We start from the raw sequence: 55,309 nt of genomic DNA, 5'->3' as shown, positions 1-55,309 counted from the left end.
GTTCGTGGAGATCAGCCTGGCCTACAAGTCCGGCGACATCTTCGAAGAGTTCCGCCGCGCCGCGCTCAAGCTGCCCAACGTGCTGGAATGCCATCTGGTCTCGGGCGATTTCGATTACCTGCTCAAGGCGCGCATCAGCGAGATGGCGTCCTATCGCAAGCTGCTCGGCAGCACCTTGTTGACCTTGCCGCATGTACGCGAGTCCAAGAGCTACATCGTGATGGAAGAGGTCAAGGAGACCCTGGCGTTGCCGATTGCGGATTGAGGCGGGGATTGGGGATTGGGGATTCGTGGTCGGCGATGCAGCGAAGCTTGGGACGGCGCTTGGATGGAGACCGATCTGATTGCTGCGGATCAGACATCGACTGCTGCCGGATCTCAGCGCACCACGCGCATACCGTCGCCGGCCGGAACCGCGTCGTAATAGCGCCCGGTCTTGGTGTCCAGCACCCGGTTGGCGCCGGCCGGCTGCATGCCTTGCAGCAGGCGGCCATTGCGGTCGTAGACCATCGGCGCGCTGGCCGGCAGCACCTGGCTACCGGCCGGGGCCACCGGCGTCTGTGCCGGGCCACGGGTGGGGATGGTCGGCGCGGACGGGCGCTGACCGAGCTGCGACGGCACCGGACTGGTGCCTGGCGCTGGTTGCGCTGCGCGCGGCGTGGGCTGCGCGGGCGTCGGCGTGGTGATCGGCTGCAAGGTGTTGGATGAGCGCGTGGTAGTGGCCGATTGCGCTACCGCCGCGCCGGCAATCGCCAACAGACCGCACAGCAGCAGGCCGCGCGTTGATGAATGGATCGCCATGACGGGCACCTTGATTGGTTTGAGGGATACTGACTGGGTGGGGGCGCCGATGTGTCGCGGCAATGCATGGGATTGGCTAGGGGATGAACGCGTTCGCGAGGTGATTGCAGTGCGAAGAGTCCCTTCTCCCATCGGGAGAAGGTGGCGCGCAGCGCCGGATGAGGGTGCGAGCGAAGCCTCGCAGTACCCATCGTGCAGCGGCTTCGCCCAGTACCCTCACCCCACCCCCCGCTCCGCACCAGTGGCGCGCAAACAAGCCCTTCTCGCCCCGCGGGGAGAGAGGCTTAATCCCTTCTCCTGCGGGAGAAGGTGGCGCGAAGCGCCGGATGAGGGTGCGAGCGAAGCCTCGCAGTGCCCATCGCGCAGTGGCTTCGCCCCGTACCCTCACCCCAACCCCTCTCCCGCAGGGAGAGGGGCTTCGTCCCCGCAAGCTTGAACCACGCAGCCAACGCCCACATCACGGGTGCAGACGCGGCACACCGCCAGCGCGCGCATGCGAGAGCCCCCATGAGCCAGTTCGATCTGACACCGCCCTCCCCCACCCAGCGCGATGCCCTGATCGCCGGGCTCAGCGACGAGGAGCAGCGCGTGCTGCTGCAGCACGGCACCGAGGCGCCGTTCTGCGGGGTGTTCCTGGACAACAAGCTGGAGGGCGTCTACACCTGCCGCCTGTGCGGATTGCCGCTGTTTCGCTCCAGCGCAAAGTTCGAATCCGGCACCGGCTGGCCGAGCTTCTTTGCCCCGTACGCCGCCGCCCATGTGCGCGAGATCCGCGACATCAGCTACGGCATGATCCGCACCGAGATCGTCTGCGCGCGCTGCGACAGCCACCTCGGCCACGTGTTCCCCGACGGCCCGCCGCCGACCGGCGAACGGCATTGCCTCAACTCGGTCTCGCTGGGCTTCACCGAAGATGGCCAGGCACTGCCGAACCCGCTGCAACGCGACGGCGCCGAGGCGCAACCGGCCTGACCTGGCGAGGCCGCCCAGAAAGCAGTGGCGACCCACTCAGAGCGACTCACAGAACTACAGCGCAATCGTCAGGCGGGCGCGGCCGGCGCTCGGAATCGGCATGCACGGTTCATTTCGGTTCCTGTGCGCCGTCCGCACCCACCTGACGGCCGCTCGCTACGTTCTGTTATCCGCTCTTACTGCCCACACCATTGCTCGCTAGTAGTGCTAGAAACTGCCACGACAATGACGCTCGACGCTCGGCGGCGGGTCATCCGGGACGTGGTGCAGACGCTGAAGTTTGCTGCCGAGCGCAACCTGCGCATCAAGTCCGCCGATGCTGGTGCCACCGCCAATGCAGAGGCCGCTTGCTGCAATGCGCTGTCTCGACGCACCCAGCAGTCGATGCAAATCGCAAACTCAACCAGGCAGACCTTGTCATCACAAGCCCCACTGCGGTGACCGCCTTGCCGCAGTAAGCGCGATGCCGCTGATCGCCCTATGTCAAGCCGTCATCGCACCACCCGATCGTTCAGTTACAGCGCACACCTTCACGCCGTGCACTTCAAGAATCCGCCGCGCGCGCCGAAACAACAGCAACCCTGTTTGCTTTTGGCTGCGCCATGCTCATCATCATCGGCTTCATCGTCGTCATCGTCAGTGTCCTCGGCGGCTATGTGCTGTCGCACGGAAAGCTGGGCGCGTTGTGGCAGCCGTACGAGCTGTTGATCATCGGCGGCGCGGCGTTGGGCGCGTTTCTGGTGAGCACGCCGGGCAAGATCGTCAAGGAAACCTTCAGCAGCGTGCTGGGCGTGTTCAAGGGTCCGCAGTACAAGTCCGAGGACTACAAGGACACCTTGAGCCTGGTCTACGAACTGTTGAACAAGGCCCGCCGCGACGGCTTCATGGCCCTGGAAGATCATGTCGAAAAACCGCAGGACAGCACCATCTTCGGCAACTATCCCAAGGTGGTGGCCGACCATCACCTGCTGGACTTCATCACCGACTGCCTACGCCTGATGATCGGCAGCAATATCGAGCCGCACGAGCTGGAGCCGCTGCTCGAACTGGAACTGGAAAAGCACCACCACGAGGCAATGGCGCCCTCGCATGCCTTGAGCAAGGTCTCTGACGGCCTGCCCGGCTTTGGCATCGTGGCCGCCGTGCTCGGCATCGTGATCACCATGGGCTCGATCGGCGGCCCGATCGAGGAGATCGGTCACCACGTCGGTGCCGCCCTGGTCGGTACCTTCCTCGGCATCCTGCTGGCATACGGCTTCGTGGCGCCGTTGTCGGCGGCGATGGAAGCGCGTGCCGATCAGGACGGGCGCATCTATGAAGCGGTCAAGACCGCGCTGCTGGCCTGCCTGCGCGGCTACAACCCGAAGATTGCGCTGGAATTCGCGCGCAAGACGCTGCCCTCCAACGTGCGTCCGAGCTTTGCGGATTTCGAAACGCACCTGAAGACGATCAAGTAGGGCCGCAGTCATGGCCGAGGGCAAATCCACCGTCGTCATCCGACGGGTCAAGAAGGTGCAGGGCGGCGGCCATCATGGCGGCGCCTGGAAAGTGGCGTTTGCCGACTTCGTGACCGCGATGATGGCCTTCTTCCTGGTGCTGTGGCTGATGGCCGCCACCACCAAGGAGCAGCGCGCGGCGATCTCCGAATACTTCCGCAACCCCAGCCCGTTGTCGGGCAAGTCGCCGGCGCCTTCGCCCGGCATGAACGGCCCCGGTGGCGCCAGCACCTCGATGATCAAGCTCGGCGGCACCGCCGACATGGCCAAGGGGCAGAAGGACGAAATGGGCCGCAAGCGTGACAACGCTGCGGATACCACCGAAGACAGCCGCGCCAAGGACAAGAAGCGCCTGGAAGCGCTGATGCAGGACCTGAAGGAGGCCATCGACAAGAGCCAGGCGCTGGAGCCGTTCAAGGACCAGTTGCTGCTCGACCTCACGCCCGATGGCCTGCGCATCCAGATCGTGGACAAGCAGAACCGCCCGATGTTCGACATCGGCCGCGACCAGCTCAAGCCGTACACGGTGGACATCCTGCGCGAGCTGTCCAGCTTCATCAATCAGGTGCCCAACCACATCAGCATCACCGGCCACACCGACACCACCGCCTACAGCAGCGATGCCGGTTACACCAACTGGGAACTCAGTGCCGACCGCGCCAATGCCGCGCGCCGTGCGCTGGTGGGCGGCGGCATGGCCGATGCCAAGGTCACCCGTGTGGTGGGCTTGTCCTCGTCGGTGCTGTTTGACAAGACCAACCCGCAGAATCCGATTAACCGCCGCATCAGCATCGTGGTGATGACCCAGGACGCCGAGCAGACCGCCTTGGCCGGCGCCGGCCAGGGCGTGGCGCTGGGTAAATCGACCCACGATGCCGACACCCACGTGCCGGATCTGAGTGCGGCGGCGGCCACCGGGACTGCTTCGGTGGGCACGCCGGCTGCGGTGCCGGCTGCGGGTAAGGCGGCGAGTGTATCGGTGAGTCCGGGTGCGGCGGCAGCGGCGCCAACCGCAACCGGCACACCGGCTGCGGCAGCGACCACGGCCACTGCCGCAACGCCGGCTGCACCGCGCATCTCCACACGTACCCAGGTCGCCTCGGCTGCCGCGCTGGCCAAGGCTGCCGAGGCCGCTGTGGCTGGGGCGCCGCGCACTGCGGTCAGCACGGCGCCCGAGCAGCGCTGACCGCAGTGCGACACCTGGCAGCAGGTGTCAGGTGGCTGAGGACGGCACGCTGTCTTGCATGCAGCTGCTGACCAGGATCCGCGCCGCGCACCGCTGCAAGCAAGACGCCCCGGTGGTGCTGAGCGGCGCCCCCCCTACCCAGCAGTTGTCAGGTGACTGCGGGCGGCGCGTCGTCTTACATACCGAGCCTAACAGGCCTCCGCGCTGCCTGACGGTGAGCGCACCCGCTGTGTCAGCCACTTCAGGCTGTCCCAGACCCCGGCATTGGCTGACTTCATCACGCGACCGGATCGATCGATGCATCGGCCCGGAAGGCAGGCGTTGACGGGCCCGGCAGTGTCGAGCGAGCCGGGTCACGCACAAGCGCCTAGAATGGCCGGCCATTCCCAGCGTCGAGAACACCGTGTCCCGCAATTCAAAGGCCAAGCGCGACAAGCGCAAGAAGCAGCTCCCCAAGCGTCCGATCGTCCGTCTGGGCCAGGCGCCCCAGGTCACCAACCACGCCGTGCTGCAGGATGCCGATGGTCGCGTGGTCGCTGCGATCGGTCTGCAGGGTGGCAGCGAGTGGATGCTGTCGATCGGCGGCCAGACCATGGGCAGCGCCGACAACCCGGTCCCGATGCTGGCCATGCTCAAGCACCTGGCCAACCTGCAGGAAGCCGAAGGCAAGACCATCTCGCTGGAATATTCGACCCAGCTGCAGCAGATGATCGACGACCTGGCCGCCGAAGACGGCAAGACCGCCGAGGAATATCTGACCACGCTGGTGGCCGAATTCCAGAACGCCGATGCCGATGAAGACGGCGATGACGCTGCAGAAGACGCAGCCGCCGACGCCGGCACCGACGCTGTTGCGGAAGATGCGGCTGGCGACGACGCTGCCAGCGACGACGACAACGCGGCAGACGCAGACGCAGACGCCAGCGATGCCGCAACCGACGACGCCGACGGCGAGACGGCCGGCAAGAAGCCGAAGAAATCCAAGAAGGCCTGACCCGGCCGATGGCCGTCTACGTCGACGATGCGGTGCATCTGTGGCGCGAGCAGCGCTGGGCGCACCTGCTCGGCGATACGCTGGACGAGCTGCATGCCATGGCGGCGCGGCTGGGAATTCCCCGCCGCGCCTTCCAGAACAAACTCAGCGGCGCGCACTACGACGTGCCGGCACCGTTACGCATCGAGGCGATCGCGCTCGGTGCCATCGCCATCTCCCGTCACACCGATCGCGTACTGCTCAAGGCCTTGATCGCCAACGCGCGTGCGCAGGCGCGTGGCGAGGTGCCGTGAAGCGGGGATTGGGGAATCGGGAGTGGGGATTCGCAACGGCAGTGGCTGCGGCCTGATCGGCGGCGTGCTTGAGTAAGCCTGCCTGCAGGCGGTGACAAACCTATTCGAATGATGACTGTCGCGCGCAGGCACGCTCCTACGTGACAGATGTTCTGACCTGGAGGCCTTCTTCCATTTCCAAACGGCATGCCTCTGTAGGAGCGCGCTTGCGCGCAAGAGGCTGTCCCGTTAACGCCCCATCGCGCGCCAGCGCGCTCCTACGTGGCAGTCGGTGGGCGGTTGAATGCCTGCGCCAGACCACGCGCTTCGCGTCCTGCCGCGCCAGCGCGCACAACTCACGGCTCAACCCGACCCCGACACACCCCGGGACCGCTCTTGCGAATCCCCACTCCCGATTCCCCAATCCCCAATCCTCAGAACGCCTCATTCCCCAATCGCACTTCCACGTCCAGCAGCGAGGTCAGTGCCATCATCGCTTCATCGTCGCGGCTGAGGGCGATCCAGCCGGCGTAGGCGTCGCCGCCGGTGTTCCAGTTCCACAGCGAATAGCCGTGTTCGCGCAGGCGATCGAAGGCCACCGCCATCAGATCGGGCACGCTGAGGCCGTTGGCGAACTCTTCGTCGTCCAGGTCGCCGCCCCAGGCGATGCGCAGGTTCCAGCGCGCGCTGAGTTCGTCGATGGCGGCAATGAACGAGTCGGTGTCCTTCCAGTCGACGAAAAAGCCCGAGCGCCAGTCGATCGCGTCCTTCAACGCCCACAGCCAGGCATCGTCGCCTTCGTCTTCGTCCAGGTCGGCCTGTGCCTCGCGCCAGGCATCGAACTGGGCAAGCGCAGTTTCTTCGTCGCCAGGATTGATCAGCAGCAGCAGATTCCAGACCCGCCCCGGATGATCGTCGACATCGTCTTCGTCGCTTTCGGGCTGCAGGCCTTCGTCGTCTTCGTAATCGGCACTGTTGTCGGGCATGGCGGTCTCGTTCAAGGATTGCAGGCGTGAAGTGTGAGGCCTGGCGCCGCGCAAGCAAACCGACCGGCGCGTGCGGATTCATCGGAAGGGGCTGGTCTTCGCGGCGCAGGACCGTATCCTGTGCGGCCGAAGACGGCCATCCCGGCCGCCATGACGCCTTTCCCATGAGCGATACCCCTCCCGATCATCTGGCCATCGATGCGCGCAGCCCGTTCCACGATGCCGATGCACTCAACCGCGGCATCGGCGTGCGTTTCAACGGTGTCGAACGCGACAACGTGGAGGAGTATTCGGTCAGCGAAGGCTGGATCAAGGTGCAGGTTGGAAAAGCGCGCGACCGTCGCGGCAACCCGATGACGATGAAGATCAAGGGTGAGGTGGTGGCCTACTTCCTGGACACCAAGAGCGACGCCAAGCCTGCTGCCGAGTAAGAGCGGCTGACAAAACTACTTCAGGCCGACTGATCTGCGACTTGGCTGCAGGGCCCTTGCCCGCCCACCATCGCGGGACACGCCGCAAGTACGTCCGTGTAGGCTCTTACGCGGCATCCATGCCGCGTAAGGTCCCGCGACGGTGGGCGGGCAAGGACCAGTCGAGATGGTCGGTGTGCATGTTTTCAAGCAACCAGCAGACTTTCTGGTGCGGTGTCCTCACCGATTGCGGGACCGTGTGGCGGCATGGATGCCGCCACCGAGCCTACATAGACGTACTTGCGGCGTGTCCCGCGAGCGGTGAGGCCACCGCGCACTCGACCCACTCAGCGTTTGATCTGGACGTCCGACGCGTTTGACCTGAACTTCCGATGGCATCCACCAGGATGCGGCCGACAACACCACTGCACTCACCACTCACGCCTTGAGCCGATAACCGCTGCGGAAAATCGCCGCAACCACGCCCAGGCACACGACCAGGAACAGAAAGGTCATGCCAGTGCTCACCGCGATGTGCACGTCGGCCTTGCCGTAGAAACTCCAGCGGAAGCCGCTGATCAGATAGACCACCGGATTGAACAAGGTGACCTTCTGCCACAGCGGCGGCAGCATGTTGATCGAGTAGAAACTGCCCCCCAGGAAGGTCAGCGGCGTGACCACCATCAGCGGAATCACCTGCAGCTTCTCGAAGCCGTCGGCCCAGATGCCGATGATGAAACCGAACAGGCTGAAGGTCAGCGCGGTGAGCACCAGAAAGCCCAGCATCCACACTGGGTGGGCAATCTCATACGGCACGAACAGCCGCGCGGTGAGCAGGATCAGCAAGCCCAGCAGCACCGACTTGGTCGCCGCCGCGCCGACATAGCCGATCACAATCTCCCACCACGCCACCGGCGCCGACAACACCTCGTAGATGGTGCCGGCCCAGCGCGGCATGTAGATGCCGAACGAGGCGTTGGAAATGCTCTCGTTGAGCAAGGACAGCATCACCAGCCCGGGAATGATGAAGGCGCCGTAGCTGATGCCGTCGATATCGCCCATGCGCGAACCGATCGCCGCGCCGAACACCACGAAATACAGCGAGGTCGACAACACCGGCGAGGCGATCGACTGGGTGAGCGTGCGGAATGCGCGCGCCATTTCGAAGCGGTAGATCGCAGCGATTGCATACCGATTCATGCGCGTATCTCCTGCTGGCGTGCACCGTGCACCAGATTGACGAAGATCTCCTCCAGCGAACTCTCGCTGGAATGCAGATCCTTGAAATCGATGCCCTGCTCGTTGAGCCGGCGCAGCAGCCCGCCGATGCCGGTCTGCTCGGCCTGGGTGTCGAAGGTGTAGATCAGGCTGTTGCCGTCGGCCGACAGTTCCAATGGCAGATCGCTCAGCGCGACCGGGATGGCCTGCAGCGGCGCCTGCAGGCTGAGCGTGAGCTGCTTCTTGCCGAGCTTGCGCATCAGCGTGTGCTTGTCTTCCACCAGCACCAGCTCGCCGCGATTGATCACCCCGACCCGGTCGGCCATGTCTTCGGCTTCTTCGATGTAATGGGTGGTCAGGATCACCGTGGTGCCCTGCTCGCGCAGCCGCCGCACCATCTGCCACATGTCGTGGCGCAGCTCTACGTCCACACCGGCGGTAGGCTCGTCCAAAAAGAGAATGCGTGGCTCGTGCGCCAGCGCCTTGGCGATCAGCACGCGCCGCTTCATGCCGCCGGACAGCGTGGAAATCTTGTTGTTGCGCTTGTCCCACAGCGAGAGTTCGCGCAACACCGTTTCCAGATACTGCGGATTGGCCGGCTTGCCGAACAGCCCGCGGCTGAAACGCACGGTGGCCCACACGCTTTCGAACGCATCGGTGGCAAGTTCCTGCGGCACCAGGCCGATGCTGGCACGCGCGGCGCGGTAGTCGCGCACGATGTCGTGACCATCGGCCAGCACGGTGCCGGTGCTCGGATTGATCAACCCGCAGATGATGCTGATCAGCGTGGTCTTGCCGGCGCCGTTGGGACCGAGCAGCGCGAAGATTTCGCCGCGCTGGATTTCGAGGTCCACGTGCTTGAGCGCCTGAAAACCGCCAGCGTAGGTCTTGCTCAATCCCTGGATGGAAACGATTGGAGTCATGTGTTCTGCACTGGAACGATCAGCCGCACAGGGTAGGCCGTGCGCCATGAAGATGGGAGCAGTGTGGATGGGATGGTGTCTCCCGACGTGCAGCAAGGAGCCTCAGCGAACTGGACCGCGCACGCCTGCTGCGTCTGTTTACGCATTTCCATGTAGGAGCGCGCTTGCGCGCGATGAGGCTTTCCCGCCAACGCCCATCGCGCGCAAGCGCGCTCCTACACAACCCGGGCGGCACGACCGCTGCGGCTCCTGCGATTCCCCAATCCCGATTCCCGACTCCCGCGCGCATCAGCGCGCTCAAGCCCGCTTGCGCGACTCGATCAGATCCAGATTGCGCACCAGCCGGCGCGACAGGTCGTCGGAAATCTCGCGGCGGCGCGCGAGCTTGAACAACTCGTTGCGCTCGGCCACCAATGCGGCATGACGGAACTGGCGCAGCGCCTGTTCGTAGGCACCGGCCTCTTCCGGATCGGTCTCGGCCATGTCCACCGCGCCGAGCTTGCGTTGATAGCGCTGGCTGACCTGATTGGCCGCCGCGTTGTAGCGCTCGGCATGCTTGCTGCCATCCACCAGCCGCTGGCGCAGTTTTTCCACCGCTTCCAGCGCGGCCTGCGAGGCGGCCTTCACCGCCAGATCTTCCTTCAGCTGCTCGTCTTCTTCTTCGGGCAGCTCCAGTCCGCGCAGCAGCGGCGGCAACGCCACGCTGGCGACCAGCAACGAGACCAGGATCACCGAGGCGGCCAGGAAAATCGCCAACTGGCGGGCCGGGAACGGTGAGCCGTCTTCCAGCATCAACGGCAACGTGAGCACGCCGGCCAGGGTGATCGCACCACGCACGCCGGCCAGCGAGACCGCCACCACGATGCGCCACGGCGGGCTGACATGCTGCTCGCCGCGCCACTGCGCCTTGAAGATGTTCCAGCGCAGCGACAGGAACACCCATACGAAGCGCAACGCCATCAGGCTGGCGCTGATGGTGGCCACGTACACCGCCAGCCACCACGGATTGAGGTGGCCGGCTTCCTGCACGCTGCGCACCGCCCCGTCCAGGATGCCCGGCAACTGCTCGCCCAGCAGCACGAAGATGATGCCGTTGAAGGTGAACTGCACCGTGTCCCACACCGCCGAGCGCTGCAGCCGCATATTGCCCGGCGCGTTGCCGGCCATTTCCACGTAACTCATGGTGACGCCGGCGGCCACCGCGGCCAGGATGCCGGAGGCATGGAAGGCTTCGGCCAGCAGATAGGCCGCGAACGGGGTGAGCAGGTTGACCAGGATCGCCGAACCCGGCTCCTCGCCGAAGTGGCGCCAGATCCAGGCCTGGATGCGGCTCAGGCCGAAGGTGGTCGCCACGCCCAATGCCAGCCCGGCCAGCGCCACCCACAGGAAGGTCAGCGAAGCGGTGGCGATCGAGAAGCTGCCGGTCAGCACCGCCGCCACCGCAAACTGGAAGCACACCAGACCGGAGGCATCGTTGAGCAACGACTCGCCTTCCAGGATGTGCATCAGCCGCTTGGGAATCGGCACCTTGGAGGCGATCGAGGACACCGCCACCGGGTCGGTCGGCGAGATGATCGCCGCCAGCGCGAAGGCCACCGCCAGCGGCATCGCCGGGATCAACCAATGGATCAGCAGGCCCGCGCCGACCACTGTGAATACCACCAGGCCCAGCGCCAGTTCCAGGATGGCTGCCTTGTCGCGGAACAGGCCTTGTTTGGGAATGCGCCAGCCATCCAGGAACAACAGCGGCGGCAGGAACAACAGGAAGAACAACTCCGGTTCCAGCTCGTGCCCGGCATCGAACACACCGGAGACCACCGCGCCGAGCGCGATCTGGACCAACGGCAAGGGCAACGAGAACGGCAGGATGCGGATCAGATAACCGCTGGCCGCGACCGCCAGCAACATGGCGAGGACGACATCGATCGAATGCATGAAAAACCCGGAAGAAGAAACGGTGCGCGTACGGCATCGCATCGTGCAACGCACAACTAACGCGCCGAAGGGAACATACCGGTTTGCAGGCGGCGATGAAACCACCGCGCCGCCTGGGCCTGGGCGCGGCCCTCCACGGTGACCGCCACGAGGGTGTGCTGCTGCAGCTCTGTGCGGGTGTCTGTCGATCAGACACGGTGGATACGCTGCCGGATGGACAGGCCGAGACGAGGATGAAAGCAGCCGGCAACGTGATCGCTCGCCACGTCACGCATGCCGGCTGCTTGCCTATGCAGGTTGGCTGGACGGGATCAGCTGTGGTGAACGTGCTTGTTCGCGTGCGGCTTCGATGGCCCGGTGCCCTCGACCGGGACCAAGAAGGTCGCTTGATGCAGTTTCAGCTTGGAATCGTAGTGACTCACCGTCACCTTGACCGCCTTGACCTTCTTCTTGAAGGCGTATGGCCACTGCGCGCCGACCATCTGCTGCCCGGGCTTCTGACCGTCAGCGTCTCCGACGAGCTTGATGCGCACGGGGTAATTACCTGCGCCGCCGTTGTCCGCATCGTTGGCGTCGGACACGTCGATATGCGCTTTCGAAAACGCCAGCGTCGACGGGCCGACGTCCTTGACGTCCTTGTAGTTGGCGCTGTCGTCGAATCCGATATTTTTATAGCTATAGGTCAGCAGGATCACTTGCGTAGGAACCCAGGAGCCACCGCCGTAATTGGGAATTTTCACCTTGGCCACGCGTGCGGAATCCACCGTGAATTCCCACTCGCCCGGGACGATCCATTTTTGACCTGGCCGATAGATGTCACTCGCAGGGACAGCAGCGGTCGCTGACGGCGCATGCGTTGGCGTTGGCGTGACGGCTGCTGCCTGTGCAGTGCCGGATAACACCAGCGCGCCTGCCGCCAACCATGCCGGCAGTACCAATCGATTGAACTCACTCTTTTTGGATTTCATGTTCTACAGCCTCTGAGCACTGATCATCACGCAAGGGCATGAATGGTAATTGCACTGTCCGGCGCCGCTTCTGCCAATCGCGAACATTCGTGCAGCATTAGGGCGGTCGTGCGACGGCTACGACCCGATGGGCTTGATAACGACCTGATCGCGCGGTCCCTGCAGCGGAGGTTCGCCATAGAGTGTTTAAACCATCAGTCGGCATATGTGGCCAGCGCGCGTCGAACAGACTCAACCGCAGGCCATCGATCTGCAGTTCGCCAGGACGGATGTGCGATGGCGTTGCAGCACAGCATCTCCATGTAAAAAACGCGTGATGCATCCGCGCCGCAGCCGGCCGCGTATCCAGCTATACGATTGCCATCCAGGTGATCGCCTACCCAAAGGATCGATGCCTCATGAAGACCTCATTCCAGTCGCTTGCCATTGCCACCGCCATTGCCCTGACCAGCGCGATGGCTCCCGCCTACGCGGCGTCCAACCCGATGGTGGGCGGTGCGCCGATGCTGGTGACCAAGGACATCGTCGACAACGCGGTCAACTCCAAGGATCACACCACCCTGGTCGCCGCCGTCAAGGCCGCCGGCCTGGTCGAGACGTTGAAGGGCCCGGGCCCGTTCACCGTGTTTGCCCCGACCAACGCCGCATTTGCCGCATTGCCGGCCGGCACTGTCGACACCTTGTTGAAGCCTGAATCCAAGCCCACCTTGACCAAGGTGCTGACCTATCACGTGGTGCCGGGCAAGGTTGACGCCGCTTCGCTGATCGCCAAGATCAAGGCCGGCGGCGGCAGCGCGACGCTGACCACCGTGCAGGGCGAACCACTGACCGCAAAACTCAATGGCAAGAAGGTCACCATCACCGACGTCAAGGGCAACACCGCCAACGTCACCATCGCCGATGTGGTGCAGAGCAATGGCGTGATCCACGTGGTCGACAAGGTGTTGATGCCGTAACTGCATCTGGCTGCAAGGCACGTCGTTGTCATTGCATGCGCAGGTAGTCCATCGGCGGAATGCAGGGGGATTCCGCCGATGGGGCGCAACCGTCATGTGCGCTGGCGTTATCGAGACATTTTGAACGCGCGCGGCATCGATACATCTCGATGCATCCACTCGGTGCATCCACTCGGTGCATCCACGCGTAAGTCGACGTGGACAAACGCTTTTTGTAGGCCGATCCGCGTGTACCTGGAACCACGTTTCAGGTCTCGCCACCCAACCGCGAAGCGGCGGTGATGGAGTCACTGGTTGCTCAGTGGCTCCACTTGGTGTCTTGGTTCTCCGACACCGTACGCGTGCCATTGCACGCGTATTTTTTTATGGCGCGGCCGAGCTGCCCGCCGACATCGGTATGTCCAGCAGCTGGCGCAGATCTTCCACAAACCCGCGATAGCCTTCCTCGCGTGCGGCCGTCGTTGGCTGACGCAACACCCATGACGGATGCACGGTGGTCAGCACCGGCGTGCCATCGTCCAGGCGCTTCCATTGGCCACGTTCGCGCATCAAGCGAAAGCCGCTTCCCAACACCGCCTGTGCCGCAGTCGCGCCCAGGCACACGATCTGCGCCGGACGCAGTTGTGCGCGCTCTGCATGCAACCAGCCACTGCAGGCCTGCACATGCGCCCGTTCCGGGTTGCGATGCAGACGCCGTTTACCGCGTTGCTCGAAGCGGAAATGCTTGACCGCGTTGGTCACATAGACTGTGTCGCGATCGATGCCGATCTCGCCCAGCGCCATGTTGAACAGGCGCCCGGCCGGCCCGACGAATGGACGCCCGCTCAGATCCTCTTCGTCGCCCGGCTGCTCGCCGATCACCATCACCGATGCATCGTTCGGCCCTTCGCCAAACACCGTCTGCGTTGCCGGTTGCCACAACGCGCAACGCCGGCAATCGCGCGCGGCCACGCGCAACTGTGCCAGGCTTTGCGTAGCCACTTCCGGGATCGGCGCTGGCGCGACCGGCACTCGCCGCCGCACCGGCTCTGGCGCACGCTCGGCCATCTCGCGCACGCGCACACCCGCCTCGCGGATCAGCTCCGGCAACAAGCTCGCCTCGGGCAGATTCTTCCAGTATTTCTGTGGCATTTCCTGCCGCATCATGGTGGGATTGAGCCGCGCCGGATTGAAGATGTGCGCGTAATAGGTGCGCCACAGCGTCTCCTGCGCATCGTCGGCCGGCACTTGGGTGCGCACGGCGCCTTCGCCGAACGTCAACGCCTCGCCATCCCAGCGCACACTGCGATACGGAGTCAGAATCGCCCAGCGCATTCCGGCGAAACGGCGCGCGAAAAACGGCGCCACCCGATCCACGATCCAGTGTTCGGGCTCGAACCACGCCACAAAGTCTTCTTCTTCGCCGGGCAAGCGCCGGAAGCGCACGAATGCCTTCATCTTGTGCGTATCGCGTTGCACCGCCTTCTGCCACTGTGCCACACGGTGCACATCGACATCGGTCGCCCGCTCCAGCAACGCCCGCTCGCCGGACGCCAACCGCCACAACAACCGATACAACACCGCATAGCGCTGCGGGTCGCGATGACACAGCACCGCCCCCGCCATCTGCAAAAACTCTGCGGAGACTCGCGGCGCGGCAGCCACCGCCGGCAGGTCCAGCATCCCCTGCCCCATCAACAAGCCACCCTGCACGCCACCATTCCACGCAATGGAGTCAGGCTCCACCTGCGCACACCACCCCGCCCGCGCCAGCGCACGCCACGCATCAAGACTCCAACCTGGCTCAACTTCAGCGCTGAACATCGCTTACACCTGACCTCAAGATTTCCGATCTCGCCATCGCTCTACTGGCGGCACTATCGTTGCGTTGTTGCGATTTTTTCGCGGGCTTTTGCTGCTACTGATACTGCTGGTTGCTGGTTGCTGGTTGCTGTTGCTGGTCGCTTGTCGCTTGTCGCTTGTCGCTTGTCGCTTGTCGCTTGTCGCTTGTCGCCGTTGATTTTGCTGCACCAAGTCGCCTTAGAGCGAGCCGAGCACCGCAGCCATGCGTGGCCGAAGAGGCGCCCTGTCTGAGCGCAGCGAGTTTGGGCGCCGTGCCGCGCATGGCGAGGAGCACAGGGCACCGGTGCGGCTGTATCGCACCGGATCGCGTCAGGCGACAGCGGTTTTGGTTACTTTTGCCAAGACAAAAGTAACCCGCGCCGCAAGGCGTGGAAGCTCTTGGCGCAGGAATTCGGTGGTGGAAATTGGGGATTCGTAGAAGCAATCAAGAACTTCCAAGTCATGCGTGCGGCCGTACCCTCATCCGCCCTTCGGGCACCTTCTCCCGACGGGAGAAGGGACAGGCGTCAATCGAACAAACTTGCCTGTCGCGGTGCCGGCGCCAACTGCGCGCGTAACCGCACCGGATCGTCCAAGCGCTGGCGCGGATGATGATCCAGCACACTCACAAACGGCAGCAGCTTCTTCATCGGCACCCGCAACCGCGCCAGATCTCCCACCCGCAAGCGCGCATGCCTGCGCGACAACAGCAAGCGCTCCACATTGCGCGTGCCCAGGCCCGGTACCCGTAGCAGCATCTCGCGCGGCGCCGCGTTCAAATCCACCGGAAAGCGCTCCGGATTGCGCAACGCCCACGCCAGCTTCGGGTCCACATCCAGATCGAGCATGCCGCTGGATTGCGCCGGCGCAATCTCTTCCACGCTGAAGTCGTAGAAGCGCAGCAACCAGTCGGCCTGATACAGCCGATGCTCGCGCTGCAACGGCGGCGCCTGCAGCGGCAACTTGGAGGAGGCATCCGGGATCGGGCTGAACGCCGAGTAATACACCCGGCGCATCCGGTAATTGCCGTAGAGATTGTGGCTGGTGTCCAGAATGCTGCGGTCGTTGGCGTCGTCGGCACCGACGATCATCTGCGTGCTTTGCCCGGCCGGGGCGAAGCGCGGCGGCTTGGCGCGGCGCACTTTTTCGGCCTTGCGCTCGAGCTGATTCTCTTCGATGCGCCAACGCAGTTCACCCATCGCCGCGCGAATGCCGCCGACGCTTTTTTCCGGCGCCAGCAAGGTCAGGCCCTGCTCGGTCGGCAACTCCACGTTGATGCTCAGGCGGTCGGCGTAGCGACCGGCCGCGGCCAGCAATTCCGGCGTCGCATCGGGGATGGTCTTGAGATGGATGTAACCGGCGAAGTGATGCACCTCGCGCAGCTGCCGCGCCACTTCCACCAGCTGCTCCATGGTGTAGTCGGAGTTGCGGATGATGCCGCTGGACAGGAACAGGCCTTCGATGTAATTGCGCTTGTAGAAATCCAGCGTCAGCGTGACCACTTCTTCCGGCGTGAAGCGCGCGCGGCGCACGTTGCTGGACACCCGATTGACGCAGTACGCGCAATCGAAGATGCAGAAGTTGGTCAGCAAAATCTTCAGCAGCGAGACGCAGCGGCCATCGGGCGTGTATGAGTGGCAGATGCCCATGCCCTCGGTGCTGCCGATGCCGCCGGTGCCGAGCGAATTGCGCTTGTTGGCGCCACTGGAGGCGCAGGAGGCGTCGTATTTGGCGGCGTCGGCGAGGACGGCGAGCTTGTCGAGGATTTTCACCCAAGCAGCATGCAGCGATGGCGTCTCAGCCTGTGAGACTGCCCCGCACGCATCGTGAATGCTTCAGAGCGCTGTGGTGCGGGCGCCATGCCTTGGCGTTGTGCGGCTGGCTGGCTCCCATCGCCATACGTGATGGCGGTGGTGCCTAGTCCGCCGCCATACGTCATTGCTGCGGGGCGGCGCGCCGTCTGAGCCATGCGTGATGCCTATGGTGCCAGCGTGTCACCGGCAGATGCCTTATGGCAACGGTATCGGCATGCTGCCGGCACCTCACGTGTCGGCCACAATGCCTGCATGCTGCAAGCACGGTGGACTCATGCGGCAACCGGATCCGCAAGCGCGCGATCCCCATCGAACCGGTAGATATCCATGGCCAGAAGGCCGGCATCGATACCGGCATCGATACGCTGCGCGCCGAGCCGGTCGTCGCCGGCCGCGCCCATCGCCACATACAGCGGCAGCAGGTGCTCGTCGGTGGGATGCGCGCGTGCGGCCTGCGGTGCCTGGCGGCGATAGTCCAATAGCGCGGCGATGTCGTTTTCCAGCAACTTGCGTTCGGTCCATTCGATGAAGGGCCGCACGTACGGCGCCTCGCGCTCGGCGCTGTAGCCCTGGCGCGCGTCGTGCAGGTTGTGGGTGATGCTGCCCGAGCCGATCACCAGCACGCCCTCATCGCGCAACGGTGCCAGCGCGCGGCCCACAGCGAACTGGTGGGCCGGGCCGAGCTCTGGCTGGATCGATACCGACACCACCGGAATCTCGGCAGCCGGATACAGCAGGCGCAGCGGCACCCACACGCCATGATCGAAGCCGCGCTGCGGGTCCAGGTGCGGATGCAGGCCGGCTTGCTCCAGCCGACGCAGGATCTGCTGCGCCAACGCCGGCTCGCCTGGCGCGGGATACTCCAGTTCGTACAGCGGCGCAGGAAACCCGCCGAAGTCGTGGATGGTGGCCGGCCGCGCCGCGCCACTGATCAGCGGGCGGCGGCCCAGCCAATGCGCGGACGCAACCACAATCGCGCGTGGTCGCGGCAAAGTCTGCGCAAGCTCGGCCAGGCGCTCGCCGACCTGCCCCGGCTGCAGCGCAGTCATCGGCGATCCGTGCGAGATGTACAGGGAAGGCAAGCGGCTCATGGACAACTCCTCGTAAAGAAAAACAAACCGCCTCAGCGCGCCGGCTTCAACGCCAGGGCGCCATCGCCAAGCAGCGATTGCACGATCAGCAACACCGCCCAAAGCGCCGGGTATTCCCAGCCGCCGCCCGGATTGGAGAAGCCGAAGCCATTGGCGCCATGCACGCTGACGATGGTGCCCAGCAGCAGCGGCACGCCCAACAGCGCCACCCAGCGCGCGTAGATGCCCAACAGCAAGGACAGGCCCAGACCGAGTTCCAGCGCGATGGTGAGGTAGCCCAGCGCGCCGGGCAGGCCGAGCGACTGGAAATAGGCCGCCGTGCCGGCCGGGGTGAACACCAGCAGCTTGGTCAGGCCATGCACCAGGAACAGCGCGCCCAGACTGATGCGCAACAAGGCCGTGCCGTAATCGGCGGTACGCGGGGATGCAAGAGAAGTGGACATTCGACAGACTCCGGTGAGGACCTGCATAGCCTATTGCTTACAAATTTCTGATAAATAGTTTTGATTCGGATAATTTATTGCGATCAAAGCAATAATCGGATCCACCATGGATACCCTCGACGCAATGCGTGTGTTCACCGCAGTGGCCGAACGCAGCGGCTTCAGCGCTGCAGCCGATGCGCTGGACCGCTCCACCGCCAGCGTCACCCGCCAGGTCGCCGCGCTCGAGCAGCGGCTGGGCACTCGCCTGCTCAACCGCACCACCCGGCGGGTCAGCCTGACCAGCGCCGGCACCGCCTATTACCAGCGCTGCCTACAGCTGCTGGCCGATCTGGACGACCTGGAGGCCACCGTCGGCGCCCAGGCGCTGGAGCCGGCCGGGGTGCTGCGCGTCAATGCGCCGGTGAGCTACGGCATCGAGCGGCTGGCCGCCTTGCTGCCGGGCTTTCGCGCGCGCTACCCGCAAGTGGAGCTCGACCTGTCGCTGTCCGACCGCCTGGTCGACATGGTGGAAGAAGGCTTCGATGTGGCCATCCGCATCACCCGCCAGCCGGCGCCGACACTGATCGCCCGCCAGTTGGGCAAGGTGCGGCTGCTCACGTGTGCGGCGCCGGCCTATCTGGCACGCGCGGGCACGCCCAGGCATCCGTCCGACCTGGCCGGCCACGAATGCCTGCTCTATCACTACTCGCCCAATGGCGACGAGGTGCGCTTCCATGGGCCCGATGGCGATACCACTGTGCGCATCCACGGCGGGCTGCGTGCCAACAACGGGCATGTGTTGAGCGCGGCGGCGGTGGCCGGCCAGGGCATTGCGATGCAGCCGGATTTTCTGGCCGACGACCATCTCGCCGCCGGGCGCCTGGTACGCATTCTTCCCGAGTACGAGCTGGCCGATATCGGCATCTTCGCGGTCTATACCAGCCGCAGCCATCTGGCGCCGAAGGTGCGCAGCTTCATCGATTACCTGGTCGAGACGATGGGCGATTGCGCACCTGGTCTGGCGGCCTCGGCAACAGTTCGTCCCGGCGGTGGTCATTAACCTGTCGGCCCACGTGTGCGCACAATCCCGATCCCCTCGGTTCAAGGATTGCCCATGAGCAAGATCGCCATCGTGTATTTCAGCGGCTACGGCCACACCGTCAAACTGGCCGAAGCCGTGCAGGCCGGCGCCGCCAGCGTCGGCGAGGCCACGCTGTATCGCATCGACCAGGACGGCAACCTGCCCGACGATGCCTGGGAGGCGATCAGTGCGGCCGATGCCATCATCTACGGCAGCCCCACCTACATGGGCGGGCCGGCCTGGCAGTTCAAGAAGTTTGCCGACACCAGTTCCAAGCCATGGTTTGCGCAGGCGTGGAAGGACAAGATTGCGGCCGGCTTCACCAACTCGGCCTCGGTCAACGGCGACAAGTACGCCACCATCCAGTACTTCTGGACGTTGTCGCAGCAGCACGGCCAGGTCTGGATCGGCACCGGCTTGATGCCGGCCAACACCAAGGCACACGGCCCGCAGGACATCAACTGGACCGCCGGCTGGGCGGGCGCACTGGCGATCTCGCCGTCCGATGCCTCGCCGGAAGAAGCGCCGCGCAGCGGCGATCTGGAAACCGCCAAGCTGCTCGGCAAGCGCATTGCCGAATTCGCCGGCAAGCTCAAGGGCTGACGCGGCAGGTAGTTGCGTGCGCGTAAAAGGCCCGTGCATGGCGGCAGGCTTCGGTCTGCCGGGATGCGCGGGCTTTTGCGTCGTGGCGCAATCGGTGCGGTTGCCATGCCGCAGCGGCCTGCAACGGCCGCAACCGCGACGCCTCACCGGTCGAGCCACATCGCCCTAACGCCACCCGCGCCATGCTTGGCCCCGCCCTTTTGACCGCACGGAGTTCCCCCACCATGCAAACCCGCACGCTTGGCCGTTCCGGCCCCACCGTCTCTGCACTCGGCCTCGGCTGCATGGGCATGAGCGCGTTCTACGGCAATCGCAGCGACGAGGCCGGCTCGATCAAGGTGATCCATCGCGCGCTCGATCACGGCATCAGCCTGCTCGACACCGCCGACATGTACGGCCCGCACACCAACGAGATCCTGGTCGGCAAGGCGATCGCATCGCGTCGGCATGAAGTGTTCCTGGCCACCAAGTTCGGCATCAAGCTCGATGCCAACGACCCGTCGGTGCGCGGTATCGATGGCAGCCCGGCGTACGTGCAGTCGGCCTGCGAAGCCAGCCTGCGCCGCCTGGGGGTGGAGCATATCGACCTGTATTACCAGCACCGCGTGGATCCCAACGTGCCGATCGAAGACACCGTGGGTGCGATGGCGCGTCTGGTCGAACAGGGCAAGGTGCGTTTTCTTGGGCTCTCCGAAGCGGCCGCGGACACCATTGCGCGTGCGCATGCGGTGCATCCGATCACTGCCGTACAGACCGAATACTCGCTGTGGTCGCGCGAGCCGGAAGACAACGGCGTGTTCGCTGCGGTGCGTGAGCTCGGGATCGGCTTCGTGCCGTATTCGCCGCTGGGACGCGGCTTTCTCACCGGCGCGTTCTCCTCGCCGGACGACTTCGACGCCGACGATTACCGGCGCCATTCGCCGCGTTTCCAGGGCGACAACTTCACTCGCAACCTGCAGCTGGTGGAACAGGTCAAGGCGATCGCTGCCGACAAGGGCATCACACCCGGACAGCTGGCGCTGGCCTGGGTACTGGCGCAAGGCCAGGATCTGGTGCCGATCCCGGGCACCAAACGTCTGGCCTATCTGGAAGAAAACATCGGCGCGCTCGATGTAGCGCTGATGCCGGACGAGCTGGCACGCATCGATGCGATTTTCCCGGCACAGGCCGCGGCCGGCACGCGCTACCCGGAAGCAATGATGGCCACCGTCAACCGCTGAGCCGGCCTTCGCGTCCTGCCTGCGGCCGCACCGCTGTGGCGACCGCAGGCGCTCACGCCATTGCATCGGCGTGGCTCGCACACTTGGCGCACCCTCACCTGAGCCGTGCGCCAGATGCTGTCTTTCGTAATCCCCGCCCACGACGAAGCCGCGCTGATCGGCGACACGCTGCAGTGCCTGCATGCCTGCGCGCAGACCATGCAGCTGGACTACGAGGTCATCGTGGTGGCCGATGCCTGCGAGGACGACACCGCCGCCATCGCGCGTGCGCATGCTGCGCAGGTGCTGGAGGTGCAACTGCGGCATATCGCCGCCACCCGCAATGCCGGCGCGCAATTGGCATGCGGCGAGCAGTTGTTGTTTCTGGATGCCGACACGCTGATCAACCCACAGGTGGTCGGCGCGGCATTGGCGGCGCTGGAGGCCGGTGCCGTGGGCGGTGGCGCGCAGGTGCACCTGCAGGGCAGGCGCGTGTGGTCCGAGCGCACCGCACAGGCGATCTTCGGCTGGTTGTTTCGTGTCAGTGGCATCGCGCCCGGCTGCTTTCTGTTCTGCACGCGCGCGGCGTTCGTCAGCGCGGGTGGCTTCGATACGCGTTACTACGCCGGTGAGGATGTGGCGTTGAGCCGCGCGCTGGCACGCTGCGGGCGGTTCGTGATCCTGCGCCAGACCGTGCATACCTCCGACCGCAAGCTGCGCAGCTTTTCCAAGCGCGAACACCTCGGCTTGCTGCTGCGTTTCCTGTGGCGCGGGCGGCGCATGCTGCAGACCCGCGATGCGCTCGGCTTCTGGTACCAGCGCCGGCGCTGAACCGGGCGTGTCCACCCATGCGGGCATATGTCCGTCGTCGTCCGCAAGCCGGGACGTGGCGCTGGCAGCCACTTACACTGCGCCGTCTGTTCTGGTTTCGAGCTGTGCCGCATGGCCCCTTTGCACCGCCCTGTCCTGATCGCTGCGCTGTCTGCGGTGCTGCTGATCACTGCCGCGTGTCATCGCGATGGCAGCACGCCCACGTCCTCTGCCACCACCAAGCCGGCACCCAGCACGCCGAAGTTGGGCGACTTCGGCTTCGATGTGGCGGGCATGGATCGCGGCGTGGCGCCGGGCAACGACTTCTTCGGGTATGCCAGCGGCAACTGGGTCAAGACCACGCAGATCCCCGACGACCGCTCCAGTTACAACAGCTTCGTCGGCATTGCCATCGAGACCGAGCGGCACAGCCGCGACATCATCGAAGGCGCAGCCGCCAACGACCGCGTCACTGGCGAAGACAAGCAGATCGGCGATTACTACGCGGCCTACATGGACGAAGCCGGCATCGAGGCCAAGGGCGTGCGCCCGGTGCAACCGGCACTGGATGCGATCGCGCAACTGGACGACAAGCAGGCGCTGGCACGCACGTTGGGCGGCCAATTGCGCGCCGATGTGGACCTGCTCAATTCCACCAATTTCTACACCGACCGGCTGTTCGGGCTGTGGATCACCCAGGACCTGCATCACCCCGGGCGTTATGTGCCGTATCTGGTGCAGGGCGGCCTGGGCATGCCCGACCGCAGCTTCTATCTGGATGGCGGGCGCATGCCGCAACTGCGCGACGCCTACCGCGCGTACATCGTCAAGCTGTTGCACCTGGCCGGCATCAGCGATGCACCGGCCCGCGCAGAGCGCATCCTGGCGCTGGAGGCCGCGATGGCGCATGTGCATGCCACCGCCGAACAGACCAACAACGTGCCGGCCGGCGCCAATGCCTGGAAACAAGCCGATTTCGCACGTCACGCACCGGGTCTGGACTGGACGCTGTTCTTCGAGGCAGCGGGCTTGAAATCGCAGCAGGACTTCATCGTCTGGCAGCCGCAGGCAGTGGCCGGGTTGTCGGCGCTGGTGCAATCGCAGCCGCTGCAGACCTGGAAGGACTATCTGAGTTTTCGTGAGCTGGATCGCGCCTCGCCGTATCTGTCCAAGGCCTTCGCCGATGCACGCTTCGCGTTCTACGGCACTACGCTGGAGGGCACCCCGCAACAACGCCAGCGCTGGAAGCGCGCCATCGATGCGACCAATGCGGCGTTGGGCGAGGCGGTCGGCAAACGCTACGTACAGAAATACGTGAGCGCGCAGACCAAGGCACGCACCGAAGAAATGGTCAGGAACATCGTCACCGCCTTCGGCCAGCGCATCGATGCGTTGGCATGGATGAGCCCGGAGACCAAGCAGCACGCCAAGGCCAAGATCGCCGGGTTGACGGTGGCGGTGGGATATCCGGATACCTGGCGCGACTACAGCGGCCTGGACGTGCGCCGCGACGATGCATTGGGAAATGCAGAGCGCGCCAAACTGTTCGAGTACCGCCGTAACCTGGCCAAGCTGGGCAAGGCCGTGGATCACCGCGAGTGGTACATGCTGCCGCAGGAAGTCAACGCACTGAATGTGCCGCTGGAAAACCGCCTGCTGTTTCCGGCTGCGCTCCTGCAACCGCCATTCATCGACCCGGCCGCCGACGATGCGGTGAACTACGGCGCGATCGGCGCGGTGATCGGCCATGAGATCAGCCACAGCTTCGACAACATGGGCGCGCTGTTCGACGAACATGGCGAGCTGCACAACTGGTGGACGCCGCAGGATCTGAAAAAATTCGCGACCGCCAGCGATGCGCTTGCCGCGCAATTCAGCGCCTACCGGCCATTCGACGACCTGGCGGTCAACGGCAAGCTGACGCTGGGCGAGAACATCGCCGATGTTGCCGGCTTGGCCACTGCATACGATGCGTATCAACTGTCGTTGCAGGGCAAGCAGCCGCACACCATCGATGGCTTCAGCCCGGATCAGCGCTTTTTCCTGGGCTTTGCGCAGGCCTGGCGCAGCAAGTACCGCGACGCTGCGCTACGCAACGCGGTGCTCACCGACGTGCACGCACCTGGACGCTTCCGCGCACAGACGGTGCGCAATCTCGATGCCTGGTATCCGGCGTTCGATGTGAAGCAGGGCGAGCAGTTGTATCTGGCGCCCGAGCAGCGGGTGCGGATTTGGTAGGTGGTGGACAGGGACGACTGCTGCTGCGTAAGGCGTAGAGCGTTTTTTTAAGAGGTCTGGAGCATCTGCCTCTCAACGTACCCTCACCCCAACCCCTCTCCCGGAGGGAGAGGGGCCAAGTCCGCTGCGCGCGTTGGCACCGTGGTGAATTCAGGGCTTCGAGCCCCTCTCCCGCCGGGAGAGGGGTTGGGGTGAGCGTGCGGCTGCCTAGTGCCCTATCCACTCTGGCAACACGCCATGCACCAGGAGCGGCTAGTACGGCGAAGCAAACCACTATCCGCCGCTCACCCTTCCCCCGGCCACTGCAACAACATCGTCGGCGGCAACTGCATCCGCCGACACGCACGCGCAGACAATCCATCACGGCGTAACGCAGTGCGAAACAGTGGCGACAGGCTGCGCAACAGACGCGCCGAGGCACGCGCCTGCGTGCGTTGCATCGTGGTGCGGCCAAGCATGTCGCTGGCCCAGCCCGGCAGCAGGGCAGTACCGGCGCCAAGAAATACCCCGCGCGACAAACCTGCCGCAGGCACCGGCAGCTGGATACTGGTGAGAATGTCGAGTACCTCGCGCGAGCGTGCGTCCATGCGCAGCTGACCGCGCACGCCGGCGAAATACGCCTCCACCTGCGCCTCGCTGGCTGGCACGTCGGTGGCGCCCAGCGCCTCGGCCACATGTCGTGCTTCGTCGTAATAGCGGTCGGCGATGGCAACCGGCACGTCGCGGCAATAGCGCCGGCAGCCCTGCAAAAAGCCATAGGCCTCGGTGACATGCACCCAGGTCAGCAGCTGTGGATCGTTGGCCTCGTACGCCACGCCGTCGGCGGTATGGCCGCGGATATGCGCATGAATCTTGCGCACGCGGGCGATCAATTGCTCGGCTTCCGCACGCGGCGCGTAGGTGGTGCCGGCAACGAAATTGGTGGTTCTGCGCAGCCGCCCGATCAGGTCGGCGCGGAAGTTGGAATGGTCGTAGACCCCGGCCAGCGCGCGCGGGTGCAGCAGTTGCAGCATCAACGCGCACAGCCCGCCGGACAGCATGCCGGGGAACTCCGAATGCACGCGCCAGGTGACGCTGTCGGGCCCGAAGATGCCGGGATCGCCCAACGGCTGGTCGTATTCGATACTGCTCTGGCCACGTGGAAACGCGCCCAGCACCCAGCGGCGGATCTGTTCGGCGGCGGGGGCGGTAAGGGTGCGCAGGACGGCAGACATGCGGCGATGATACGCAGCCGTTTGCAACGCCATGTCGTGATTGCGCTGCGTTCCCGCTCACGGCGGCACTGCGGCGGGCTGGTCCGTGCAGGGGTTGGCCGGCTGCTGCAGCACGCGTTCTCCACGCGCGCGCAGGTGTGCAGTGCAGCAAGAAACGGGCCGCAGCGTGGCCGCCCTGCGGATCAGAACGCGGCAAACCGCCTGAATACTGCGATTTGTGCGCGAGTGCGCAGGAATGCAGGGCGATTGGTTCGCATCGGGCATTGCCATGCACAGCGAAAGTGCTAGAACTAAGGCCGTCTGACAAAACGCCGCATGGTCCTGTGGTGTTGGGTCGGTCGCTCCAGCGCATCTGGCAACCGCCAGTGCAGCAAGTCGTTCGTACCAGCCATCCGTCGGGAGCTTGTCATGATCGCTTTGTTCCAGGGTTTAGGCCTGCTATTGCAGGACAACGCACTCCATCGCCTCTCCTTCGACGAGCAGGTCGCCAAGTGGCGCGAAAAGACCGACCAGCAGCTCGACGAGGAGCTCGCCCTGCTCACCGTCGCAAAGAAACAGTGGGTAATCGCCTCGATCATCGGCTGGCAGGCCATTTCGCTGGTGCTGCTGGGGGTGATCACGCACCAGTTGTGGCAGAACGACTACCACCTGACCTTCAGCCGCGTGGTGATCATCTTCACTTCGTGGGCGTCGATCCTGTTCGTCATGTGGTACATCGCCGATCTGTTCGATCACAGCGCAGGTTTCGAACGCTGGCTGCGCGCCTTCAACAGCCGCGCACGGCTGACACCGGACGCCGATTCGGTCGAATGCGTCGCCGATGCGCTGGACATGACCCGCAGCTACCCGGAAGTGCTGCGCTACAAGCAGGAAGTGACCTCCAGGCGCGAGCTGCGCCACGAGGACATCGTCAACATGCGCGAGATGGGCCGGCTGCGCCGCTACACCGAATTGCTGCGCGATCTGGACCGATTCGATGGCGCGCCGCGCCTGGTGGCCAACGCGTAGAAACCTGCAGAAACGACCCGCGTGTCGTAAGCAGTTTTTCCAGCCATTGAGTCACCGCGCGACAATGGCGTGCGCCATGAAGCAAAACAAAAACGGCCGGTGCAGCTGCACCGGCCGTTTCTATTTAGATGACGCCTGCTTCAAATGCTGGTCAACATCTGCAGCGACCAACACCACATAGCAAACGGTTGCCAACCCAGTGCAAACGTCGCGAAACAACTGCAGCGCACCACGATGCATGCCTTAGCAAGCAACGGCTGCGCCTACCGAGGGTGAGCGCAGCCGTTTGATGCCGTTCTTACGCTTCCGCAACCGCCCGTTCCACCGACGGCGTGCGCCAACCGCTGCGCACGCCCCAGATGTAGAACACCACGCCGACTGCCGCCACCACTGCCAGATCGGTGCCGTAGCTCAGATAGCCGTGGCCGCCGAAGTCGCTGCTGCCGGCCCAGGACAGCAGCGCGATCATCGGCAGGTAGCAGATCATCCAGGCGGCGCCCTTGAGGTTGCGGCCCAGATCCGGCCAGCCCTGCTTGGCCTGGTAGTAGCAGTACACCGGCAGGGCGACGACCATCAGCAGGATGATCTCGCCGGTCAGCGGCCAACGCGCCCAGTACAGCAGCTCGGTGGCCATCACGAACGCCACACCGGCCAGCACCGGCAATGCAGCGATACGCAGCGGGCGATGCAGCTCGGGCGCATGACGGCGCAACGCCATCGCGCTGATCGGGCCGGTGAGGTAGGAAATGATGGTCGCCACCGAGATCACCGCCGCCAGCGTGCCCCAACCGCGGAAGAAGAACAGGAACACGAACGACACCGCCAGGTTGAAAAACATCGCCATGCGCGGCACGCCCCAGACCGGGTGCAGCTTGCCCAGCACCGACGGCATGGTGCCGTTCTTTTCCATGCCGTAGACCATGCGCGCGGTGGTGGCGGTGTAGGTGATACCGGTGCCGCTGGGGCTCACGAAGGCATCGATGTAGAGCAGCATCGCCAGCCAATGCAGGTTGACGATGATGGCCAGCTCGGCGAACGGCGAGCGGAAGTCGATGCCGTGCCAGCCGGCCTTGGCCAGCAACTCCGGCGGTACCGCGCCGATGTAGGCCACCTGCAGGATCACGTAGACCACCGTGGCCAGCGCGATCGAGCCCAGCACCGCAAACGGAATGCTGCGGCCCGGGTTGCGCGCCTCGCCGGCCAGGTTCACCGGGCTCTGGAAGCCGTTGAAGCTGAAGACGATGCCGGCGGTGGCCACTGCGGTGAGCACTGCGGCCAGATCGATCACGTGTTCGTCGCCGTGGATGCCGACGCTGAAATTTTCGCTATGGAAGCCACTGGCGATCAAGGCCACGCCGGTCGCTGCCGGCACCACCAGCTTGAACACGGTGATCAAGGTGTTGGAGCGCGCGAACAGCTTGACGCTCCAGAAATTCAGGAAGAAATACACCAGCACCAGCACCGCCGAGATCAGCAGGCCGGGCACCGACAACTCCCCTGCTCCACCGGGCGCCTGCACGTACAAGCCTTGCGCCCAGGCCCAGGGCCAGGAGGCCATGTATTGCACCGAGGCCTCAGCCTCGACCGGAATCACCGAGACGATCGCGATCCAGTTGGCCCAGCCGGCGATGAAGCCCACCAGCGAGCCGTGCGAGTAATGGCTGTAACGCACCATGCCGCCGGACTCGGGGAACATGGCGCCCAGTTCGGCGTAGGAGAGTGCGATGGTGGTGATGATCGCCGCGCCCAGGATCCAGGCCCAGATCGCGCCGGGGCCGGCCAGGCCGGCGGCGCGCCAGGCGCCGAACAACCAGCCGGAGCCGATGATCGAGCCCAGGCCGGTAAGCATGAGGGCGAAGGGGCCAACGTCGCGGCGTAGCGATTGTTCGGACATGAAGAGCCTGGCTGTGAGGACGCCGTGAACCGGCAACAAGCCTGTAATGATCGCAGAAGCGGCCGCTTATCGTCAGTGCGTATTCAGGCTTGTGTCCGACAACCGCCTAGCCGTGGCAATCGGCGCTGGGTGCCTTGGCATCCACGCAGGTATGCGCCTCACGCGGGACGCCACGCAGTGCGCGCACCTGCCCTGGGGCCAACGCAAAGCTGTCCAGGGTGGTACGTGCGCAGGCCGGGGTGGCTGATGCATCACCAGCCGTGCGCGCAGCGCAGTGTTCTTCATAGACCAGGTAGTGGCAGTGCCCGCTGCTGCTGGCAAGGCAATGCACGTTGGTTTCGGTGGCGGTCGCCAGGGTCTTGCTGAAGATCACGTCCTGGCCATTGCTGGTGGCGCGGGTAATGGAGGTGGTGCCATTGCGGTCGTGGCAACCGGCCAGAGCGAGCAGGCAGTAAACCAGTGAGGCGATCAGGCGCATGTCGGCAATCCTTTCAGTCGATGCGATGGGGGGAACTGGAGCGGCCAAAAAAACTGCTGCGCTCACCGTCGGGCGGGCGCTCGCCACGTGTTGCCAGCCGCTGTTACATGCCGCGGAACAGGGTCATGAATGGCTGGCTGACGGTGAGCGTTTCGCTGCGCCCGCGCAGGGCCAGCCGCCCCTTGCCGGTGTCGTCGCGTACCACCGAGGCGACTGCCTTCATGTTGACGATGGTGGAGCGGTGGATCTGCTTGAACACCTGCGGGTCCAGCACGTCGAGCAACTCGCGCAGCGGTGTGCGCAGGATCGCTTCGCCGGCGGCCGTCATCACCGTGGTGTACTTCTGATCGGCCTGGAAATATGCCACCTCGTCCAGCGCGATCAGACGTGTCTCGCGGCCGCTGCTGGCGGTGAGCCAGGCCAGCGGCGGTTGCGCGCTGGGCGCAGCCGGGCGTGCGGACAGGCGCTGCAATAGGGCCTCCAGCACGCTGCCATCCGGCTGGCCGGCGGCGGCGCGCTGTTGCACGCGCTGCCAGGTGGCCTGCAGGCGCTCGCGGGCGATCGGCTTGAGCAGGTAATCCACCGCGCCGTGTTCAAACGCATCGATGGCGTACTGATCATAGGCGGTGACGAAGACCACCTGAGTGTGCGGGCTGCTCTCGCGCATCGCACGTGCCACTTCGATGCCGGTGAGCCCAGGCATGCGGATATCCAGAAACACCACATCGGGTTGTTGCGCGGCGATGGTTTCCAGCGCGCTGGCGCCGTCCTCGCATTCGCCCACGATCTGCAGTTGCGGGCACACCTGCGCCAGCAGCGCGAGCAAGGACTGCCGCAGCAACGCTTCGTCTTCGGCGATCACCGCACGTAACGCACTCATGCCTGCACCTGCGTGGCGTGTGTTTGCGCGTTGGGCAACGGCGGCGGCATGCTCACCGCTGCGATGTGCGCGGGCAGCGGCAAGCTGATCGTGGCGGCCACCCCGCTGGGGAAGTTGGACACGATGGCGAAGCTGGCCTTGCCGGCGTAGATCAGCTGCAGCCGCTCGCGCAGGTTCTTCAAACCGATGCCGGTGCCCTGACTGTGGGTGTTGAAGCCCTGGCCATCGTCGGCCACGGTGAGCGTGGCATGGTCGTCGATGCGACGCGCCAGGATCCACACCGTGCCGCCGCCGGGCTTGGGTTCCAGGCCGTGCTTGATCGCGTTTTCCACCAGCGTCTGCAGCATCATCGAAGGCAGCTGCAGCGCGCGTAGCTCGTACGGCACTTCCACCTGCAAGGCCAGCCGCGTGCCCATGCGGATGCGCAGGATTTCCAGATAGGCTTGGGTACGTTCGAGTTCTTCGCCCAGGCTGGAGATGGCACCGTCGGCACTGGGCAACGAGCTGCGCAGGTACTGGATCAGATGCCCGATCATGATCTCGGCGCGCGGCGGGTCGGTACGCGCCAGCACCTGCGCGCTGGCCAGCGTGTTGTAGAGAAAGTGCGGCTCGACCTGCGCATGCAGCAGATTCAGCCGTGCCACGGCCAGTTCCTTCTCCATCACCGATTGCTCGGCCGCGGCCTGCTCGTCGCGACGCTGCTCGCCAACCCGGCGTACCACCGCACGATTGATCGCCTCGGCGTTCTCGAAATTGCTGCCCTCGTCCACTGCGAACAAATCGACCCAGGCGCCGGCATCGGGCTCGCACAACACGGTGACGCTGCTGGTGCCTTGCCCCGGCGTGATCGTCACCAGCACCTGATTGCGCTTGATCGCAAAGCGCGCGAACAGATTCCAGCGCGAGGGCTGACGTCCTTCATAGGGATCGATACGGCGCACCTTGGCGCGGATCAGCAGGCTGCCCGGTGCGCATTCGATGTCCTGCACGCGCGGCAGTGCGCGCACCGCTTCTTCGACGACGGCGAAGCTGGCCTGCACGTCCAGTGGCACTTCGATCTGGCGCCGCTGGCGGGTGGACAAGGTGTCGTGATCCAGACGACCGGCGATCAGGCGCACCCGCCGCACATGCGTGACCGCACTCATCAAGGCCAGCGTCAGCAGCACCACGCAGATCAGCCCGAAGAATGCGCCGGTGGAACCGAACAGCTGCGCCCACATGATCCCGGCCACCACCAACGCGGCAGCCCAGGCGAACACGATACGCACGATCAGAAAGACGCTGGCAGACACGGTGGCGACTCGTTGGGTTGGGACGTGGCGAGCATAGCCGGCGAGCGCGTAGCCGAAAGCCCGAAGCGACGAATGGCCGCCAGCGGCGACTCAATTGCCTGGATCGCGGTACGAAACCCGGCCTGCCCGGAAGTGGCAGGCGTGCAGGTGCGCGGTATGCTCGGCGTCTGCGGCGTTGCGCCCTGTGTCTTGAAGATGCCGGCTGCCGTGCATGAAAGAGGCCTGGCGTGTGCAGATGCCGCGCCGGGCATGTTGCTTCCATGCGCAAGCCGCGTTGCCCTCTATCGCCTTGCCATCCACCACACACTTGGGAGTCGCATGCACCGTCGTCATTTTTTGCAGAGCGCCGGCCTTGCGCTTGCGGCCGCTTCCACCACTAGGGATGGTCTGATCAACGGCATCGGAGGATGAGCCTAACCACATCGACCAGGCTGACGGCGCTCAGATCCTCGATTTTTTTGCCGTTTCCGGCGCGTTTGCAGGGTGTTGCCCGGGTTACAGGCGCACGTTCCCCATCGTCGGCAGTAACTGCTTTCGCTTCATCCACAGGTTCGATAGCGCAAACAAGGTCAGCACCTGCGCGGTGTTCTTGGCCAGGCCGCGATAGCGGACCTTGGTGTAGCCGAACTGGCGCTTGATCACCCGGAATGGATGCTCCACCTTCGCGCGCACGCTGGCCTTGAAGTGTTCCCAACGTCTTTCCCGAGCACGCTCGCGTTTGTTGCCGAGGGCTTGCATCGTCGAGGGCCTGGCGGCGATGAAGAATGCAGCCTTGCAGGCCTGCAGTTCTTCGCGTTTGTCCGCACCGGTGTAGCCGCTATCGCCGAACACGCTGTCTTCTTTGCCATGCAGCAACGTGTGCATCACCGTGACATCGGCGACGTTGGCGGCTGTGCAATGGACGTGGTGCACCAACCCGGAAAATTCATCCACGCCGATGTGCGCCTTCATCCCGAAATACCACTGATTGCCCTTCTTGGTCTGATGCATCTCAGGGTCGCGCGCGTTGTCGGCATTCTTGGTCGAACTGGGCGCCGCGATCAGCGTCGCATCGACGATCGTGCCCGACCGCAGGCTCTGGCCCTTGCGCGCCAGATGCGCGTTGACCGCTTCCAGCATCCGCGCGGCAAGGCCATGGGTCTCCAGCAGGCGCCGAAAGTTGAGAATCGTGGTCTCGTCCGGAACGTTGTCCAAGCCACCGAGCTGGGCAAACCGCCGCAAGGTCGGGATCTCGTGCAGTGCTTCTTCCATCGCCGGATCGCTCAGCGCATACCACTGCTGCAGCAGATGAATCCGCAACATCGTCGCCAGTGCGTACGGCTGCCGACCTGGCCGGCCCGATACCGGATAGTGCGGCGCGATCAGACCGAGCAGTTGCTGCCACGGAACCACCTGCTCCATCTCGGCCAGAAAGATCTCCCGCCGGGTCTGCTTGCGCTTGCCCAGGCCCTCAGCGTCACCGAACGTCAGTTGCATGGATCACTCCTCAACATGAGGCGGGTAGTGTCGCGTATCTGTGGTGCGTTGTTCAGAGGTTCCCTAGCTGGGCCGCGACCGGTCCTGCCAGTGCAGCACCTTCTTCGCCGCTGCCGGCTACTGCGCCAGGCGCGCTGCCGAACCAGTTCGCCGCATCGCCGCCGCTGGCGCCGATCCACGCCTCGGTCGATCGCATCATTGCCATCAACGGCTGCACGCGGCCGTTCCGTGCGCAGGGGCCGCGCATCGAGGCCGAGCGCATCGGTCGCAAGACGGTGGTGCACAACTACGGGCATGGCGGCAGCGGGTGGTCGTTGTCGTGGGGTGCGGCCGAACACGCGCTGCGGCTGGTGCGTGCGGCCGATGCCAATGCGCGCGAGCTGGCGGTGATCGGCTGCGGCGCGATCGGGCTGACCACCGCGCTGGTGGCACAACGCGCCGGCTTGCGCGTGCGCATCTATGCACGCGAGCACCTGCCGGATGTGCGTTCGTTCTATGCAACAGGCGTGTGGTCGCCGGACTCGCGCGTGTGCACCAGCGAGCACGCCACGGCCGACTTCAAGACACGCTGGGAAGAGATGGCGCGCATGTCGTTTCGCCGCTACCAGACCTTGCTCGGCTTGCCGGGCGAGCCGATCGAATGGCGCGATGGTTACGCGTTATCGGATGTGCCGTTCGACCAACCGATTCCATCGGCCGAAGCGCACGAGCCGGACTATCCGCCGCTGGAGCGCGAATTGATCCATGACCTCGGCCCGCGCTCGCAGCCGGTCGCTCCCGGCAGCCATCCGTTCCCGGTGCCGTTCGTGCGCCGCTATAGCCAGCTGACCTTCAACCTCAGTGCCTATGCGCGATTGTTGATGGACGACTTTCTGCAGGCCGGCGGCGAGCTGTACACGCGCAGCTTCGAGCACCCGCGCCAGTTCGGCGATCTGCGCGAGAAGATCCTGGTCAATGCCACCGGCTACGGTGCGCGTGCGTTGCTTGGCGACGACAGCGTCATCCCGGTGCGTGGGCAGACCGCGCGCCTGATTCCGCAACCGGAAGTCACCTACGGGCTGGTCTGGCGTGGCCACAATCTCAATGTAGTGCCACGCCGCGATGGACTGCTGGTGCAAGCGCAAGGCGCGCATGATTTCAACAATGCCGATGCCACGCCGGATCACGCAGCCTCTGCAGCGGCAGTGCGCGAATTGGCGCGTCTGTTCCCCTCGGCGTGAGCTGTTGCGCGAGCGCCAGAACTCACGCGTCGCTGAGTGAGGCCTGCAATGCGCGGGCCAGTGCGGCATCGCCGCTGACCAGTTCATCCCAACGCAAGACCACACCCTTGCGCTTGCCCTTTTCGACCAGCTTCAAGCCCTGCGGGTCGATGATCAAGGTGTAGGTCGACGCGCCGATGTGCAGTTCTCGGCGTAGCGGTTTATCCAATGGCGTCATGCCAACGTCTCGCGCAGTTGTGGACCACCGTTGTAGCGCATCGCGGTGTCTGCACGGTGCTCTTTTGCAGCCTCTCTGCACGGGCCACGGCACAGGCCGTCATCGCATCGGGATCACCGCATCCACCGATCCCGCTAACACGCCGGTGACTAGCTTAGCGACCCATGCGAGACAGCTTGAAATCTGGTCACCGCGACCTTGCAGCACTGGTGTGCGTCACGCCCGTGCAATGCGATGCCGACGTGACGGAGCCGCTGGCTCGCAGGCAGTTGAAGGCATGACACGCACACGGTGCACCGCACTGTTGACCCACTTATCCACTCGAAGGAGCCGCCCATGGCGATCAAGACAATTGAAGAGCTTTTCATCCACGAACTATCGGACATCTACAGCGCAGAAAAACAGCTGACCAAATCGCTGCCGCGCCTGGCACGTGCGGCGACCGAGCCCAAGCTGGTTGAGGCATTCAAGGTGCATCTGGAAGAAACCCAGGGCCAGATCGAGCGGATCGACCAGATCGTCGAACTGCTCGGCATCAAGCTCAAGCGCATCAAGTGTGCAGCGATGGAAGGCCTGGTCGAAGAAGGCCGTGAAGTGATCGAAGAGATCGAAGCCGGCCCGGTGCGCGATGCGGCACTGATCGGTGGCGCACAGAAGGTGGAGCATTACGAAATCGCCTCGTACGGCACCATCGCGGCCATCGCCAAGCAGCTCGGTTACTCCGATGCGATCACGTTGTTGCTTGCAACCCTGGAAGAAGAAAAAGCCACCGATGAAAAGCTGACCCTGCTTGCCGAGCAAGGTGGCAACCAAAAAGCATCCAAGACCAGTAAAGCGGCCTGATGCATCGCGCAGTGCGGCACTGCCGCGCTGCGTCTGCCCGCGTCTGCGGGCATCACCCCCGAAAGCCAGAGCCCCGCGTTTTCTGTCCGCTTACCGAGTGGCAGTCATCCCGGGTGCCAGCCATGGAGCACGACCCATGTTTATGCATAACAAGCGGTTGATGTACACCGTCCGCGTTGCCGAGCCGAATCCGGATCTGGCCACGTTGATGCTCGAGCAGTTTGGCGGACCGCAGGGCGAACTCGCCGCTGCGATGCAGTACTTCACCCAGGCATTGGGCGAAGACGATCCGGGCCGCAAGGATTTGCTGTTCGATATCGCCACCGAAGAACTGAGCCACCTGGAGATCATCGGCTCGATCATCGCCATGCTCAACAAGGGACCGAAGGCGGTGTTGTCCGAAGGCATGGAGGAGGCCATGGAGATGCGCACCATGACCCAGAACAGCACCAGCCACACCCAGCAGATCTTGTACGGTGGTGGCCCGGCGCTGGTCAATTCCAGCGGTGTGCCGTGGACGTCGGCGTATGTGGACTCGATCGGTTGCCCGACCTCCGACCTGCGTTCCAACATCGCCGCCGAAGCACGCGCCAAGCTGGTGTACGAGCGTCTGATCACCATCACCGACGATCCTGGCATCGTGGATGCGCTGCGCTTTTTGATGACACGCGAGGTGGCGCATCAGAAGTCGTTCGAGAAAGCGCTGTACTCGATCGAGCCGAACTTCCCGCCGGGCAAGCTGCCGGGCGACCCGCGCTTCACCGACACCTACTACAACATGTCGCAGGGCGAAGGCGACATGGTCGGTCCGTGGAATGCCGGCGAGCAATGGGACGTGGTTGCAGACCGCGAACTGCAGACTGCAGTCGATGGCGGTGACGGCTCGGCCACGGTTGCGTTGGACGCGACCCAGACCGACGCACTGGACGCGATGTCGTTGCGTCTGCTCTCCAATCCAGAGCTCGACCGCGTGACCGGTGCCGACCTGGGCGCAGGCCCGGGTGCCGGCTCCACCACCGGCGACATCCAGCGCTGAACCTGCTGAGTGCCAGCGCACCCAGCACTGGCCCGGGTCGTTCGCGACCCGGGCTTTTTAGTGCGACGACAGATCAATCAATGACGGCACAAGTTGCCACGCCAGACAGTTCGTAGGCTGCTTGAAAACATGCACACCGGCGATCTCCACTGGTCCTTGCCCGCCCACCGTCGCGGGACCTTACGCGGCATGGATGCCGCGTAAGAGCTTACAAGGACGTACTTGCAGCGTGTCCCGCGATGGTGGGCGGGCAAGGGCCCTGCAGCAAACCCGCAGATCAACCGCTCTGCCCCCAACGCACCCACACCATTCAATCAACGCTCAAAGCCACCAAGACCGGAGCTTCAACATGAGTCGGATGTTCCAAGCCAAACTGGTTGAAGGCTTGATGCCCTAGCCGCGTGCGATGCATGCGAAATGCATGACGCATGACCATGCCGCCTTCCGTAGCTGAAACAACATCGCACGACCAGAACGACGAGGGCCCCCCAGGGGCCCCTTTATGTTTGCTGCCTGACATTCCCCACTTAAACGCGCGCGATCTGCGCCGAGTGTTCCTCGCTGGTCCAGTCAGGCCGTACCCCGGCTGCGGTCGTATAGCGACCCAGCTGCCAAGGCGTGAGATGCAGCATGGCCACTTTGCCGCCGACATGCAGCCATTGTTTGACATCGCCATCGATGCAGAGCGGACGGTGCGTGGGCATGCTGGCCGACGAGGCCACCAGCAAGGAGAACCCCATTTGCAGGCGGCCGCCGATATCCATTACGTTGCGCAGGCCCGCTGCGTACACCTCGCCATTGTCCTGACTCAACCAGGTGGCGGCAGTGCTGCCATCTGCAGAGGCCGTGCAGACGAATCCGCATAGCGGAATCGCACAGCGCTGTGTTTCCCAGATCGCCAGGTCCACGCCGCCCAGCCAGCTCGGCTCCTGCATGTGGATCGAGCGCTGCTGTCCGGGAGCGCGTCGACCGAAGGTGGCACGTTCTTCGCGTTTGCCGCCCCGATCGGCGATCAGAATGTCCGCATCGGCGCCCACGCCGACCTCGACCCATGCGTTGCTCGCCACGCGGGCGGACAACTGAAGAATGCGCGTAATCATGACTACTCCACTGTGTACGTCTCAAGGACTCGGGGTCGATACGCACAATGCGCGCCAAGTTTATGACTGACGTGGACACCGGTGCTGCAAGGATCTCGTTGAATTCAACAGCACACTCTTTTTAGCGACGATCGAACAGGTCGCAAGATGTGCACTGCTGCGCAATTTTTTCCGTGACCGGTGCGTTTGCATGCAGGTTTGCATGTAGTCATCCACGCACGCGTGCTTACTTGTCCTGAAGTTGATGAGATCGCTATTTGAAGCGCTTGCTTACGCGCGTTATTAACGCGGGGTGCGCGCACGATGCGTGCGTCGTCAGACCGCATTTTAGTTCCGGAGTTTTTATGTCCAACACAGCGCTGCACGGCCGCCGCATCCTTGTGGTCGAGGACGATTATCTGCTCGCCCAATCGCTCAACGACTTGCTGATCGAAGCCGGTGTCAGCGTGGTCGGACCGGTGGGCAATGTATCCGACGCGCTTTCGCTGGTGACTTCAGGCGAGGAGATCGATGGTGCGTTGCTCGACGTCAATGTGCGAGGGCAGCCGGTGTTTCCGGTGGCCGATGCATTGCTGGAGCGCGGGGTCCCGTTCTCGTTCTGTTCCGGTTATGACCGCTACACGCTGCCAGCGCGCTTTGCGCATCTGTCGTACTGCATGAAGCCGTACAACCCGCGCGCGATCACCACGCTGCTGAGCGACCAGGCTCAACCGGCCGAGCATTATTGATCGATCCGCTGATCGGATCTCACCGACAACCCGTCACCGATCGGAAGTGTCGGCCTGGGTGTCTTTCATCTGCTGCCGGGCGCGCTCTTCTTCGCCGAGCTGATTGAGCAGCTCCACCGCTGACTGGTGTGCGCTGCGCAAGGTTTCCAGTGGCTTGGAGACATCGTTGCGCAATGCATACAGCGCAAATCCCATCACGTTGAGGCGGTTGCGCAATTGGTGCAGCAGCTCACGCCGCTGTCCATCGGATGCATCGGCCACTACGCGTCCTTGTCGCTGAGCCGGTTGTGCAAGGTACGCACACTGATGCCCAACTCGCGTGCGGCGGCCTTCTTGTTGAAGCGGGTGCGTGCCAATGCTGCCTCGATCATCGCGTCTTCGGCCTGGCGCATGGTCCAGCCTGCGGGAATCAACAATCCGTTCTCGTCGGCCTGCGGCACGGTCTGCTCCACATCCGGCGCACTCAACAGGTCGCCATCGGAGCGTAGATACAGATAGCGGATGAACGAGCGCAGCTCGCGCACGTTGCCCGGCCACGTGTGGTATGCCAGATAGCGCAGCAATGACTTGGTCGGCAACTTGCGGGTGCCGTATTTGACATTGAGTTCGTCGATCACACGCAAGCCCAACAACCGCGCATCGCCACGCCGTTCGCGCAGCGGTGGCACCTGGATCGGATATTCGTTGAGCCGGTAGAACAGATCCTCGCGCAGCACCGCATGCTCGCGCTGCACATGCTGGTGGGTGGCAGCGACCACGCGCGCATCGAGCGGAATCTCTTCGTTGCCGCCCACGCGCATGAAGCTGCGCGATTCGATCGCCCGCAGCAGATACACCTGCAGACGCTTGGGCATTTCGCCGATTTCATCCAGAAACAGCGTGCCGTCGGCAGCCTGCTCCAGAAATCCGGCATGGCGGCGATCGGCGCCGGTGAAGCTGCCGCGCTCGTGACCGAACAGCTGGCTTGCCAGCAGTTCTTCCGGGATTGCGCCGCAGTTAACCGGCACAAAGCGGCCGCGACGACCGGAGACACGATGGATGGCACGCGCCACCAGATCCTTGCCGGTACCGGTCTCGCCGGTCACCAGCACGTTCAAGTCGGTTGGCGCCACGCGCACGATGTCCTTGCGCAACAGCACGATGCTGTCGCTGTTGCCGACGATGCCCAGGTTGCCCTGCTGCGCTTCACGCAGGCCGCCGAGCACACGCTCCAGGCGTTCCGGCGCGAATGGCTTGGTCAGGAACTCGCTGACCCCGAACTGCTGTGCGCGGCCCTGCGTTTCACGGGCGTAATCGCCCGACACCACCACGATCTGTGGCGAGTGATCCGGGTCGAGCCGTTCGATGAGATCGAAACCGCTGCCGTCGGGCAGGCCAACGTCCACGACCAGTAGATCGGGGAAGTTGCTGTCCAGCCAACGGCTGGCTTCGCCAAGGGTGTGCATGCCCTTGGCCCGGAAGCCGCTATCGGTGGCTAACTCCACCACCTGATCGCAGAACTCCACGTCGTCGTCGATGATGGCGCAGGAAAGACGGTCCATGGGCGCTTCTGTCCGCAAAGTGCTGATACATGTTCAGTTGAGAATTGTGACGGCGGCGCGAAAGTGCGCCTGCGCATTACCACGAAATTGCACTTTGCAGCCACGATTATCGTGATCGAACGGAGCCCTTTACCAAGTCGAGCTCGCCGTGTCATGCGCGCAGTACGCACGGCTGGCCCGGAATTTACCAGTGCCAAGCGTCATGGTCGGGGTCGGTCACTGCGTCGGATATGCCGAAACGCCACACAGTGCAAGGTTTGCCGGCACTGTTGCCACGCATTCGGCGGGATTTGATGCAGTGCAGTTTTACGTCAGATTGCACTGGCAACGCCAGTTGGCGTTTCTCATACTGTCGCGCAGTCGCCGGCATGCTTCGAAGCCAGCGGCAATCTCGATCGAGGAGAACCCGCGTCACCTTGCGGGTGACGCGGGCCCGATGACGCCCTGCACGTGCTACAGCGTGACAGCGCCGCCGGAGATCGTCAGCAGCGTGCCCGAGGTGTAGCTGGCGGTATCTGCTGCAAGCATGACGTAGGCCGAGGCCAATTCCACCGGCTGGCCAGGGCGCCCCATCGGCGTCTGCGCGCCGAAGTTTTCCACTGATTCTTCGTCCATGCCGGAGGGAATGAAGGGCGTCCAGATCGGGCCGGGGAGCACTGCGTTGACGCGAATCTTCTTCTCGGCAAGCACGCCTGCCAACCCGATGGTGAGATTGGCCAAAGCCCCCTTGGTGGCTGCGTAAGGCAGGATGTTGGGAGTGGGTTTCTTCGATTGCACCGATGCGGTGTTGATGATGGAGCCACCATCGGTCATCAGGGGCGCAGACAGCCGCACCAGATTGAAGACGGCATGTACATTGGTGTCGAAGGTCCTGCGCCACTCGTCCAGGGTGATGTCTTCGAAACTCTCGAAATACTTCTGATAGCCGGCGTTGTTGACCAGGATATCCAGCCCGCCGAAGGTGCCGTTGACCTTGTCAATCAATGCTGCGGCCTGGCTTGGGTCGCTGATGTCGCATCCGACCAGAAGCGCCTTGACGCCGGCTTTCTCGATCAGCGCGCCGATCTTGGCCGCGTCCTCCTGCTCGTCAGGCAGAAAAGCGATGGCCACATCGGCGCCTTCGCGTGCATAGGCGATCGCAACGGCCGCACCGATGCCGCTGTCGCCACCCGTGATCAATGCACGCTTGCCTTTCAATTGCCCATGGCCGACGTAGCTGTCTTCACCGTGGTCCGGACGCGGGTCCATCTTTTCGGTGCGGCCCGGGAAGCCTTGTTGCTGCGGCTTGAATGGCGGGCGCGGGTAATTGGGTACGGGCATGGTCCTCTCCTGACGTTGGGTTCACTGACGTACAAAGCGCGAGTGCTGCGCTGAGGGCCAGTGTGGACATGCAAACGTAAACATCCGGGCTAGGCGATGTCGGCGGCGCGTGTGCTGGCAACGACGCAGGGCTGGCTCAGTTGTGTGTTCAGTTGCCGTCTTGTGTTGAGGCGCGCGCGTCGTTGTGGGCTTCATGCGTTCTTGCTCAGCGAATTTGATACTAAGCACATTGTCAGGAGGCATTCCATGTTCTTGCGTCGTCACGGGCTATCGTTGTGTCTGCTTGCGCTGACCTTGTTCTTTATCGGTTGCCAGATCTATGCTGGGCTCCATGCGTACAACACAGAGCTGCGCGAGCAGGGATTGCCGACGCTGCAGTTGGCGGCCTATCTGCACAGCCCGCACTTCATGTCTGCGTTGTTCGAAAACTGGGAGAGCGAATTTCTGCAGATGGGCATGTACGTGCTGTTGACGGTCACGTTGCGTCAGGTGGGGTCGGCGGAATCTCGCCCGCTCGATCCAGATGAGGAGCACACGTCGATCAAACCCGGTCCTGCGCCGTGGCCGGCACGTGCCGGCGGGATATGGCTGCGACTGTACGAACATTCGCTGGCGATCGCCTTCGGCATCCTGTTCCTGATGAGCTTTGTGTTGCATCTGATCGGTAGCTGGCGACTGGAGCTGCTGAAGCGTGCACAGAAGGGCCTGCAGCCGATCAGTATGCTCGACCACTTCACCGATGCCGGGTTCTGGTTCGAGTCGATGCAGAACTGGCAGAGCGAATTTCTTGCGGTGTTCTCGCTGGTGGTCTTGACGATCTGGCTGCGGCAGAAGGACTCGCCACAATCCAAGCCGGTGGAAGCTCCTCATTCACAGACCGGCGGCTGACGGTGGCGGCAAGCTCGCCCGCGACCAGCATGCGGACCAAGCCGGCAGTACTTCACACCACCACACAGCTTCGTTCACCGCACTGCAATGGGTCTTTGCCTAGCGTGATAGCACACCGTGACGCAGGAGATGCAGATGGGGAACGAGCCGAAGAAACCATGGGGCCCTGACGCCGATCAGAGCAAGCCGTTTACGCCGCAGGAACGACGCAACGAAGATGCGGACTGGAAGGTGCACGACATGCCCGACGAGGACCGTGACGTGAACAAGGCCGACCCGGAGCACGATTACGAACGGCCGGACGGCTCGGAAAAACGCTGAGGCCGCCCCGCAATTCGATAGCACAACGCCCGCAGATGCGGGCGTTGTATTTTCAGCGCTACTGCGCGGCGACGTCATGCCGGCATTCCATGCGGCGCGGCGCTGAAGTTCGCTCAGTGGTGATGGTGATAGCCCACATCCGCCGCGATCTTGCCGCGAAATACGCGATACGACCACACCGTATATCCCAACACCAGTGGCAATAGCACGACCAGGCCAACCAACGGGAAGATCTGCGACGAAGGCGGCGCGGCTGCCTGCCAGATGGTATAGCTCGGCGGCACCAGATACGGCCACATGCCCAGCACCAACCCGATAAAACCCAGCACGAAGATCGCCAGCGTCAGCAGAAATGGCGAGGCGTCGCTGCGTGAGCGGTCGCTGCTGCGCCATAACGTAAGTGCCACCGCTGCGGTCACCACCGGGATGGGCGACAACCACCAGAAGCTGCCACCCGCGAACCAGCGCGCCATCACGTGCGAACTCAGGAACGGCAGCCACGCGCTGACCAGCACCAGAAAGGTCACCACCACCCCGACCAGCGGCTTGGTCAACTGGCGCGCCAGGGTGTGCGTGCGTCCCTCGGTCTTGAGGATCAACCAAGTGCTGCCGAGCAGCGCATAGCCGAACACCAAGGCTGCACCGGTGAGGATGGTGAACGGGCTGAACCAGCCGAACACCCCGCCGACGTAGCGCCCATTTTCCAGTGCCATACCCTCCACCAGCGCGCCCAGAATGATGCCTTGCGCGAATGCGGTGAGGATCGAGCCCGCGATGAACGACAGCGTCCAAAGCTGTCGCGAGCGTTGCGCTTTGAAGCGGAACTCGAAGGCCACGCCGCGGAACACCAACGCCATCACCATCAACAACACCGGCAGATACAGCCCGGACAGGATCACCGCGTACGCAGCGGGAAACGCTGCGAACAACCCGGCGCCACCGAGTACCAGCCAGGTCTCGTTGCCGTCCCAGATCGGCGCGGCGGTGTTCATCATCAAGTCCACTTCCTGTTCGTCGCGCGCGAACGGCGCCAGCATGCCCAGTCCCAAGACAAAGCCATCCAGCACCACATACATCAATACGCCAAAGCCGATGACGCCAAACCACACCACCGGCAACCAATAGCTCAGTTCCATGGTGTGTTCTCCTGTTCCAGTGCGGTGTCCACAGCCGACAACGGACGTGCCGGGGTATGTTCGCCGCCGGCCACATCCGGGCCATCGCGGCTGGCTTGCGGGCCGGCGCGGACCAGTTTGGTGAGATAGAAAATGCCGAAACCAAATACAAATGCGTAGCCCAGCACGTACACCAGCAACGACACTGCGACGGTCCCGGCCGATTGCGGGCCCATCGCGTCGGCGGTGCGCAGCAGCCCATACACCACCCACGGTTGTCGCCCGATCTCGGTCACGAACCAACCGGCGACCAAGGCGATGAAGCCGGCCGGCAGCATCAGGTTCCAGGCCAGGACCAGCGCTTTTGAATGCAGCCGACCCCGCCACCAGGCGATGGCGGAAACCCAGGACAGCAACAGCATCGCCATGCCCAGGCCGACCATGATGCGGAACGCAAAGAACACCGGTGCGACCGGCGGGCGTTGATCGCGTGGCACCGAGGTCAGCGGGGTGATGTCGCCATCGGTGCTGTGGGTCAGGATCACGCTGCCCAGCCGCGGGATCGCCACTTCATAGTCATTGCGCTCGGCCTCGGCGTTGGGTAGCGCAAACACCACCAGCGGCACGCCGGCGCCGGCTTGCTCGCTGTACCAGTGCGCTTCCATCGCTGCCACCTTGAGTGGCTGATGTTCAAGCGTGTTGAGGCCATGCTGATCGCCAACCATGACCTGGACAGGCAGCACGATAGCGGCAAAGGCCACCGACAGCCGCAACATGCGCGCAGCGTCGGGCAGATGCACGCCCTTGCGCAGGTAGTAGGCCGCCACGCCGCCCACCACGAAGCAGGTGGTGATGAACGAGCCCAGCGCCATGTGCACCAGACGATAGGGGAACGACGGGTTGAAGATGATCTGCGTCCAGCTCACCGGATGCACGATACCGTTGACCATCGCATAGCCCTGTGGTGTATGCAGCCAACTGTTGGACGACAGGATCCAGAACGTGGACACCAGCGTGCCGATCGCTACCATGCAGGTTGCAAAAAAGTGCAGCTTCTCCGACACGCGGCCCCAGCCGAACAACATCACGCCAAGGAAGCTCGCTTCCAGAAAAAACGCTGTGAGCACTTCGTAACTCAGTAGCGGTCCGATCACGCCACCGGCAATGCGGCTGAGCTCTGGCCAGTTGGCACCGAACTGGAAGGCCATCACGATGCCGCTGACCACGCCCATGCCGAAGGACACGGCAAAGATGCGCAACCAGAAAAAATACAGCCGCTTCCATCCCTCGTCGTGCGTGCGTAGCCAACGCCATTCCAGAAAGCCCAGCAGATTCGCCAGGCCGATGGTGAAGGCAGGGAACAGCACATGAAATGAGATGACGAAGGCGAACTGGATGCGGGATAACAGCAGCGCTTCCACAGGAATCTCCCTGGTGCCGAGAGAGCGAAGATGCGTCTACGGCGGCACTAACATGGTGACGAACCTGACGATCGTCGTAGTGATCGTATGGTCGAGACTGATGTGTAGGTCAGTGCGTGGTGCTTCCACTTAACGCTTCACGACGTGCCAAGTAGCAAGCGTGTAGGCATGCGACAGCATGGGCTGCACTCGAACGCCTGTAACGTCGATGCGGTCGCTCCGCTTTGGTGCGTTCGGCATCCTTGCCCGCGTCCGCTGACCCGTCTCGGTGCGCCGACTACGCGCTGCGCAGATGCCGCAGGCAGCGCGGCGCCAGCCAGTCGGCAAGGGCCGCATTGGTCGAACCCGGCGTCAGGCACAGCGCCTCGCGCGCCGCCTTGATCGCTTGCGGTTCGGTCAAGTCAGTCTGCGCGTTGTAGGCCTTGCAGACTGCGCGCACCGTGCCTTCCGGGATGCCATCGAAGGGGTGATAACCGAGCTGGCCGCGCCGGTGCTGGTCCCTCCAATACGTTAATTCGCTTTGTACATCGGCGTGTTGTACATCGAAGTTGCGATGTACCGAAACTGCATGCATGAGACACCTCGCGCGGCTAAGTCGAAGAGCAATGTTTGCGCGTAGAAAGTACGTTGCTGTGAAGATGGCCTGCACGCTTTCTCCACACGGCAGGCGCCGCAGGGGATAACACCTCAGGCCCCTACATTCACTCGTCGAATGGCCTAATGCAGCACTCGGCGTCTTCTCACATCTGCGCTACCGATCCTCCGCTCGCGATGCGATAGCACAACGAAATGATCGATTGATTGAGCCGACGACGCGCATGAAAAGAGTGGCTACAGCGCGCAGCCGCGCCACGCTTCAAACAAAGACAGGCAGCCCTGGCTGCCTGTCTCTTCTGCGCTGCGCGATGATCAGTTCGGAATTCGATACTCGCGCCAATAAACACATTGCCCGTTACGTAAGCTGACCGCCCGAGACCATCATCGAACATCACAATTTTGAGGGCTTTAAAATGGCTCATAAAGCGTGGCCGACATCTGTGAACTGGTCGCGAAAAAAATTCTTATTGAGATAAGAATGTACGAAGTGATACATCCCACATCGGGCAACGCTCTCGTCCACCTGCCGACTACGCAGCCGCTTACTTCTCTCAGTTACTTCTCTCAGTGCTGCTGGGTCTGCTTAGCACTGAGGGCCTTGGCATGGTCCAGATGCTCGGCGATGGTATTACGTGTGCGCTGCAGTTCCTTGCCCAAGTCGCTCGACCCCGGCTCGCTGCTCAATTGCGTATCCAGCAGTGCCAGCGCCTGCTCATGGCTGGTCACGCTGGCCTGCAGGTACTGCGTTTCGAATTCCTTGCCGTTCAACCCGTCCAGACGCTTGCGGGTGCCGTCCGCACGCGCGGATGCGGCTTGCGCCAGGGTGCCATTGCGGTCCGGCGCAAAACGGCTGAGGTCGGTCAGCGCGGCGCTGTGGGCTTCATCCATCTTGCGTGCGAACTGCAGCGATTCGCCGCCGATGCCCTTCACCACAGCCAGTTGCGCCAGCGTGCGCTCCTGCTCGTTGAAGATGACCAGTGCGCCCAATGCCTGCTTGCGATCGGTGGAGATGTTGGCGTCGGTGCGTAGCGGGTCGCCATGCGGTGGCGTTGCGCTCTTTGCGGCAGGTCCGGTCAACGTGGTCTGTTGAATGTCGCGGTCGCTGCTGGTGTCACTGGTCGCATCGGTCGATTGGCCCTGACGACGCTGCCATGCCTTGTATGCCACATAGCCCACGGCGCCGGCGGTTACCATCTTGAAAAGTCCCATTACTGCCTCCTGAGTGATCGTTGCTTGGCGATCATTGATTGTCGGGTTCGCATCGCGATGTGTGGAATGACTGCAAGCGATTTGACGAGTGACCTCAGGGTGCGAGTGCGAGGGTTATCCAGACGTGACTTGCGCATCAACGCGGCGTCGCCAATCGGACGCGTCCACACCATGCGCACGCTGCGTGCTGATGGGCTTAACGATGCTGCACGAACACTGCATATGTTGCCGCGCATCGACGGCCTTTTCGGGAGATCTCAATGCTTGCCCTCAACTATCACGGCTCACGCGATGTCCGGGTTGAAACCGTGCCGGATCCGGTTCTTGTCGAACGCGACGATCTGATCCTGCGCGTCACCGCAACCGCCATCTGCGGCTCGGATCTGCATCTGTATCGCGGCAAGATTCCCGATCTGCGCCATGGCGACATTCTCGGCCATGAATTCATGGGCATCGTCGAAGACGTTGGCCCCGATGTCACTGCAGTCAAACCCGGCGACCGTGTGGTGATTCCGTTCGTGGTCGCCTGCGGGCGCTGCTTCCATTGCGCGCTGCAGGAATTTTCCGCGTGCGAAACCACCAACACCGGCAAGGGCGCGGCATTGAATCACAAGGACATGCGCCCACCGGCGGCCTTGTTCGGCTTCAGCCATCTCTACGGTGGTCTGTCGGGCGGGCAGGCCGAATACGTGCGTGTGCCCAAGGCCAACGTCGGGCCGCTGGTGGTGCCCGATGTCCTGCATGACGAGCAGGTGTTGTTCCTGTCCGACATCTTGCCCACCGGTTATCAAGCCGTGGTCGATGCCGGCGTCAAACAAGGCTCCACCGTGGCCATCTTCGGCGCCGGCCCGGTCGGTCTGATGGCCGCAGCGTGCTGCCGCATGCTGGGTGCCGAACGTATCTTCATGGTCGACCGCCACGCGTATCGGCTCGACTTCGCCTCCAAGGCGTATGGCGTCATCCCGATCAACTTCGACGAGATCGACGACCCGGCCGATGTGATCGTCTCGCAGACCGATGGCCGCGGCGTGGATGCCAGTATCGAAGCGGTGGGCTTCGAGGCCGAAGGCAGCGCGGTAGAAACCGCACTGACCACCTTGAAGCTGGAAGGCAGCAGCGGTGTGGCGATCCGGCAATGCATCGCGGCAACGCGTCGTTGCGGCGTGGTCAGCGTGCCGGGCGTGTATGCCGGCTTCATCCACGCTTTCCTGTTCGGCGATGCGTTCGACAAGGGGCTCACCTTCAAGATGGGCCAGACCCATGTGCAAAAACATATGCCGCAGTTGCTGGAACATATCGGCAACGGCGACCTCAAGCCGAGCGCGATCATTTCGCATCGCATGCCGTTGGCCGACGCAGCGCGCGGCTACGAATTGTTCGACAAGAAGCAGGACGATTGCCGCAAGGTCGTGCTGACGCCGTAACCATTGGCGAACAGGCAAACACAAGCGGCGCAATCGATGCGTGCGCCGCTTGTCTATCTCACTCGTTTGGGATGCGGATCAATCCAGCGGCTTGGCCGGTACGAACGGCGACACCGGATCGCTGGCCGGAAAGGTCTCTTCCAGCGCATCGTCCTGCAGCGCATCCTGCTTTTCTTTCTCGCTGCGCTGGTCGTCATGATCGCTGCTGTGGTCGGGCGTGGACAAGGTTTGATTCGAGGTGCTCATCGAGGGTTTCCTGGCTGGGTGGATGCAGACTGCGCCACGCTACGGCGACGCAGCGATGACGCAGGTGAAAGCGGTCTTCGCATCGAGGCGACAAAGGCAACGCATTCCACAAGCCCGCTGCGCTGCGCGCCTGCATCGCCTGCGCCTCGGCGTAACCTCCAAGCCATGCAAAGCGAATCCGAGGGCACGGTTCACACCCCGGCACGCCCAGGGTGTATGGTGCAGAGGCGGCCGGAGCCCGGTGTCGCCTTCACTACTATCTGGCCTTCTCCATCAAGAATCTCTGCGAACGCTGCGACGCCGTCTGTTGCCGGCTCACCGTCATGGTCGACTCAACCGACCGCATTCCAAACCATCTGACCACCGTGACGCCGCAAGGCTGGCACGTGATGGCGCGTGACGAGGAAGGCTGGTGCGTGGCCATCGATGCTGCGCGCATGTGTTGCTCGATCTACGACACACGGCCGGCCATCTGCCGCCGTTTCGTCATGTCCGGCCCGTATTGCCGCGACGTGCGTGCCACCTACGACGATCAGCGCCGCCGGGGCATTCCCTTGACGCTCTACAACGCATGAGGATTTGCGATGAATAATTCCCGCCGCCAGTCGATGACCGTGAGCAATCAGCCAGGCAAGCCGCGCTTGTCCGAACAGCGCCTGGCTGCTGATCTGGAAGCGTTTCAGCAGTCCGGTGGCGCGATCGAGCGTCTGGGCGACACGCCGCTGCGTCGTGACAAGAAGCGCGGCGAGTCCGACGCTGCACCGGCTGCAGCCGTCGCCGCAAAGCCGGCCGTCAAGACAACCGACGCGTCTGAAGAAACGACAGAGACAACCAAAACAACCGACGTCAAGTAAGCCACGCGTCGCAGCGGCAGCGCACTTGCGCTGTGGCTGTATGCCGGATGCGGGTGATGGATAGCGCGCTGCGTGCACACAGCAGTCGGCTAAGAAACAGCGCCAGCCATCGTCGGCTTCGACAACGGCCTGCGCCTGGCAGGCAAACCGGCATCGCCGGCAAACGACGCAATCGGCAGTTACAGCAACTGCGCGTGCTTGATCACGCCAAGCCCCTGCGCCAGGGACGCCATTTCATTGGCCAGCGCGATCACGTCGCCGCCGGCTTGCGCGGCACTGGTCATGATGCGTTGATACGCGTCCCAGAAGTCCGGTCCATTGCCATAGGCATCGTGGAACCCTTGCAACTCCAGGACCATGAGATCGGACACTTGCATGTCGGAGCGATCCATTGCGGTCACCTCGTTGGGGAGTCGTCCCCGGCCCGCAGCCTACACGCGTTCACCTTACAAAACAGGGTCGACCGCAAGACAGCGGATTTTAAGCTGAATTGGTTAGAGAGCACGCGCACACCGGCGTGAGTGGCTCGATCTGGCGTGCTGCAACGTGCTGCTGCGTGTAACGACGCTCTTACCAACGCGCATCTTAGAATTGCGCTGCAACCAACGCGCGTGGATGCATAGGGTGCACAACCCGATGCAGCGCACGCCTCAGGCTTCGCCACGCGCGGCCATCACGCCGCATCCTGCAAGCCCTGCTGCAGACATTCCAGCAAGCGGCTCAGCTTGGGCAACAACTGGCGCGCGCGCATCCAGACCAGATGCAGCGGCAGGCCTTCGGTGTCGCACTGCGGCAGCACTGCGACCAGGCTGCCGCGCTGCAGATGGTGATCGATCAACCAGGTCGGCAGTTGCGCGATGCCCAGCCCGGCCGCCACCGCATCCACCTGCGCTTCTGCATTGCCGAACACCACCCGCGCGTCCATCGCGCGTTGTTCCACCGGTCCTGCGCCATGCCGCAGCAACCACGGGCTACTGCTCCCATCGGCCTTGCCGTACAGCACCGCGTCGTGCGCCAGCAATGCAGCGATGCTGTCGGGCGTGCCACGGTGCGCCAGATACTGCGGCGCGGCGCAGAACACGCGTTTTTCATGGCCCAGGTAACGGTGCCCCAGACTGCTGTGCCACTGATCCGGCCCACCGATGCGCACTGCGATATCGATGCCTTCTTCGGCCATGTCGACGAAGCGATCGGTGAACGAAATGCTTGGCTGCAGGCCGGGATAGCGCTGGAAGAACGGCAGCAACACCGGCAACACCTTGCGCCGGCCGAAGCTCACCGGCAGGTCCAGCCGCAGCCGGCCGGTGGGCGCCTGGCCTTCGGCGCGCAGTACGTGCTCGGCCTCTTCCAGCTCGTCGAGCACCTTGACGCAGACCCGGTAGAACGCCGCGCCGGCATCGGTCAGCGCCAGACGCCGGGTGGTGCGCGCGAACAGGCGCACGCCCAGGCGTGCTTCCAGGCGGGCAATGGCCTTGCCCACTGCCGAGCTGGTCAGGCTGAGCCGCTCGGCGGCGGCGGTGAAGCTGCCGGCATCGGCGGCGCTGACGAAAATGTCGATGCCTTTGACGCGTTCGGAAGGATGCATGACGGCACATTGAAGAACTGAAGTCCGCAATGTACGGAAAATACTCCCGATATACGACTTTAATTCTTTCCTATCATGGCCAGCCCACACTGCGGCGCATGCCATGTCTGCTGTCCGTTCCACCACGTCCACCGCGTCTGCCACCAACGCGCCGGCCACCACGCGCAGCGGGCTGGCGATCTTCATCCTGGCGTTTGCCGCGTTCGTGATCGTCACCACCGAATACCTGATCGTCGGGCTGCTGCCCGGCCTTGCGCGCGATATGGAAATTTCCATTTCCGCCGCCGGCCAGCTGGTGACGCTGTTCGCCTTCACCGTGATGCTGTTCGGCCCGCCGCTGACCGCGTGGCTGTCGCACGTGGATCGCAAGCGCCTGTTTATCGCGATCCTGCTGGTATTTGCGGTCTCCAACGCGGTGGCCGCCTTGGCGCCCAACATCTGGGTGCTGGCCTTCGCGCGTTTTATCCCGGCGCTGGCATTGCCGGTGTTCTGGGGCACCGCCAGCGAGACCGCCGGGCAACTGGCCGGGCCGCGGCACGCCGGGCGCGCGGTATCGCGGGTGTATCTGGGCATTTCGGCGGCGTTGTTGTTCGGCATTCCGCTGGGCACGGTGGCGGCCAACAGCATCGGCTGGCGCGGCGCGTTCTGGATTCTGGCCGCCCTGTCGCTGGCGATGGCCGCCGCGCTGGCGGTGTGGATGCCGACGGTGGCCCGCAGCGCACGGGTGAATCTGCGCCAGCAGGCCGGCATCTTCACCGAGCGCTTTTTTCTGGCCAATGTGGCGCTGTCGGTCGTGGTCTTCACCGCCATGTTCACCGCCTACACCTATCTGGCCGACCTACTGGAACGCAGCGTGGGCGTGCCGGCGGCGAACGTGGGCTGGTGGCTGATGGGCTTTGGCGCGATCGGTCTGATCGGCAATTGGCTCGGCGGCCGGGTGGTGGATCGCTCGCCGCTGCGCGCCACCGCGGTGTTCCTGCTGCTGCTCGCGCTGGGCATGGCGTTGTGCGTGCCGCTCGCCAAGACCGGGGTGCTGCTCTCTCTGACCCTGGCGGTCTGGGGCATTGCCTATACCGCGCTGTTTCCGATCAGCCAGGTGCGGGTGATGAACTCGGTGACCCATTCGCAGGCGCTGGCCGGCACCACCAATGTGTCGGCGGCCAATGCCGGCATCGGCATCGGCGCGATCATCGGCGGGCTGGTGATTCCGGCCTGGGGGCTGGGCAGCATCGGTTATGTGGCCGCTGCGGTGGCGCTGCTGGGCGTGGTGCTGATTCCGTTGGTGCATCGCGCCCGGCGTTGAAGGAGGGTGTTGCGGGCCAGGCGCATCTGGCCCGCAGCTGTGGTTTCGCTCGATGCGCGTGGCCACGAAAGCGTGCCGAGCCGGATACCGCCGCAGACGGCCCTGTCGTTGGGTGCTGCGCGCCCGGTCTGACGCAACAGTGCGCGCCGAAGTCCCTTTCGCTCCCTCACACCAGGCCGGCTGAATGCCGCCAGGGTCGGCCCTGCGGGCAGGCCCGCAACTGCCATGCAAAGCGCCGAATGGCGCACATTCCCGTGTAAAATGCGCGGTCTTTGATCGGAAGAATGGCGAAAGTTTCTCCACGGGCGCCCCTCTCGGGCCCGGCGTTCATTCGCCTGCTTGCTCGCCTCAGCGACGTCCACGTTGCCCAGTCCAACCACGCGCTTGCCGACCGGCTGAGCCAGTGGATCGACTGGACGCGCGCGGTGGCTGTGTCCAAGGCGCTGGATGGCAAGCTGCCCGAGACCGACGATCTCCCCGAGCCGCGTCCTGCCGATGCCCAGGCCTGCGCCCGCGTGCGCGCCGGGTTGGCGACCAGCAGCGTGGCCGATCTGGATGCGCTGGTCGTGCGTTTGCGTGCCGAGGCGCGCAATGCCGCCGATCTCAACGCGCCTGCCCCAATGCCCGACTACGCCCCCTTCCGGCAGCACTACCTCGCCATGCAACGCGCGATGCGCACCGCCACCGGCGATCTGCGTGGCCGTCTGCGCGACATGCTGGCGCTGACATCCGGCGAGATGGCGCGGCTGGCCGAAGTGGATGCGGCAATGGAACTCACCCTGAGCCCGCGCGAGCAGAGCTTGTTGAACACCGTGCCGAGCCTGCTCGGTACACATTTCGAGCGTCTGCGCGATGCCGCGCAAACCCAACATTCGCCAGCCGATAGCGATCCCCCTTCACGCGCAGTCTCCGATGGCTGGCTGGATGTGTTTCGCAAAGACATGCAGAGCGTGTTGCTCGCCGAGCTGGATGTTCGTTTTCACCCGATCGAAGGCCTGCTTGCAGCGCTTCGTACCCGCTAACTGGGACCTCATGTTCAGAACTCTCGTCCACCTGTGTGTGTTTCTCGTCGGCCTGTTGGCGGTTTGCTGGGTCGGCATCGGCTATCTCGGCTCCAATCCGCTGGGCGCCTGCATCGCAGCGGTGATCGGCGCCTGTTATGTGGCCGGCGCATTGGAGCTGTACCGCTATCGCCAGGCTAGCGCGACGCTGGACGAAGCCGTTGCGGCGCTGACCACCGCGCCATCGGCATTGAGCGAGTGGCTGGAGCGTCTGCATCCAAGCCTGCGCAACGCGGTGCGCCTGCGCATCAAGGGCGAGCGCGTGGCGTTGTCCGCACCGGTGCTGACGCCGTATCTGGTCGGCCTGCTGGTGTTGCTGGGCATGCTCGGCACCTTGCTCGGCATGATGGCCACGCTCAAGGGCACCGGCTTCGCATTGCAAAGCGCCACCGACCTGCAGGCCATTCGTGGCTCGCTGGCGGCACCAGTGGAAGGCCTGGCGTTCGCGTTCGGCACCTCGATTGCCGGCGTTGCGACCTCGGCGATGCTGGGGCTGTTGTCGGCATTGTGCCGGCGCGAGCGGCTGCAGGTTGTGCAGCGGCTGGATCTGAAGATCGCATCCGAACTGCATCCGCACTCGGACGCGCATCAGCGTGGCGAAGTGTTCAAGCTGCAGCAGCAGCAAAGCGCCTTGATGCCGACGCTGATCGATCGCCTGCAAACGCTGATGAGCAGCATCGAACAGCAAAGCATCGCCGCCGATGAACGCCTGGCCGCACAGCAGGCCGAGTTCCACGCCAGAAGCGAAGCGGCGTATGCGCGCCTGGCCACGGCGATGGAGCAATCGCTGCAGGCTGGCGTGGCAGAGAGCGCACGCGCGGTAGGCGCGGCCTTGCAGCCGGCGATGGAAGCCACCATGGCCAGCATCGCGCGCGACACCGCCGCGCTGCAGGAGCGCGTCACGCACGCCGTGCAGCAGCAGCTGGACGGCATCACCAGCGGCTTCCAGCACAGCGCCAGCGCAGCGGCCGAGCACTGGACCACCGCCCTGGCTGCACAGGAACGCGCGCAGCACGCGCTCAATGCGCAGCTGCAGACCACGCTGGAGCAGATCGCCCAGCAGACCACCGCATTGCAGGATGGCGTGGGCACGGCCGTGCAGCAGCAGTTGCACGGCATCAACGCAGGCTTCCAGGCCGGTGCGCAGAGCGCAGCCGAGCAGTGGCAAACCGCATTGGCCGCACAAGAGCGTGCGCAGCAAGCGCTCACCGAGCAGCTGCGGCACACGCTGGAACAGATCGATCAGCGCAGCATCGCTGTGCAGGACGGCGTGACGCAGGCGGTGCAGCAGCAGTTGAGCGCACTCAATGACGGGTTTGAACGCAGCAACGCCGCCACTGCAGACAACTGGGCGGCAGTGCTGGCCGAGCAGCAACGCGCAAGCGCAGCGTTGAGCACGCGATTGCACGCCACGCTTGAGCAACTTGCGCAGCAGACCACGGCGCTGCAGGACGGCGTGCAGCAGGCCGTGCAGCAACAACTCGATGGCCTGAGCAGCGGCCTGGAAACCAGCACCGCCGCTGCAGCCGCCACGTGGACCGCGGCAGTGGCCGAACAGCAACGTTCGAATCACGCGCTCACGCAGGAATTGCAGACCACGCTCACGCAGTTCGCCAGCACCTTCGATGCGCGTTCCAGCGCCTTGGTCGATGCAGTATCCAAGCGCATGGATCAGTCCAGCAACGAGACGGCCAGTGCATGGACCGACGCACTGGCACAGCAACAAGACGCCAGCGCGGCATTGGCAAGCCAACACCAGAACGCACTCGCTGCCGCCACCGCCAGCTTCGATGCGCATGCCGCTGCCCTGGTCGGCACCTTGCAGCAATCGCATACCGACCTGCAGGCCGCACTGGAAGCCCGCGACACCCAGCGCTTGGCGCTGTGGAGCGAGCGTTTTACCGCGATGAGCGCGGACCTGAGCACGCAGTGGGAACGCACCGGCGAGCGCGTGACCCAGCAACAACAGGCGATCTGCGACACCCTGGCCAGCACCGCCAGCGAGCTGTCCACGCAGGCGCAGGCGCAGGCCAGCGCCACCATTACCGAAGTGTCGCGGCTGATGCAGATCGCCTCCGAAGCGCCCAAGGCCGCCGCCGACGTGGTGGCCGAGCTGCGCCAGAACCTGTCCGAGAGCATGGTGCGCGACACCGCCATGCTGGAAGAGCGCAGCAAGCTGCTCGCCACGCTGGATACCTTGCTCAACGCGGTCAATCACGCCTCCACCGAACAACGCGAAGCGGTGGATGCGCTGGTCACCACCTCGGCCGATCTGCTGCAACGCGTGGGCACCCAGCTCACCGAACAGATCGGCAGCGAGACCGGCAAGCTCGGCGCAGTGGCCGCGCATGTCAGCGGCAGCGCGGTGGAAGTGGCCAGCCTGGGTGAAGCCTTCGGCATGGCGGTGCAGTTGTTCAGCGGCTCCACCAGTGAGCTCAACGAGCGCCTGCAACACGTGGCCAGCGCACTGGATGCCTCGCTCGCTCGCAGCGACGATCAATTGGCGTATTACGTGGCACAGGCGCGCGAGGTGGTCGACCTCAGCATGCTCTCGCAAAAGCAGATCATCGAAGAACTGCGTCAGCTCGATCGCGGTCGCAGCGATGCCGATAGTAGCCAGGCCACCACGGCATGAGCGATGAGATCGACATCGACGGCGAATCGGGTACACCGATCTGGGCCGCCTTCGGCGACCTGATGTCGGTGTTGCTGGGTGCGTTCGTGCTGATTCTGGTCGGGGTGATCGGCGTGCAATTGCAGCTTTCCAGCCGCCTGGACGAAGAGGTCAAGCAGCGTCAGGTCGAAGCGCAACGCCGCAAGACCTTGGAGCAGGCCCTGG

57 protein-coding genes and 1 other RNA gene (2 of these 58 cut by a window edge) are annotated in these 55,309 nt (G+C 64.0%); 30 read left to right on the top strand and 28 right to left on the bottom strand.

Translation table 11 applies throughout. The features are described 5' to 3' along the window. A protein-coding gene (locus NMB96_RS09375; RefSeq protein WP_023902425.1) for an Lrp/AsnC ligand binding domain-containing protein crosses the window boundary here: on the top strand, positions 1 to 265 show its 3' portion. 215 nt of this gene lie to the left of the window's left edge; the window shows 265 of its 480 coding nt (coding positions 216–480); its start codon lies off the left edge, out of view; it ends in the stop codon at positions 263 to 265. 113 nt (positions 266 to 378) lie between these two features. Here NMB96_RS09375 and NMB96_RS09370 read toward each other — a convergent pair whose 3' ends face one another. Continuing rightward, a complete protein-coding gene (locus NMB96_RS09370) occupies positions 379 to 801 on the bottom strand; it encodes a superantigen-like protein SSL4 (protein ID WP_043888893.1) in 423 nt (140 codons plus the stop codon). A 507-nt stretch (positions 802 to 1,308) separates the two neighbouring features. Here NMB96_RS09370 and msrB point away from each other — a divergent pair. The 7 genes from msrB (at position 1,309) to NMB96_RS09335 (ending at position 5,742) form a co-directional block, all read left to right on the top strand. Continuing rightward, entirely contained in the window at positions 1,309 to 1,773 is a 465-nt protein-coding gene (gene msrB / locus NMB96_RS09365; protein ID WP_023902423.1) for a peptide-methionine (R)-S-oxide reductase MsrB, read from the top strand. 100 nt (positions 1,774 to 1,873) lie between these two features. Then, a non-coding RNA gene (locus NMB96_RS09360) (sX9 sRNA) lies at positions 1,874 to 1,945 on the top strand. Positions 1,946 to 1,998: 53 nt separating this feature from the next. Then, entirely contained in the window at positions 1,999 to 2,214 is a 216-nt protein-coding gene (locus NMB96_RS09355) for a hypothetical protein (protein WP_043888892.1), read from the top strand. 161 nt (positions 2,215 to 2,375) lie between these two features. Next, the gene (motA, locus tag NMB96_RS09350; RefSeq protein WP_006452580.1) at positions 2,376 to 3,230 is read left to right on the top strand and encodes a flagellar motor stator protein MotA; all 855 of its coding nucleotides are present in this window, start codon (positions 2,376 to 2,378) and stop codon (positions 3,228 to 3,230) included. Positions 3,231 to 3,240: 10 nt separating this feature from the next. After that, on the top strand, positions 3,241 to 4,455 hold the full coding sequence (gene motB / locus NMB96_RS09345; protein WP_255086734.1) for a flagellar motor protein MotB: 1,215 nt from the start codon (positions 3,241 to 3,243) through the stop codon (positions 4,453 to 4,455). Between the two features lie 403 nt (positions 4,456 to 4,858). Next, entirely contained in the window at positions 4,859 to 5,449 is a 591-nt protein-coding gene (locus NMB96_RS09340; protein ID WP_255086733.1) for a hypothetical protein, read from the top strand. Positions 5,450 to 5,457: 8 nt separating this feature from the next. After that, positions 5,458 to 5,742 (top strand): DUF4031 domain-containing protein, encoded by a 285-nt coding sequence (locus NMB96_RS09335; RefSeq protein WP_023902419.1) that lies wholly within the window; start codon positions 5,458 to 5,460, stop codon positions 5,740 to 5,742. Positions 5,743 to 6,155: 413 nt separating this feature from the next. On the opposite strand, the gene NMB96_RS09330 is transcribed toward NMB96_RS09335, so the two are convergent. Further along, positions 6,156 to 6,707: a DUF6630 family protein gene (locus NMB96_RS09330; protein ID WP_255086732.1), complete on the bottom strand. Its 552-nt coding sequence runs from the start codon at positions 6,705 to 6,707 to the stop codon at positions 6,156 to 6,158. Between the two features lie 164 nt (positions 6,708 to 6,871). On the opposite strand from NMB96_RS09330, the gene NMB96_RS09325 reads away from it, so the two are divergent. After that, positions 6,872 to 7,138: a DUF3297 family protein gene (locus tag NMB96_RS09325; protein WP_006452586.1), complete on the top strand. Its 267-nt coding sequence runs from the start codon at positions 6,872 to 6,874 to the stop codon at positions 7,136 to 7,138. 417 nt (positions 7,139 to 7,555) lie between these two features. On the opposite strand, the gene NMB96_RS09320 is transcribed toward NMB96_RS09325, so the two are convergent. From NMB96_RS09320 to NMB96_RS09305, 4 genes are all read right to left on the bottom strand, one after another. Continuing rightward, complete coding sequence (locus NMB96_RS09320; protein WP_115039658.1) at positions 7,556 to 8,317, bottom strand: ABC transporter permease; 762 nt, start codon at positions 8,315 to 8,317, stop codon at positions 7,556 to 7,558. Further along, positions 8,314 to 9,258, bottom strand: a complete 945-nt coding sequence (locus NMB96_RS09315; protein WP_023905293.1) for an ABC transporter ATP-binding protein — start codon at positions 9,256 to 9,258, stop codon at positions 8,314 to 8,316. Before NMB96_RS09315 ends, NMB96_RS09320 begins: the two co-directional genes overlap by 4 nt. A 297-nt stretch (positions 9,259 to 9,555) precedes the next feature. Continuing rightward, a complete protein-coding gene (locus NMB96_RS09310) occupies positions 9,556 to 11,193 on the bottom strand; it encodes a Na+/H+ antiporter (protein WP_043889481.1) in 1,638 nt (545 codons plus the stop codon). Positions 11,194 to 11,504: 311 nt separating this feature from the next. Further along, on the bottom strand, positions 11,505 to 12,161 hold the full coding sequence (locus NMB96_RS09305; RefSeq protein WP_225970134.1) for a hypothetical protein: 657 nt from the start codon (positions 12,159 to 12,161) through the stop codon (positions 11,505 to 11,507). A gap of 398 nt (positions 12,162 to 12,559) precedes the next feature. On the opposite strand from NMB96_RS09305, the gene NMB96_RS09300 reads away from it, so the two are divergent. Then, positions 12,560 to 13,117, top strand: coding sequence for a fasciclin domain-containing protein (locus NMB96_RS09300; protein WP_023905297.1), 558 nt, complete (start codon positions 12,560 to 12,562; stop codon positions 13,115 to 13,117). A gap of 363 nt (positions 13,118 to 13,480) precedes the next feature. On the opposite strand, the gene NMB96_RS09295 is transcribed toward NMB96_RS09300, so the two are convergent. The 4 genes from NMB96_RS09295 to NMB96_RS09280 form a co-directional block, all read right to left on the bottom strand. Then, positions 13,481 to 14,920, bottom strand: a complete 1,440-nt coding sequence (locus tag NMB96_RS09295) for a UdgX family uracil-DNA binding protein (protein WP_023905298.1) — start codon at positions 14,918 to 14,920, stop codon at positions 13,481 to 13,483. 545 nt (positions 14,921 to 15,465) lie between these two features. Then, the gene (locus tag NMB96_RS09290) at positions 15,466 to 16,710 is read right to left on the bottom strand and encodes a putative DNA modification/repair radical SAM protein (RefSeq protein WP_023905300.1); all 1,245 of its coding nucleotides are present in this window, start codon (positions 16,708 to 16,710) and stop codon (positions 15,466 to 15,468) included. A gap of 314 nt (positions 16,711 to 17,024) precedes the next feature. Beyond that, positions 17,025 to 17,843: a dioxygenase family protein gene (locus NMB96_RS09285; protein ID WP_023905301.1), complete on the bottom strand. Its 819-nt coding sequence runs from the start codon at positions 17,841 to 17,843 to the stop codon at positions 17,025 to 17,027. Positions 17,844 to 17,875: 32 nt separating this feature from the next. Then, a complete protein-coding gene (locus NMB96_RS09280; protein ID WP_023905302.1) occupies positions 17,876 to 18,286 on the bottom strand; it encodes a DoxX family protein in 411 nt (136 codons plus the stop codon). A gap of 106 nt (positions 18,287 to 18,392) precedes the next feature. Between NMB96_RS09280 and NMB96_RS09275 the strand changes: the two genes are divergently transcribed. The 5 genes from NMB96_RS09275 (at position 18,393) to NMB96_RS09255 (ending at position 24,199) form a co-directional block, all read left to right on the top strand. Further along, positions 18,393 to 19,328, top strand: coding sequence for a LysR family transcriptional regulator (locus tag NMB96_RS09275; RefSeq protein ID WP_023905303.1), 936 nt, complete (start codon positions 18,393 to 18,395; stop codon positions 19,326 to 19,328). 54 nt (positions 19,329 to 19,382) lie between these two features. Continuing rightward, the gene (locus NMB96_RS09270; RefSeq protein WP_023905304.1) at positions 19,383 to 19,952 is read left to right on the top strand and encodes a flavodoxin family protein; all 570 of its coding nucleotides are present in this window, start codon (positions 19,383 to 19,385) and stop codon (positions 19,950 to 19,952) included. Positions 19,953 to 20,176: 224 nt separating this feature from the next. Next, complete coding sequence (locus NMB96_RS09265) at positions 20,177 to 21,172, top strand: aldo/keto reductase (RefSeq protein WP_023905306.1); 996 nt, start codon at positions 20,177 to 20,179, stop codon at positions 21,170 to 21,172. A gap of 114 nt (positions 21,173 to 21,286) precedes the next feature. Next, the gene (locus NMB96_RS09260) at positions 21,287 to 21,982 is read left to right on the top strand and encodes a glycosyltransferase (protein ID WP_023905307.1); all 696 of its coding nucleotides are present in this window, start codon (positions 21,287 to 21,289) and stop codon (positions 21,980 to 21,982) included. Positions 21,983 to 22,129: 147 nt separating this feature from the next. Next, entirely contained in the window at positions 22,130 to 24,199 is a 2,070-nt protein-coding gene (locus tag NMB96_RS09255; RefSeq protein WP_183086957.1) for a M13 family metallopeptidase, read from the top strand. A 284-nt stretch (positions 24,200 to 24,483) separates the two neighbouring features. On the opposite strand, the gene NMB96_RS09250 is transcribed toward NMB96_RS09255, so the two are convergent. After that, the gene (locus NMB96_RS09250; RefSeq protein WP_255086731.1) at positions 24,484 to 25,413 is read right to left on the bottom strand and encodes an oxygenase MpaB family protein; all 930 of its coding nucleotides are present in this window, start codon (positions 25,411 to 25,413) and stop codon (positions 24,484 to 24,486) included. Positions 25,414 to 25,728: 315 nt separating this feature from the next. Between NMB96_RS09250 and NMB96_RS09245 the strand changes: the two genes are divergently transcribed. After that, positions 25,729 to 26,421 (top strand): hypothetical protein, encoded by a 693-nt coding sequence (locus NMB96_RS09245; RefSeq protein ID WP_176340294.1) that lies wholly within the window; start codon positions 25,729 to 25,731, stop codon positions 26,419 to 26,421. A 298-nt stretch (positions 26,422 to 26,719) separates the two neighbouring features. On the opposite strand, the gene NMB96_RS09240 is transcribed toward NMB96_RS09245, so the two are convergent. From NMB96_RS09240 to NMB96_RS09225, 4 genes are all read right to left on the bottom strand, one after another. Then, positions 26,720 to 28,315 carry an APC family permease gene (locus NMB96_RS09240; RefSeq protein WP_104552020.1) on the bottom strand — a complete coding sequence of 532 codons (1,596 nt, stop codon included), beginning with the start codon at positions 28,313 to 28,315 and terminating at the stop codon, positions 26,720 to 26,722. Positions 28,316 to 28,421: 106 nt separating this feature from the next. Continuing rightward, the gene (locus tag NMB96_RS09235) at positions 28,422 to 28,793 is read right to left on the bottom strand and encodes a hypothetical protein (RefSeq protein WP_255086730.1); all 372 of its coding nucleotides are present in this window, start codon (positions 28,791 to 28,793) and stop codon (positions 28,422 to 28,424) included. Positions 28,794 to 28,896: 103 nt separating this feature from the next. Continuing rightward, positions 28,897 to 29,673: a LytR/AlgR family response regulator transcription factor gene (locus tag NMB96_RS09230; RefSeq protein ID WP_255086729.1), complete on the bottom strand. Its 777-nt coding sequence runs from the start codon at positions 29,671 to 29,673 to the stop codon at positions 28,897 to 28,899. Further along, complete coding sequence (locus NMB96_RS09225) at positions 29,670 to 30,965, bottom strand: sensor histidine kinase (RefSeq protein ID WP_023905314.1); 1,296 nt, start codon at positions 30,963 to 30,965, stop codon at positions 29,670 to 29,672. The genes NMB96_RS09230 and NMB96_RS09225 overlap by 4 nt, the downstream gene beginning before the upstream one ends. 72 nt (positions 30,966 to 31,037) lie before the next feature. Between NMB96_RS09225 and NMB96_RS09220 the strand changes: the two genes are divergently transcribed. Continuing rightward, positions 31,038 to 31,376 (top strand): hypothetical protein, encoded by a 339-nt coding sequence (locus tag NMB96_RS09220; protein WP_255086728.1) that lies wholly within the window; start codon positions 31,038 to 31,040, stop codon positions 31,374 to 31,376. Between the two features lie 84 nt (positions 31,377 to 31,460). On the opposite strand, the gene NMB96_RS09215 is transcribed toward NMB96_RS09220, so the two are convergent. Beyond that, the gene (locus tag NMB96_RS09215) at positions 31,461 to 32,441 is read right to left on the bottom strand and encodes an IS5 family transposase (protein WP_183086593.1); all 981 of its coding nucleotides are present in this window, start codon (positions 32,439 to 32,441) and stop codon (positions 31,461 to 31,463) included. Between the two features lie 38 nt (positions 32,442 to 32,479). Between NMB96_RS09215 and NMB96_RS09210 the strand changes: the two genes are divergently transcribed. After that, positions 32,480 to 33,661, top strand: a complete 1,182-nt coding sequence (locus NMB96_RS09210) for an FAD-dependent oxidoreductase (protein WP_255086949.1) — start codon at positions 32,480 to 32,482, stop codon at positions 33,659 to 33,661. 22 nt (positions 33,662 to 33,683) lie between these two features. Here NMB96_RS09210 and NMB96_RS09205 read toward each other — a convergent pair whose 3' ends face one another. Further along, entirely contained in the window at positions 33,684 to 33,878 is a 195-nt protein-coding gene (locus NMB96_RS09205; RefSeq protein WP_255086727.1) for a hypothetical protein, read from the bottom strand. Positions 33,879 to 34,214: 336 nt separating this feature from the next. Here NMB96_RS09205 and NMB96_RS09200 point away from each other — a divergent pair, with 336 nt between their 5' ends. Both NMB96_RS09200 and NMB96_RS09195 read left to right on the top strand, forming a co-directional pair. Then, positions 34,215 to 34,721 carry a YciE/YciF ferroxidase family protein gene (locus NMB96_RS09200; protein ID WP_074058568.1) on the top strand — a complete coding sequence of 169 codons (507 nt, stop codon included), beginning with the start codon at positions 34,215 to 34,217 and terminating at the stop codon, positions 34,719 to 34,721. A 136-nt stretch (positions 34,722 to 34,857) separates the two neighbouring features. Then, positions 34,858 to 35,757 (top strand): manganese catalase family protein, encoded by a 900-nt coding sequence (locus NMB96_RS09195; RefSeq protein WP_255086726.1) that lies wholly within the window; start codon positions 34,858 to 34,860, stop codon positions 35,755 to 35,757. Between the two features lie 527 nt (positions 35,758 to 36,284). Here NMB96_RS09195 and NMB96_RS09190 read toward each other — a convergent pair. Continuing rightward, complete coding sequence (locus NMB96_RS09190) at positions 36,285 to 36,857, bottom strand: hypothetical protein (RefSeq protein WP_255086725.1); 573 nt, start codon at positions 36,855 to 36,857, stop codon at positions 36,285 to 36,287. Positions 36,858 to 37,201: 344 nt separating this feature from the next. Between NMB96_RS09190 and NMB96_RS09185 the strand changes: the two genes are divergently transcribed. Next, positions 37,202 to 37,585 (top strand): response regulator, encoded by a 384-nt coding sequence (locus tag NMB96_RS09185; protein WP_255086724.1) that lies wholly within the window; start codon positions 37,202 to 37,204, stop codon positions 37,583 to 37,585. A gap of 33 nt (positions 37,586 to 37,618) precedes the next feature. Here NMB96_RS09185 and NMB96_RS09180 read toward each other — a convergent pair whose 3' ends face one another. From NMB96_RS09180 to NMB96_RS09170, 3 genes are all read right to left on the bottom strand, one after another. Then, the gene (locus tag NMB96_RS09180) at positions 37,619 to 37,846 is read right to left on the bottom strand and encodes a hypothetical protein (RefSeq protein ID WP_170118522.1); all 228 of its coding nucleotides are present in this window, start codon (positions 37,844 to 37,846) and stop codon (positions 37,619 to 37,621) included. Next, the gene (locus tag NMB96_RS09175) at positions 37,846 to 39,126 is read right to left on the bottom strand and encodes a sigma-54-dependent transcriptional regulator (protein WP_255086723.1); all 1,281 of its coding nucleotides are present in this window, start codon (positions 39,124 to 39,126) and stop codon (positions 37,846 to 37,848) included. The genes NMB96_RS09180 and NMB96_RS09175 overlap by 1 nt, the downstream gene beginning before the upstream one ends. Before the next feature lie 453 nt (positions 39,127 to 39,579). Then, positions 39,580 to 40,446, bottom strand: a complete 867-nt coding sequence (locus tag NMB96_RS09170) for an SDR family oxidoreductase (protein WP_255086721.1) — start codon at positions 40,444 to 40,446, stop codon at positions 39,580 to 39,582. A gap of 246 nt (positions 40,447 to 40,692) precedes the next feature. Between NMB96_RS09170 and NMB96_RS09165 the strand changes: the two genes are divergently transcribed. Beyond that, complete coding sequence (locus NMB96_RS09165; protein WP_043889484.1) at positions 40,693 to 41,334, top strand: DUF6766 family protein; 642 nt, start codon at positions 40,693 to 40,695, stop codon at positions 41,332 to 41,334. Between the two features lie 135 nt (positions 41,335 to 41,469). Continuing rightward, positions 41,470 to 41,655, top strand: coding sequence for a hypothetical protein (locus NMB96_RS09160; RefSeq protein ID WP_023905327.1), 186 nt, complete (start codon positions 41,470 to 41,472; stop codon positions 41,653 to 41,655). A 113-nt stretch (positions 41,656 to 41,768) separates the two neighbouring features. Here NMB96_RS09160 and cydB read toward each other — a convergent pair whose 3' ends face one another. The 4 genes from cydB to NMB96_RS09140 all read right to left on the bottom strand — a co-directional run bounded on the left by cydB (position 41,769) and on the right by NMB96_RS09140 (position 45,997). Beyond that, positions 41,769 to 42,791, bottom strand: a complete 1,023-nt coding sequence (gene cydB, locus NMB96_RS09155; RefSeq protein ID WP_023905328.1) for a cytochrome d ubiquinol oxidase subunit II — start codon at positions 42,789 to 42,791, stop codon at positions 41,769 to 41,771. Further along, positions 42,782 to 44,191 (bottom strand): cytochrome ubiquinol oxidase subunit I, encoded by a 1,410-nt coding sequence (locus NMB96_RS09150; protein ID WP_255086720.1) that lies wholly within the window; start codon positions 44,189 to 44,191, stop codon positions 42,782 to 42,784. The genes cydB and NMB96_RS09150 overlap by 10 nt, the downstream gene beginning before the upstream one ends. Positions 44,192 to 44,468: 277 nt before the next feature. Beyond that, positions 44,469 to 44,765, bottom strand: a complete 297-nt coding sequence (locus NMB96_RS09145; RefSeq protein ID WP_255086718.1) for a hypothetical protein — start codon at positions 44,763 to 44,765, stop codon at positions 44,469 to 44,471. A 587-nt stretch (positions 44,766 to 45,352) separates the two neighbouring features. Beyond that, positions 45,353 to 45,997 carry a DUF4142 domain-containing protein gene (locus tag NMB96_RS09140; RefSeq protein WP_255086717.1) on the bottom strand — a complete coding sequence of 215 codons (645 nt, stop codon included), beginning with the start codon at positions 45,995 to 45,997 and terminating at the stop codon, positions 45,353 to 45,355. A 260-nt stretch (positions 45,998 to 46,257) separates the two neighbouring features. On the opposite strand from NMB96_RS09140, the gene NMB96_RS09135 reads away from it, so the two are divergent. After that, positions 46,258 to 47,421 (top strand): zinc-dependent alcohol dehydrogenase, encoded by a 1,164-nt coding sequence (locus NMB96_RS09135; RefSeq protein ID WP_043907799.1) that lies wholly within the window; start codon positions 46,258 to 46,260, stop codon positions 47,419 to 47,421. Between the two features lie 78 nt (positions 47,422 to 47,499). On the opposite strand, the gene NMB96_RS09130 is transcribed toward NMB96_RS09135, so the two are convergent. Then, positions 47,500 to 47,667: a hypothetical protein gene (locus tag NMB96_RS09130; protein WP_006449502.1), complete on the bottom strand. Its 168-nt coding sequence runs from the start codon at positions 47,665 to 47,667 to the stop codon at positions 47,500 to 47,502. Between the two features lie 323 nt (positions 47,668 to 47,990). Between NMB96_RS09130 and NMB96_RS09125 the strand changes: the two genes are divergently transcribed. Next, positions 47,991 to 48,242, top strand: a complete 252-nt coding sequence (locus NMB96_RS09125; RefSeq protein WP_006449501.1) for a YkgJ family cysteine cluster protein — start codon at positions 47,991 to 47,993, stop codon at positions 48,240 to 48,242. A gap of 9 nt (positions 48,243 to 48,251) precedes the next feature. Beyond that, entirely contained in the window at positions 48,252 to 48,521 is a 270-nt protein-coding gene (locus NMB96_RS09120; protein ID WP_255086716.1) for a hypothetical protein, read from the top strand. 179 nt (positions 48,522 to 48,700) lie between these two features. On the opposite strand, the gene NMB96_RS09115 is transcribed toward NMB96_RS09120, so the two are convergent. Both NMB96_RS09115 and NMB96_RS09110 read right to left on the bottom strand, forming a co-directional pair. After that, entirely contained in the window at positions 48,701 to 48,913 is a 213-nt protein-coding gene (locus tag NMB96_RS09115; RefSeq protein WP_023905335.1) for a hypothetical protein, read from the bottom strand. Positions 48,914 to 49,194: 281 nt separating this feature from the next. After that, positions 49,195 to 50,106, bottom strand: coding sequence for a LysR family transcriptional regulator (locus tag NMB96_RS09110; RefSeq protein WP_115039631.1), 912 nt, complete (start codon positions 50,104 to 50,106; stop codon positions 49,195 to 49,197). 103 nt (positions 50,107 to 50,209) lie between these two features. Between NMB96_RS09110 and NMB96_RS09105 the strand changes: the two genes are divergently transcribed. The 4 genes from NMB96_RS09105 to NMB96_RS09090 form a co-directional block, all read left to right on the top strand. Next, positions 50,210 to 51,409 carry an MFS transporter gene (locus NMB96_RS09105; protein WP_255086715.1) on the top strand — a complete coding sequence of 400 codons (1,200 nt, stop codon included), beginning with the start codon at positions 50,210 to 50,212 and terminating at the stop codon, positions 51,407 to 51,409. Between the two features lie 284 nt (positions 51,410 to 51,693). Then, positions 51,694 to 52,431 (top strand): DUF3348 domain-containing protein, encoded by a 738-nt coding sequence (locus tag NMB96_RS09100; RefSeq protein ID WP_255086714.1) that lies wholly within the window; start codon positions 51,694 to 51,696, stop codon positions 52,429 to 52,431. A gap of 10 nt (positions 52,432 to 52,441) precedes the next feature. Then, on the top strand, positions 52,442 to 55,105 hold the full coding sequence (locus tag NMB96_RS09095; RefSeq protein WP_255086713.1) for a DUF802 domain-containing protein: 2,664 nt from the start codon (positions 52,442 to 52,444) through the stop codon (positions 55,103 to 55,105). After that, a protein-coding gene (locus tag NMB96_RS09090) for an OmpA family protein (protein WP_255086712.1) crosses the window boundary here: on the top strand, positions 55,102 to 55,309 show its start. It continues 467 nt past the right edge of the window; the window shows 208 of its 675 coding nt (coding positions 1–208); the start codon lies at positions 55,102 to 55,104; its stop codon lies off the right edge, out of view. The genes NMB96_RS09095 and NMB96_RS09090 overlap by 4 nt, the downstream gene beginning before the upstream one ends.

It is taken from the genome of Xanthomonas hortorum, assembly GCF_024339125.1.
GTDB lineage: Bacteria > Pseudomonadota > Gammaproteobacteria > Xanthomonadales > Xanthomonadaceae > Xanthomonas > Xanthomonas hortorum.
The sequence above is the reverse complement of the archived record's forward strand: the minus strand, read 5'-3'. Positions and strand labels throughout refer to the sequence as shown.

What these genes read in the sequence shown, in the direction of transcription:
- NMB96_RS09370 (WP_043888893.1), bottom strand. Translation starts at nt 801, where the DNA reads ATGGCGATCCATTCATCAACGCGCGGCCTGCTGCTGTGCGGTCTGTTG.
- msrB (WP_023902423.1), top strand. Translation starts at nt 1,309, where the DNA reads ATGAGCCAGTTCGATCTGACACCGCCCTCCCCCACCCAGCGCGATGCC.
- NMB96_RS09355 (WP_043888892.1), top strand. Translation starts at nt 1,999, where the DNA reads ATGACGCTCGACGCTCGGCGGCGGGTCATCCGGGACGTGGTGCAGACG.
- motA (WP_006452580.1), top strand. Translation starts at nt 2,376, where the DNA reads ATGCTCATCATCATCGGCTTCATCGTCGTCATCGTCAGTGTCCTCGGC.
- motB (WP_255086734.1), top strand. Translation starts at nt 3,241, where the DNA reads ATGGCCGAGGGCAAATCCACCGTCGTCATCCGACGGGTCAAGAAGGTG.
- NMB96_RS09335 (WP_023902419.1), top strand. Translation starts at nt 5,458, where the DNA reads ATGGCCGTCTACGTCGACGATGCGGTGCATCTGTGGCGCGAGCAGCGC.
- NMB96_RS09330 (WP_255086732.1), bottom strand. Translation starts at nt 6,707, where the DNA reads ATGCCCGACAACAGTGCCGATTACGAAGACGACGAAGGCCTGCAGCCC.
- NMB96_RS09325 (WP_006452586.1), top strand. Translation starts at nt 6,872, where the DNA reads ATGAGCGATACCCCTCCCGATCATCTGGCCATCGATGCGCGCAGCCCG.
- NMB96_RS09320 (WP_115039658.1), bottom strand. Translation starts at nt 8,317, where the DNA reads ATGAATCGGTATGCAATCGCTGCGATCTACCGCTTCGAAATGGCGCGC.
- NMB96_RS09315 (WP_023905293.1), bottom strand. Translation starts at nt 9,258, where the DNA reads ATGACTCCAATCGTTTCCATCCAGGGATTGAGCAAGACCTACGCTGGC.
- NMB96_RS09310 (WP_043889481.1), bottom strand. Translation starts at nt 11,193, where the DNA reads ATGCATTCGATCGATGTCGTCCTCGCCATGTTGCTGGCGGTCGCGGCC.
- NMB96_RS09305 (WP_225970134.1), bottom strand. Translation starts at nt 12,161, where the DNA reads ATGAAATCCAAAAAGAGTGAGTTCAATCGATTGGTACTGCCGGCATGG.
- NMB96_RS09300 (WP_023905297.1), top strand. Translation starts at nt 12,560, where the DNA reads ATGAAGACCTCATTCCAGTCGCTTGCCATTGCCACCGCCATTGCCCTG.
- NMB96_RS09295 (WP_023905298.1), bottom strand. Translation starts at nt 14,920, where the DNA reads ATGTTCAGCGCTGAAGTTGAGCCAGGTTGGAGTCTTGATGCGTGGCGT.
- NMB96_RS09285 (WP_023905301.1), bottom strand. Translation starts at nt 17,843, where the DNA reads ATGAGCCGCTTGCCTTCCCTGTACATCTCGCACGGATCGCCGATGACT.
- NMB96_RS09280 (WP_023905302.1), bottom strand. Translation starts at nt 18,286, where the DNA reads ATGTCCACTTCTCTTGCATCCCCGCGTACCGCCGATTACGGCACGGCC.
- NMB96_RS09275 (WP_023905303.1), top strand. Translation starts at nt 18,393, where the DNA reads ATGGATACCCTCGACGCAATGCGTGTGTTCACCGCAGTGGCCGAACGC.
- NMB96_RS09270 (WP_023905304.1), top strand. Translation starts at nt 19,383, where the DNA reads ATGAGCAAGATCGCCATCGTGTATTTCAGCGGCTACGGCCACACCGTC.
- NMB96_RS09265 (WP_023905306.1), top strand. Translation starts at nt 20,177, where the DNA reads ATGCAAACCCGCACGCTTGGCCGTTCCGGCCCCACCGTCTCTGCACTC.
- NMB96_RS09260 (WP_023905307.1), top strand. Translation starts at nt 21,287, where the DNA reads ATGCTGTCTTTCGTAATCCCCGCCCACGACGAAGCCGCGCTGATCGGC.
- NMB96_RS09250 (WP_255086731.1), bottom strand. Translation starts at nt 25,413, where the DNA reads ATGTCTGCCGTCCTGCGCACCCTTACCGCCCCCGCCGCCGAACAGATC.
- NMB96_RS09245 (WP_176340294.1), top strand. Translation starts at nt 25,729, where the DNA reads ATGGTCCTGTGGTGTTGGGTCGGTCGCTCCAGCGCATCTGGCAACCGC.
- NMB96_RS09240 (WP_104552020.1), bottom strand. Translation starts at nt 28,315, where the DNA reads ATGTCCGAACAATCGCTACGCCGCGACGTTGGCCCCTTCGCCCTCATG.
- NMB96_RS09235 (WP_255086730.1), bottom strand. Translation starts at nt 28,793, where the DNA reads ATGCGCCTGATCGCCTCACTGGTTTACTGCCTGCTCGCTCTGGCCGGT.
- NMB96_RS09230 (WP_255086729.1), bottom strand. Translation starts at nt 29,673, where the DNA reads ATGAGTGCGTTACGTGCGGTGATCGCCGAAGACGAAGCGTTGCTGCGG.
- NMB96_RS09220 (WP_255086728.1), top strand. Translation starts at nt 31,038, where the DNA reads ATGGCCGCCAGCGGCGACTCAATTGCCTGGATCGCGGTACGAAACCCG.
- NMB96_RS09215 (WP_183086593.1), bottom strand. Translation starts at nt 32,441, where the DNA reads ATGCAACTGACGTTCGGTGACGCTGAGGGCCTGGGCAAGCGCAAGCAG.
- NMB96_RS09205 (WP_255086727.1), bottom strand. Translation starts at nt 33,878, where the DNA reads ATGACGCCATTGGATAAACCGCTACGCCGAGAACTGCACATCGGCGCG.
- NMB96_RS09200 (WP_074058568.1), top strand. Translation starts at nt 34,215, where the DNA reads ATGGCGATCAAGACAATTGAAGAGCTTTTCATCCACGAACTATCGGAC.
- NMB96_RS09195 (WP_255086726.1), top strand. Translation starts at nt 34,858, where the DNA reads ATGTTTATGCATAACAAGCGGTTGATGTACACCGTCCGCGTTGCCGAG.
- NMB96_RS09190 (WP_255086725.1), bottom strand. Translation starts at nt 36,857, where the DNA reads ATGATTACGCGCATTCTTCAGTTGTCCGCCCGCGTGGCGAGCAACGCA.
- NMB96_RS09185 (WP_255086724.1), top strand. Translation starts at nt 37,202, where the DNA reads ATGTCCAACACAGCGCTGCACGGCCGCCGCATCCTTGTGGTCGAGGAC.
- NMB96_RS09175 (WP_255086723.1), bottom strand. Translation starts at nt 39,126, where the DNA reads ATGGACCGTCTTTCCTGCGCCATCATCGACGACGACGTGGAGTTCTGC.
- NMB96_RS09170 (WP_255086721.1), bottom strand. Translation starts at nt 40,446, where the DNA reads ATGCCCGTACCCAATTACCCGCGCCCGCCATTCAAGCCGCAGCAACAA.
- NMB96_RS09165 (WP_043889484.1), top strand. Translation starts at nt 40,693, where the DNA reads ATGTTCTTGCGTCGTCACGGGCTATCGTTGTGTCTGCTTGCGCTGACC.
- NMB96_RS09160 (WP_023905327.1), top strand. Translation starts at nt 41,470, where the DNA reads ATGGGGAACGAGCCGAAGAAACCATGGGGCCCTGACGCCGATCAGAGC.
- cydB (WP_023905328.1), bottom strand. Translation starts at nt 42,791, where the DNA reads ATGGAACTGAGCTATTGGTTGCCGGTGGTGTGGTTTGGCGTCATCGGC.
- NMB96_RS09145 (WP_255086718.1), bottom strand. Translation starts at nt 44,765, where the DNA reads ATGCATGCAGTTTCGGTACATCGCAACTTCGATGTACAACACGCCGAT.
- NMB96_RS09140 (WP_255086717.1), bottom strand. Translation starts at nt 45,997, where the DNA reads ATGGGACTTTTCAAGATGGTAACCGCCGGCGCCGTGGGCTATGTGGCA.
- NMB96_RS09135 (WP_043907799.1), top strand. Translation starts at nt 46,258, where the DNA reads ATGCTTGCCCTCAACTATCACGGCTCACGCGATGTCCGGGTTGAAACC.
- NMB96_RS09130 (WP_006449502.1), bottom strand. Translation starts at nt 47,667, where the DNA reads ATGAGCACCTCGAATCAAACCTTGTCCACGCCCGACCACAGCAGCGAT.
- NMB96_RS09125 (WP_006449501.1), top strand. Translation starts at nt 47,991, where the DNA reads ATGGTCGACTCAACCGACCGCATTCCAAACCATCTGACCACCGTGACG.
- NMB96_RS09120 (WP_255086716.1), top strand. Translation starts at nt 48,252, where the DNA reads ATGAATAATTCCCGCCGCCAGTCGATGACCGTGAGCAATCAGCCAGGC.
- NMB96_RS09115 (WP_023905335.1), bottom strand. Translation starts at nt 48,913, where the DNA reads ATGGATCGCTCCGACATGCAAGTGTCCGATCTCATGGTCCTGGAGTTG.
- NMB96_RS09110 (WP_115039631.1), bottom strand. Translation starts at nt 50,106, where the DNA reads ATGCATCCTTCCGAACGCGTCAAAGGCATCGACATTTTCGTCAGCGCC.
- NMB96_RS09105 (WP_255086715.1), top strand. Translation starts at nt 50,210, where the DNA reads ATGTCTGCTGTCCGTTCCACCACGTCCACCGCGTCTGCCACCAACGCG.
- NMB96_RS09100 (WP_255086714.1), top strand. Translation starts at nt 51,694, where the DNA reads ATGGCGAAAGTTTCTCCACGGGCGCCCCTCTCGGGCCCGGCGTTCATT.
- NMB96_RS09095 (WP_255086713.1), top strand. Translation starts at nt 52,442, where the DNA reads ATGTTCAGAACTCTCGTCCACCTGTGTGTGTTTCTCGTCGGCCTGTTG.